Source organism: Microvirga yunnanensis, assembly GCF_025460875.1.
The window spans coordinates 1-57,671 of the sequence record NZ_JAMXFI010000026.1 but is presented as its reverse complement, the minus strand read 5'-3'; the positions used below and the strand labels follow the sequence as shown (position 1 = coordinate 57,671).

Genomic DNA, 57,671 nt, shown 5'->3' with positions numbered 1-57,671 from the left:
CGGCATTCCCCTTTTACAGAACTGACAGGAGTTAGCGCTCATGCAGGACAAATCGCAGGACAGGGATGTCGTTGCCTGCCGCCTCGCCGAGGATCTAATCGGACCGCATGCTCAGAACGAGGAACTGACAGCGCGTCCCTCAGACGTCTATCTCACGGGCATGCTCTGGCCCCAGCGCACGGAAATGTCGGGGGAAGATGACGATCGTCTAGGAACGGCGGGCGCGGGCTCGGGAGAGGAGAGCGACGGAGAAAGCGATGCGGTCAGAACGGGGTCGATTCAGAAGCCTTCTGTGGCAGGCATATCGTTCAGCGCTGCATCAAGCGGTACACCGCAAGTGCGTGTCATCTGCAGCTTCGCCACCTATCGGAACGAAAGGCGCGACGATGTCGAGATCTGGGTTCGACAGCCTCACAGGATCGAAATTGCGGGCCTCGATCTGTCGCCCGGCCCGACGCGCGAGATTAAGCTTGCGGAGTGCCGTGAAGGGCTGCCCAACGTCTCACTTAGTATCCGATGCGTCAATGCTGGCGGCCACGTTTTGGCTACGCTTGCGCTCGTGAATTCGATCGTTCCAGAGCGGGACCGAAACGAGATCGAGGCCGCGTTGCTCTTTCAGACAGCGCTTCGGATAGAACCATGTGAAGGCACCCTGCTCGTGCCGAAGCCTCCTCGGCGCGCGACGTCGATGAACCAAGGGGGGAGGGGTGGGGTCGGCTTAGTCAGCGACGAGGAAAGCGGGGCACTGCTTTACAGGAACGTGGCGGAGTTCGCTGTCGGGCATGTCTGCTCAGGCGAGTGGGAAGCCATGGACCTCTCAGTCGGAGCGCGCCCCAGTGCACGTTGGGTTGGGACGACCTGGCTCCCGTCAGCCATCGTCGAAGGCGTCGATCCAAATGGTCATGCCTTCTTTTCGGAGCTTGGTAAGGAGAGCGACGCCTTCGATCCTCTTTCGGCTGAGGCTCTGGCTTACGCCGATATGGCAACCCTAGAGATGGGTCTCCAGTTCTTCTGCGACGCCTACGACCGCTGGGTAAGGATGCAGCGGAAGCGAACCGATGACGCGACGGATGTGAGTCCTGAACTGAAGTACGTCGCTGAGGCGCATCTCGCCCAATGCGAGGAAGCGCTCGGACGCATACGAGCATCAGTCGTCGAACTTGGGGCCAATCCGCGGCTGCGGCGAGCCTTTCAGCTGGCGAACCTAGCCATGCACCTGCAGCACTCGTGGGACAGTTCCAAGAGCCGCCACGGCCCTCTGCGTTGGCGCCCGTTCCAGCTGGGGTTCCTGCTTCTTAGTGCTCCGTCCTCTGTCATCCGCGAGCACAAGCACCGAGGAGTCATGGACCTCCTCTGGTTTCCAACCGGCGGAGGCAAGACCGAGGCATACCTAGCACTGATCGCATGCGTCGCCGTGTATCGCCGCCTCTCGGATGATCCGAATGACCACAGCGGTGTTTGCGCCCTCATGCGATACACGCTTCGCCTGCTCACGACACAGCAGTTCGCAAGATCAGCCGCGATGATCGTGGCCCTCGAGGCCATACGCTCCGGCCGAGTGGCGTCTCCCGACGGCTTGCCGCTTCAAGGCGACGAGCCGTTCTCGATCGGTTTGTGGGTCGGCGGAGACGCGACGCCCAATAAGCGCGCAATTGCATTTGCTTCCCTTCGAGGGTCATCGGAGGTGGCGTCCCCGAAGCAGCTCGCCCGGTGTCCCGCATGTGGCGAGAAACTGAAATGGTCGATGGCGAGCGCTGCCTCACCCGTTAACGCCGAATGCACGAACAGTTCGTGCAAGACGCGCGGGATTCTCCCCATCTTTACCGTCGATGAGGATGTCTACGACAATCGCCCGACATTGCTCATCGGAACGGCCGACAAGTTCGCGCAGATCGTCCGCGAGAAGAGAACCAACAGCCTGTTTGGTGTTTCGGAGGGTTCTCCGCCAGATCTCATCATCCAAGACGAGCTGCACCTCATCTCCGGTCCTCTTGGGACGATCGCAGGAGCCTATGAGGCAGCATTCGACCTGATGTTCGCGGCGCGTGGGCGCCGGGCAAAGGTCATTGGTTCAACGGCCACGATCCGCAGAGCGTCGGAGCAGGTATTAGCCCTGTTCGATCGCGAAGCGTTCCAGTTCCCGCCACCGGCGATTGATCATGACGATTCCGGTTTTGCAGTTCGTGATCAACGGCCGAAGGCGGTGGGAAGACGCTATCTCGGCGTCACGACGGCCGGTCGATCGGCAAAGTTTACATTGCAGGCTGTCGCCGGCTCCCTGCTTCAAACGGCTTTCGGAGCCTTCGGCGACAATGTTCGTCGGGACGCCTACTGGACGCTCGTCGGGTACTTCAACTCGCTTCGCGAGCTTGGAGGTGCGCTCGTTCTGATGCAGGACGACGTCACCGACAGTATCGCTCTCTATGCTGACGCACGGTCCGAAGAGAAAAGACCCCTCAGCAACGTTGAGGAGCTGACCTCTCGGAGGACACAGGAGGAAATCCGCGAGATGCTCGATCTCCTCGACATCAAAGTCGGCTCCCCAGGCGCAGTCGATGCGGTGCTCGCGACGAACATGGTCAGTGTCGGTGTGGACATCTCTCGGCTGGGACTGATGCTTGTCAATGGGCAACCCAAGACCATCGCCGAATACATTCAGTCCACCAGCCGCGTTGGGCGCGGAGAAGTGAGCGGACTTGTGGTCTCTGTCCTCAACAACGCCAAGGCGCGCGACCGGTCGCATTTCGAGGCATTCTGCAGCTGGCACCGCACCCTCTACAGGGATGTCGAAGCAACCAGCGTTACTCCCTTCGCGTCACGAGCTCGCGACAGGGCGTTGCATGCGGCGCTGGTGGCCGCGGTGCGTCATCTTGTTCCCGAAATGCTCGACTCACCCCACATGGAAGATGACGCAGAAGATTTGGCGATGGACCTCATCGACCTGATCGTCGCGCGTGCGAAGCGGATCGATCCCGAAGAGACCGCCGTCCGAAAAGAACTTGAACGGCGTCTCGACACATGGAGAGCAAGGTCCCCCACCGTCTACTGGAGCGACTACAAGGGGGGGAAGTCTCTTCTACAAAGCGCCGAGCGCGCTGCTGCTCGCCGAGCTGCCGGCCGAGACACGGGCGCAGCTTGGCCGACCCTTAACTCCATGCGGACCGTTGAGGCTGGAACCCCCTTTAGGATGGCCCCTGTCCTCAGGGCAAAGGATGATATGAATGAAGAATGACCTTCAGGATCTGCGGCGCAGCGCAGTTGTTTCGACGTTCGGCCCCGGCTCGGTGGTGGACTTCAGGGCGGGTGGAGGAGCCGTTTCGGGTATCGCCGCGGGACTCGAGGAATGGGATCGCTCCTTTCCTCCCGCTGGTCTAGCCCATCCGCAGGTCATCCGTGAAACACGCTTGCAGAAGAAGCTCGGTGTGAAGGGCTTCAGGACACCGCCTGTAACTCTCGAGCGGGGGAAGGACGACGATCCGGATATGAGGCGTCTCGTCGCCGTGCGTTTCCCGAAATGGCTGCAGTGCCCAAGCTGCGATGTCATTAAGCCGGAACGGCGATGGAAGAGCGATCCGGGCAAGGCCTATCGCTACTGCCCGACCTGCACGGAAAAATCCCATGGTGACAGCAAGGTCTTCGTCATTCCAGTCCGCTTCGTCATGGCCTGCAAGCATGGCCACGTAGACGAGTTTCCTTGGGACTGGTGGGTGGGGCATAAGCCCGATTGCTCGGTGTCGAAGCGAGACAATCCAGAACGTCATCCCGGTTTGATCCTACGGTCCGAGAAGCCCGGCCTTGCCGGCCTCATCCTCAGTTGCCCGAAGTGTGGCGCGCGCCGGTCAATGGACGGCGTCTTCTCCAAGAAGACATGGGAACGTGGTCCAAAATGCCAGGGGCATCGACCATGGCTGGCTGACGGCGATGAAACTTGCGGCAAGGAGCAGTACGCGGTTCAGCGAGGCGCGTCCAACCTGTACTTCGCGGTGACGGAGTCAGCCCTCAGCATTCCGCCTTGGTCCGACCGTCTTCAAGAGGTTCTGGGCGATTGGTGGAGCTCCCTCACAAGCCTCGACGACTTGTCGAAGCTGGAGGACTACATCGACTTCTTGGCGAAGGGTGATCTGGAGAGCATCCTCAAGGAGCTGGAAATGTCACCTGCAGAACTAGCGGAGGCGATCCGGACCCGCCTCACATCGTACGGACAGCTGCGAACCGACGACCTGCGCCCGGCCGAGTATCGACAGTTCGTCACCGAACCTGGCCGCAGTCGGACCCCCGACATCGACTTCGAGACCCGTAGAGAAGCCGTATCCTCGGAGATTGCTCCATGGATATCCCGAGTGGTTCGGGCCGTGCGCCTCCGTGAGGTCCGTGCCATCAAGGGGTTCACCCGGATCAATCCCCCTGGCGATCCGGACTCGCCCGAGGTGGCACGACTCTCCAAGGATCCGCTTGAATGGCTGCCGGCGATTGAGGTTCGCGGTGAAGGCATCTTCCTCGCACTGAATGAGGAGCGGCTGTCGACTTGGGAAACCCGACCTGATGTCGTTGCACGTGTCGCCGACTGCGAGGTTCGACACCAAGCAGACTGGAAGGATCGATACGGCGACGACGCGAAGCCACCTCAGGCGATAACCCCGCGATACATGCTCTGCCACACCCTCGCGCACGCGCTCATGCGCCAACTTACGCTGGAGTGTGGATACTCATCAGCGTCCCTCCAAGAGAGGATTTACGCCGAGACTGGCGATGAGCAGATGGCTGGGCTACTGATCTATACCGCAACACCGGACTCGGACGGAACGCTCGGCGGTCTCGAACGGCAAGGAAAGGCGGGTCGTATCGAGGGTATCCTGCAACGTGCAATCGACGCGATTGAGTGGTGCTCGTCCGATCCACTCTGCATCACAGACATGATGGGAGCGATCAACAGCTATTCACATTCAGTGTGCCACGCCTGCTGCCTTGCCCCCGAGACATCATGCGAAGCCTTCAACAGCTTCCTCGATCGCGCGCTCCTGACCGGTGACGGAGCGGGTTCGGGACTAGGATACTTCGAAGACATGCTTCGGAGAAGCTGATGGCAGTGCTCTGGCCAAGGAAGCTGCCCCGTTCGGTACTGGATGATCCGAGGCGCCGAGCGGAGGTTCGTGTATACGACCGCCTCGCAGAGGTTCTCGATGACAGCTTTCACGTCTTCTACTCGAGTCCTTGGCTTGGCACCGACAGGCTGGGAAACGAGAAGGATGGCGAATGCGACTTCCTTATCGCACACCCCGACCACGGCATCCTCGCGATCGAGGTCAAAGGGGGGAAAGAGATTTCCTTTGATCCGAAGGACGCTCAGTGGCGCAGCAGGGATCGTGGCAATTTCGTCCACAAAATAAAGGATCCAGTGGCGCAGGCACGAAGTGCAAAGCATGAGATTCTCAAACGCCTCAACGAGTCAGCCAGATGGCCAAGCCGTTTTATACATGCTGCTCATGGGGTAATCTTCCCGAGTGCTGGCTCACCCCCCGGCAACCTCGGAGCTGATCGACCGGCTCGAATTTTCTGCTGTTCACGCGAGTTTCAGCAAGGTCTGGGCGAATGGGTCGCCGACCGTCTGAAAGCAGGGCAACGGCCTGACAACTGCGAACCTCTCGGCCATGGCGGCATCGCGGCACTGGAAAGAATGCTGGCGCATCCCTTTACACTTAGCTTCCGCATCGGTGCCGCTCTCGCGGAAGCTGAGGCGGAGTTCCGCGTCCTTGAACCGTCCCAGTACCATGTCCTCGACATCATCGCTGATATTCAGCGGGCGCTCATCCGAGGTGGCGCAGGAACCGGCAAAACTTTGGTGGCCATTCAGGAAGCGCTCAGGTCGGCCGCTGCTGGGCGGAGGACCCTCTTGACCTGTCATAGTCGCCCTCTGGCAGCGAACCTCGAGCGGAAACTGAAGGATATCGAAAATCTTACGGTCGCCGGATTTCATGCGCTGTGTGGGCGCATCTCACGCCAAGCGGGTGTCCCGACCCCGTCCCACATCAGTGAACGGGAGCTCTACGAGACCGCACTGCCAAATGCGCTCTACCAAGCCATGGAGATCCAGCCTGCTCTCAAGTGGGACACGATCATAGTCGACGAAGGCCAAGACTTTCGCCCCGAATGGTGGATCGCGATTGACGCATGCCTGCGCCGCGACGGACACCTCCGTGTCTTCATGGACAGCAATCAGAGAGTCTACGAGGACGCTGGAAATGGAGTTCATGATCTAAGCGTGATCCCGGTTCGGCTTTCCCGAAACCGCCGTAATACGAAGAACATCCACAACGCCGCCTCAGTGCACTATTCCGGTCCTGACATAATCGCGGACGGGCCCGACGGTGTCGAGGTCTCTTGGATCAACGCCGACAATGCCGATGCAAAAGTCGAAGCGGCATACAGGGAGCTTCGGCGGCTCGTACTCAACGAGGAAGTGGCCCCTGGCGATATAGCAGTGCTTGTCAACGGGCCAGCCGCCCGAACGAGCTTTCTCGAAAGAAGTAGCGGAACAAGCATTCCACTTACAGATGCCGAAACCATGGCGCTCGAAGATGTGGTCGTGGATACCGTGCGGCGGTTCAAGGGTCTGGAACGGCCGGCAATAATTCTGATCGACAGCGGTGACGAAATGGAGCGTCGCGAACTTGCCTATGTCGCATTCTCGAGAGCGCGGTCCTATTTGTGCGTGGTGTGCTCCAAAGATGATGAGCGGTGGCTTTCAGAAAAGGAAAAGCGCGACGATTGATGCGCCCCAAATCGGCTTTCGTACGCAATTGGAGCAGTGAAGGCAGATGCAGAAGCCAGCTAAGCATTTGTTCAAATTCAATGGCCCAACAGCCTACGCCCTTCAGAACCTTAGGAGTGGCATGATTTATTGCCAGCATTATACCGCCTATAATGATCCGTTTGAATACTGGACAAGAATCTTCGAAGGGATTCCTGATCCAGAATGGGAACCCGAGCGATTCCTCGCGGCAGTAAGGGCTTGGGGATTCGATGTTAGAACAATCGCGCAAGCCAAAGCAGAACCCCTAATTTGGGATAACTTCAGGGCATATTTCGGTGAATGCCAGCACTATGTGCCGCCGTTTGAGGTGATGCGGCAGGGGATGCGTATAGCCTGCTTTGGTTCTGAGCAGAACGATCTGCTAATGTGGTCCCACTATGGCGATGGCCTCCGTGGTTTTTGCATCGTGTTCGACGAGAACTTGATCGCTGACGTTGAGCCAAAGGGCTATCTTCTCGACGTCGCCTATCTGGAAGCGCCCCCGAAGGTAGACAGCTTCGTTTACGGAATTGCGTGGGATCAAGACTGGTACAGTCAGACAGCGATTGACGAGACCAATGTCGCGATCAAATACCAAGGCAAGATGGGACTGCGAGAAGAATTGCAGATGTATGAAGAAGCTGGTGCGAATGCACTTAGGACGATGCGAGATATCTGGCAGCAGGTATTTGCCACCAAGCCTACTGAATGGAGCTATGAGAGAGAGCGACGTCTTCTGGTGCAGACTGAAAAGACAGACGACACACCTGTCTTTCGGAGATATCCTCATGAAGCTGTCAAGGAAGTTATTCTCGGAGAACGTATGCCAGAAGCTTACAGGTCCGAGGTTTTGGCCGTTTTGAAAACGAGCTACGCTGGGGTTCGAGTGAAGACTGCACATAGGGCACAAGGCATCTATACACTGATTATTGATTGAGCCTCACTCGCTGTCGCCGATTCTTTCAAGGACTGGACCTGCCCCCACATGTGATCCATGGTCTACGCAACTTTTCGGGCTTGGTGAGTTTGTTGGGTGATGGCAATCTGCTCCTCGCTATACCGAGTCTTCTTCACGGCACTGACCCTTCTCAGGGTTCAAAATGCCCAGAAAAGTTGGTTTGGACATGGATCAATTCAATGGGTCAGGATTACGTTGCCCGACCGTGGTCACTGGCAGTTCTGCGATTGATTCGCGAACGTGGAGAGTTGACGAAGCTAGCAAAAGCTTTGGCTCGTTGCCAGGTGATGGGCAACCTTGGTCTTTCAACGTCGGCCGTGTGACACGTTCGGGAGCGTTCCTCTCCCGATTGCTCGAGGCTGGTGTTGATGTCCGGTTCTGTGATCTGCCTCAGATCGAAGGGCCTACAGGCCGGTTCATCCTGCAACAAATGGTAGCGGTGGCGGAGCTGGAGGCCGGGTAGATCGGGGATCGCACCCGTAACGCATTGGCTAGTTAGCGAGCTTGGTATGAAGGCTTGACTGATGAGCAACAGGCAGCGCTGGCTGCGAATGGCAAGAGCATTCGCCGTGGCAACCCTGGCAATCTGAAGAATGCTGAAGCTGGCCGGATGAATGGCTGGGCCGTGAGGGCTAAGATTGCTAACAGTTGCACCTCAGACCCGCTTCCGATCATCGAGGAGCTGAAGGGCTCTGGGGCTGTTTCGCTCCAGCAGATTGCAGCAGGCCTGAATGCTAAGAGGATCAAGACGGCGCAGGGTGGCGAGTGGAGCGCCGTGCAGATGCAGCGGGTGATGGAGTGCGCTACCTGAGCTTACGGCGCCCTCAGTCCCAGGACAAAGCAACTAAAAGAGAAAGCGCCATTTAGGCGCTTTCTCTCATTCTCGATCACTCAGAACGGAGGCGAGTTGTGGCTTAGCGAAGCTCCCAGATGCCTGTGCTGCCGATCTTTCTGAGCTGGCCCCTATCCTGGAGTCTCTGTGCCGCCCATCTCATGTCATACTGCCAAGTATAGAACAGATCACCGCTGCGACGAAGATCGCTCTCATGATTATCCCAGATGTCTTTCGCCACTTCTGTGATGCGCGCCCTTCCTCCTCGTGTTTTCAGCGAGTTATAAACCCAAGGTTCAAGATCTGACTTGCCTGCCACTTGACTGTCTCCTGCTCGTTCTATCCTTGCCTCAAAGGGAGTCCCAGATAGCAACTGTGCTTTTCGGGGATTTGCTTTAGCGTCGCGGATTGTTGACGCGACACTTCTTTCGGTTGTCTTTGCTGAAGGAAATTTAATCCTAACCAAGCTTGCAATGTCCCGATACGAGGTTTCGGGATGCTGAACCACAAGTGAGAGGATCTCCCGCTCGATTGGTCGAAGACTCGCAAATGGATCATCTTGTGCCGGTTCCCCAAGGTCCCCGTCCAGATCACCCTCCAACGCAGTGATTAGGAGACTCAGTTGCTCTTGGATTTCCCGCAGCCTCTGTACGATAGCGCGGCTGTTCAGGGCTCTCTCCTTTGCTGTTGCTTCCAATGAGATTATGGGTAGATACCATATCGGTTGCAAGGGGAAATGTGGGTTCTACCCACGTTGGATATGGGGTGACAGAGCGCGTGGCGCGGTACCATCAAGAGCGGCCTAACCAAGAGACCTTGAGCTTGACGGGATCTTGATCTGCTTGCGATCCAAGCCAGCTGCTGGCTTTTTGCCAGCCATACGACTCCTGCTCTCGAGGACGATATCAAGTCTGATGTGCTCATTCTCAGGCACTGGATTGACTCGGAGGCAGTACACTCGAGGCTGTTGCAGCCTGATCATCGAGAGGATCTCATCGGGACCATCCGCTTGGCGCATAACCGAGATCAGATCAGCAAAAGCATGCAAAGTTGGTGGAGGTCTTCACGCCTAGGATCGAGTAAGGGTGATGCCGGAGACCATACGCGGGCAGGGCGGCAGCGGGGCTGGGGGGCCTTGTGAGATGGATTGCAAGAGCTTGAAAACGGCGGGGCTGTCGGCAAGCAGTCCCACCATCCCACATATCAGAGCCTGCCCACTCGGCTTACAGTACGGCGTCTGCTGAGGGACCTTGAGGTTGGCTACCGTCTCTACGTGAAGAGGCTTCCAAGTCGCCCTGACATCGTAATGAAGGAGCGAAAGAAGATCATTGAGGTAAGGGGCTGCTATTGGCATAGGCACCCTGAAGCCGGTTCGCGTACACCCCCAAGAGCCGTCAGGAGTTCTGGGATACGAAGTTCGAGGCCAATGTCAGCCGTAATCGGAATAACGAAAAGACTCTACGTAACAGTGGATGGGACCTACTCACGGTCTGGGAGTGCGAAGCCTCTGACGCTAATGTGCTACGTGCGAGGCTCGCAGAGTTCGTAGGCGTGAGTGAGGATTTACGTGAAGCCGGTCGGAAAAGGTGTCATCGGAAGTAAGCTGGCAAGGCTACAGTCGGGTGAACCCCCGCGGGTCCTTGATCTGTTTGCCGGATGCGGCGGCATCTCCTTGGGCTTCCAAGCCGCCGGGTTCCGCGTAGACGCGGCGGTCGAGATCGACGAGATCGCGGCGCGTACTCACGCCATGAACTTCCACGGAGACCTCGCCGAAGCAGCTTTCGAGCAGCACGCGCGTCCCCGTGACATCACCTCCATTGAGCCCGACGAGATTGCATCAGAACTGGGCCTTGGAGACGTGGAGAATGCGTTCGATGTCGTAGTAGGTGGTCCGCCCTGTCAAGCTTACGCCCGAGTTGGCCGGGCGAAGCTCCGAGAAGTCGCCGACCATCCCTCGGCCTTCAAGGTGGACCCGCGAGGAAACCTGTATCTTCGTTACCTCCACTACGTCCGAGCCACGAAGCCTCTCGCCATCCTCGTGGAAAATGTTCCTGATGCGCTGAATTATGGCGGGCACAACGTCATGGGGGAAATCGCCGAGGTGCTAGACGATCTCGGGTATGTGGCGCGCTACAGCCTCATCAATACTGCTTTTCACGCGGTTCCGCAGATGCGCGACCGCGTCTTCCTTGTGGCCGTACACAAGGACCTTGGCACCGGTATTGAGTTCCCAAAGGCATCCCGGCACCTGACGCTGCCATCAGGGTACGAGGGTACTCGTTCGGTGGCGCTGAAGTTACTGGACCTTTTTGCTGAAGGCCATTTCGTGGAGGCCGATCACGGCACACCGGACCTGCCTGGACCCGTTACATGCGAGGAGGCGCTCGGAGATCTTCCACCAATCACCCTTCACCTTGAAGGCAAGTTGCGGCGTGGTGCTCGCCGGTTCGATCAGCCCATACCCTATCCGAAGCGCCGGAAAATTTCGCAGTATGCGCGAGCGATGCGAGATTGGCCGGGGTTCGAGGCTCCTGCAGACGGGCTTCGAGATCACGTTATCAGGTATCTGCCCAGAGACGGAGCGATCTTCAGCGCCATGCCGCACGGGGCTGAGTATCCGGCAGCCCACGCGACCGCAGTGAGGCTCTGGGAAGAGCATGTGAAGTCGCTTGAGCATTCGGGGAAACGTCTTTCCGAGAAGGAGAAGCTTAATCTCCACCGAGCGATGGTCCCACCATATCCGGTGGGGAGTTTCCCGAACAGGTGGTGGAAGCTCCGCCCCGACTTCCCATCACGCACGCTGATGGCGCACATTGGCAAGGATACCTACTCGCACATCCACTACGATAGCCAGCAGGCTCGTGTGATCAGCGTACGTGAGGCTGCGAGACTCCAGAGCTTCCCGGATGGATTCATTTTCTGCGGAACGATGAACCCAGCTTATCGTCAGATCGGGAACGCCGTTCCGCCGCTCATGGCGATGAGATTGGCAGATCAGATTATGCTTGCACTGCGCGCAGCCACTGCTGGTGGCGCAGCCATGCGAGTCGCCGTGGCTGCTGAATGATCACTCCTCGTTCTCGTCCTCTTCATCTGGGACCTCGATGAGAGCCGGATCGGACCACATGCCGAAGCGCTCTGGCGAGATCGTGTAGCTATCCGGGATAATGCCCTCGCCGAGCGAGGAAACCGCATCCGTCACGGTTTGTGCGAACGGGCGGATGTCCTTGCTGATCTTGAGCTTGGCAGAGCTATCAGCCAAGTCGAAGAGCCGGTACAGGTCCGTACGAATCGCGCCGAGGGCTGCGGCAGCTTCAATCTCCCCCTGGGAAATGTGTAGCGGACGGTCGAACGACGCGCTGGTGGATTTCACTTCGACTCGTACTGTGGTGCCGTCCATTTCCTCGATCTCGAAGTCCCACGGGTTGATCGCGTTCTTCTCGGACATCCAGACGACTGATTTCAAACGTCCTGCGGTTACCTCTTGCTCCAGCCAGGCGTTCAGCAGTTCCTCACCTGCACGTCCCAATGCTTCGGCTTTTCTCCGGGCGTCCTGAAGTGCCTCCGCTGTCATGCGGCGCGGGGAGGGAGCTGATCGAAGTCGCCGCACCGCAGCAGCGGAGCCAACAGATGCTTCTTCAAGCGCTTCATCCAGATCCGTATCCAGGAGTTCCCGGATGGGGTGGTTCGGCGGAGCTGTACTTCTAACGATTTCGGCCAGTACATCCCGGGATATCGGCTTCATGCTCCTGTTGTTGATGGCAGCGAGGACCTCCGACCGCAGTGCCATATCGGTGGGCTCGGCTTGGCTCAGCAACACGATCCACACTGCTGTAGGTACGGCATCGCCCTCGAAGGCCAGGACGGCAACATCATCGGGCTGTAGATCGTGGTAGCGCCCTTGCTCGTCATCGGGATCATCAACGGTCTCCCCGTTGAGCCTCCAGTTCTTCTGCGCCGCAGTCTTTGGGAGAATCTTGCGTGACACAACTTGGGGGATGGACCGTCCGCCCGGTCCGTAGATGGTTACAGGGAGGAGAAACTGCGCAGGAGTTCCGCCCGCGCTGATCCTCGCCGCAACCGCCGGTGCCGCCGGGAAAAGAACGTCCACGAAGACATTTCTGCTGAGGTTCAGCGCTTTCTGATTTCCGACGTTCTGCCGTTGGAAGTGGTACTCGAAAAAAGTCAGGTCTGATCGACGAAGTTTTTTGATGGCGAAAAGCAACGCAGCCCCCGTTGTTGGTCTACCCCGAAGTTTTGCCTGACTCCGGTTCCTTCCGCCATTCCGTAAGTGAAAACTGGTTCTCCTCATAGCTGGGGAGTACTGCGGCTCAGCAGCGGTCTCATTCCCGCGCCGGTCCGAGATGGGTATACCTGTCGAGCACGGCGGCCGAGACACCTTATCGCGCTGGAGCATCAGGCCCAGAAGCGGGTTCTACATTCGGGATCCATCCGATGCTCACTTGCTTGAACGAGCGCATCGTTATTGCAGAAAACCGCGTCCGCTTTTCGGCTCGATGAGCTAGCCGAAAAGCATACGGTAGACGCGCATCCGCGATACCCCAGTGACCCTAGCAGTTCCCCAGTATCTTTCCTTGGCTTTACAGGTCGATGGCGGCGTCGCAGTCAACGCCTCTCTTGCTGCTATAACATCAAGCGGCCTGCGACTGAAGCACACGGGCCTTCTCCGCACAGTTTGCGAGCAAGCTGTCGGCCTCAGTACTTGATAGAGCCTCAAACAGTACACCGCCACCATCGCGGTTGAGCGCGATCATGAAGTCTCGGAAGGTCCGCTCCGTTGCTGTAATCCACGGATAGATGCGCATTGCCCTGATCACAGCTTGTGCCAGAGGTCTGCGGGCTGCCGTACCGATTCGTTCGACAAAGTTGCTGCGGATGTCCGCAGTTTTCAGAATCAGCCTGAGCGCATCCTCGGGATCGTGTGGATCTGCGATTGATGCAATGTGCATGTTCCACCACAGTCTCGACAATGCATTGTCATCGCGGATGCCTGTCCGCCCCGAGGCAAACATGTGAAGCCGGACAGCGACATCAAGCTGTTCTTCCGACTTTCCGGTAAGCCAGCGCGCACGGCTGTAAGCGAAACCTTCAACATGCGTCAAGCGGGTCCAGACACGCTCCTCTCTGGCGAGCGCGGGTGTCATGCCCTTGAGTGCATTATACACAAGCAGAGAGTTCGTGATGTCAGCTTCAGCAGTTCGCGCTGTTCCGTCCAGTGCGGCCAGTGCATCGCTATCGATTTCTACTGAAGCTGTCTCGATTGCCCAGCCGTTCTCACGTTCAAGGTCGAGGAAGTCGCCTGACGAGTACCGGTCGCGGTTTGCCGTTACTTGGGCGCGCAGCTCCAACAGCCTAGCTTCCGACAGGAATTTGAGCGGTTCGGTCGCCATTATTCTCCCTCCCGTACAAGATCTGACAGAGTGCTCGCTGGGCTGCCGAGCAGCATCTGAGCGTTTTCAAGAATCGACGTCTCCGCAGTCGGATCGACACCTTTTGCGTCACACTTGGCTATGAATGGCTGGTACCATCGCCAGCCATCATATTGGCCGAGCCCCCCGCGCAGGCCGTCGAGAACCTCCATCACTGCAGGCAGGTAGACCGCGTTCATCACCACCGGACGGCCCTTGGTCTGCTCCCGCAGCAGACTGATCGTCTCATAGGTCTTCGGCGCAACAAGAATGGTGATACGATCACGCTCCAGCTCTACCTGAATCCTGCCCTCCGGAACGTCGGGGGACCGATCGAGCTCGAAGATGCTTTCGATAGGTGCGAGCTTCGCCTGACCGACACTTATGATGAACTCGTCGCCCACTGCTATGATGTCGCCCTTTTCAAGTGATACCGGGGGAGCGAACTCAGGGTGGATTGTACCAGGGTCCCAGGCGTCGAGCGCATTCTCAAGCCAGACTACGGGGCGCAGTGAGACACGGTTTATCAACGAGCCTGCAGAAAAATCGGTGCGCCCTCCGGGCCAGGTGAGGCGCCGGAGCTCTGTATAATAGGTGTCCTCGCACCGGACAAAGCAGCCCACCGACGCCCGACCGGTAATCACCAAGTCCCTGATTGCCGCCTCTGTCAGTCGGATCTCATAATCAAGGATAAGTGCTCCGGTAGACGGATTCTCATGGGCTTTGAATTCCGCGTCGAATTCGCCGGTCGTGAAATCCCCGGTCACTGGGCTCAGCACAGGATGCGGAAACCTCATATCGTCGGAAAATCTCATGCTCCTGCCTCCGCGGTTTCACGAGTTACAGCGATGATCTCAATCGGGCCATCATAGGAATCCTCAAAGGAGACTGTGACGGAGCAGCGCTCTCCTTCACTGACCTCGAGCTTAACGGCACCTCCCTTGAGAGTGCCGCTGTCCGTCCCTGTCAGGACCAGCTGCTCCGGCGCGTTCACGCCTGTCGCCTGCACGCTCAGCTCAATGCTTCCGCCAGCCTCTGGGCTGAAGTGAAGCACACGTGAGCGCGGCCTACCTGCCGCATCCCGCCGGATGCGGTTACGGACATCCCTCAGCTCAACCACCTCGCGGTCCCCGCGTGCGCCTATACCTCCACTGCCCGACCCAGTTGCTGTACCGGCACCTCCACCGTTGCCGCTCGTCCCCGAGCCTGTCGCACTCCGGCCGCCCTGATGGCCGCCCGCCGGCATCTGGGCCTGCCGCTTCTGTCGCTTGCGGCGGGGAACATCATACGTGTACTTTTCAGGGTCGTTCTCTGCGTCAGGGTCGGACGGCGTGTCCGATTTCCCAGGTTCCGCGAAGAACCGGCCGAGTTCATCAAGGATTACAGCTCCTTCGTGCTTCACACCTGTGGTCTCGCGGATTAGGTCACGCAGCTGTTTCCCAAGCTTCCGCATGGCGGCTTCAGCTGCCCCGCGCTTTGCCGGGTCTGAAATCCGTTGCGCCGAAAAACCGTCATGTGCCGGATTTTCGAGCTTTTTCAGCAGTCTGCCGGCACCATCATCTACGGGCTCCACGAGAACGACGAAGTCGCGTGACCCCGGGAAGCGCGCCAGCGCCTGCCCGAAATGCTTTAGGCTGTCCGTGATGAGCATGCCGTTTCTGATGAAACCGACACGCCGCGGCATACCTTCTTCGATGAGAATCCGGACCCGCATCTGTCCGAGACCGGAAATATTGAGAATCTGCTCGTCGGCATTCGCCGATACGAGACAGCGGTAAAGCTGCTCAGCGAACTCGAGGTCTGAGAGATGCCCCGACCTATCTGCGGCTGCCCGGATATCCTCTCGTGAGAGCAGGCCCTCGAGCGTGTTGCGGTTGATATGGATCTTTCCGGATGCCACCTCGAAGATCATTTCCTCGCGGTGTACTGCGCAGAAGAAATTAGAGACCAGAGAATACGTCATCCTCTCTGCCCAGTCGTCCGTCTCCCGGAAGCCCATGCAGAAGATAGAGGTGCCGGTCTCGGTCCGGCTCATCCAAGCGGGGACCAGCGTACCGTCGGTAACTGCACGGAACTTGTCCGGATTGCCCCAGTAGCCGGTGGCACGGCGTGGAACGCCACCGGCATCAGTGTGCGAGACAAGTTTCACCTTGCCTTGTGCGGCAAAGATCCCTTCAGCGCTGTCCGGATCCTCGTAAACAGTTGAATAGAAAACCGTCTGCAGGTCCGATACAGCAAAGGAGGCATTCTTGCCGATCCCGAAGGAGCCACCGGATGTAGGGCTCTCCTTTGTGCTCACCCCTGTCGCCTTGAGCAGGGAGTGGAACGGGGTTCCTAGGCGGTCAGAGGGGCCTGTCAGCCCCTTTGTATTGTAATCAGCGATAGCCAGCACTGGGATCTGCGGGCTGTTCATGACTGCGCAGGCATTCGTGAAGAACTCGGCATCCTTCTCCTGCTCTGCGGCTGCGGCACAGGCTATGAGCGTGTCTCTCAAACGGTCGTAACAGGGAAAGTCGCTATGCGGGACCTGAAACAGGTTGAATGTCATGCGGACAGGAAGCTTCTCAGCAGCGTCGCGTGAATTCTGACCGGCCTCGCGGGCACAGCTGGCGTAAGGAGCGTCCCTGAAGGTTTCGATGCCGGCGTCGCCTAAACCTTCCTCTTCGCCCGCTTCGTTCTTCAGAAATTCAAGGACCGGCTTTGTCATTCCATCCCTCTCCTCTGACTAGAGACACGCAGCGCATGCGGCTCAAAGCTTAAAATCCGCGGATCCGCTGCTGTCACTCTCTCCGAACCGTGACTTGGCGAGCTCGAGCTCGCGGTGCAGCGCCCGGAAAATTTTCTTAATGTCCTCGTCTGTGAAACTGTAGGCGGCTCGATTGGACAGGTTTCCAATGAGACGAATGTCCTTGAGGGCGCGGTTAACCCGCCCCTCTGCAAGCCTCACGAAGTTCGCTCTCTTCTCATCCATGTGCAACATTTACGCTCCCTGCGCAACATTTTCTATATGTACGAACAAGGACGCGCATAATTTTGACGTGTTTGATATGAGGAGCTCATTTATGTCCCCTTTGCTTCCAGATCAGCAGCATGTTGACCCTATGCCAAAGGCGGGCACGCTTGGCTAAAAGGGGAGATCGAAACCCGCTCGGAGACGTCAACCCAGTGGTCGGAGCGGCTGTAGGGCAGGACTTGGGTCGTGTGATAGCTGGCGCGGGTTGAGCCTGTCCGGACCGATCTGCTGGCTCGATGCCGCGTCCGCCTTGCTATTATGTTTCATGCGTTCCGCCGCATGTCACCCTCGGCAGCGGCGCTGTCAGTGTTCGCATTGATGTGTTTGAGATGAACAGGAGCGGCTGGAGCGAGGGTAAAGGTATCTGCTAGCTTTTCGGCAAAAGGGCGCTGGGCGCCGATCTCCAAGTTGTTGACTGCAGCTGGAACACCATTCCTGATCAGCCCAATCCGTTTGGCAGCTCACATGGGCTCAGGTGCGCACGGATATGAGTCCATGGGACGTCAAGTCAGGAACGCAGCATGGCGCCGGCTGGTTCATCCCGAGGGTTAACCAATGTATCTCGGCCGACTTGGCCTGTTCTTCAGAGCGCGGGCATGAGCGGCATCGGCTCGTAATCTTGTATTAAGGAGTAGAGATGGTGGATCGTATCTCAAAAAGCCGGCGGAGCGAGAATATGCGGCGCATCCGATCCCGGGATACGCAGCCTGAGCTAGCGGTGCGCAAGGCTCTAACCGCGTTGAAGGTCCGATATCGCATCCACTATCGCCAGCTACCAGGAACTCCTGATATTGCTATTCCCCGGTTGAAGCTGGCGATCAATGTTCATGGCTGCTTCTGGCACAGACATCCAGGCTGCCCAGACGCTACGATGCCCAAGACCAACACCGAGTTCTGGGAGACGAAGTTCAGCCGGAATGTGGAGCGGGATGCAAGGAAGCGGGAGCAGCTGGAGGCTCTCGGATGGAGAGAGCTTGTGATCTGGGAGTGTGAAACGGAGCACCCGGAAGAGCTGCGGGAGCAGCTTTCGGCTACGATTAACGCGTATTCACAGGAAATGAACGCGTAATAATTGAAGATATTTGATACTTGCGGGGCCGCACCGTACACAGACTCTGGGGACTGAGGGAAGTCGAATGCGGGACGCAGATCTCAAGTTTAAAGAGCTTGCGGAGAAGCGCGTTCGCCGCGCCGCTAAGGAGCTTCAGCTCATAGGGAATCTCGGGAATCGTAGCAATTACCGATACGAGGAAGAGGACGTCCGCAAAATTTTCGCCTATCTGGAACGGGCGCTGCGGGAAGCGAAACGGCGGTTCGAAGTCAGTTCAAGAAATCGCGAGACCGACGAGTTTTCGCTGTAGAGATGGGGGATGCAGTTGCAGCTTGAATGGATTTTTGATCGTGCGGGCCCGTCCGGTCAGAAGACAGGCGGTAAGCCGGTCGACCAGATTGTCGGCAACAAGATTTCTTCTTTGGCGCGTGAAGTAACGCAGAACATCAGAGATCAGTGGCTGCGTAACGGGACACCGGCCCAAGCTCGTTTCTCGTTCATCCGACTATCCGGGCGGCAGAAGACCTCCTTTCTTAAGGCTATGAACTGGGAGGAGCTGGCTGGGCATATCGATGGTGCTGTCGAGGCCGGTGGCCGGTCCCCGATCTCAATCCAGCTGAGAGATGCCGCGGATTCGATCCGGTCTGAAGATCTTCTCCTTCTCAGGATCGATGATTTTAATACGCGTGGCCTGCTCGGGGGGGAGGACGAGGACGGCACCAATTTCGTCAATCTCTGTAAGAACGACTATATCACACCCGAAACCGGTGGGCGGGGTGGCAGTTATGGTCTCGGCAAGGGCGTACTTCACCGGTTCTCTTCAGTCTCGACAGTTCTGTACTCATCGTGGATTGACGGTCCTGTCGACGGTGAGCCTACCGAGGGGCTGCGGCTCTTCGGGCGTACCCAGCTGATTAGTCACGCGGTCGGTTCAAAGCGCTACAATCCGTCCGGCTGGTTCGGTGAGCGGAGGGCTATCAGAGGTGCCGGAGCCCGCGCTGAGTCCGTTTGGGGGCAGACAGCGCTCTGCCGCCGTCTTCATCTGGATCGGGATCCTGCGGATGGCACCGGAACATCAATTCTGATTGTGGGATTCTTTGATGCCGCCAGCGGGTCGAATGCTCAGCCCGACCCCTCAGTGGCTGCAGAAGCGCTGAAGACCGAGATCGAGAAGTGGTTCTGGCCGAGTATCTCGGTCACCCCCGCGTCCCTTGAGGTCGAGATCCGTGTGATCTCCAATGGCCGTATCCTTCAGTCCGAGATAGTTGATCCCGCTGCGCGCTGGGCTCATTTCATCCGGGCGTACGAGGGGCGGGCAACATCACCCACGGCTGAAGCAGAACGCCAGCTCGCTGAGGGGCGGATCGCAATCAGTGTGCCCGAGCGGCGCGTTCCGCCGGCACATAGAGGTTTCCAAGGATCTGCTGCACTGCGGGTTGCGCGGGTTCCGGAAAGCATGCGCGGGCAGCTTGATGAGCTCGATCGCGTTGCGCTGGTGCGCGGCTTCGGAATGGTTGTGAAATACCTTAAACCGAAGAACCGGCCGCTGAGCACTCTACCGTTTGCGGCAGTTCTGAAGGCCGGCACTGCCTCCGGCTCAGGGCCTGATTACCAGTATGTTGAGGAGTTCCTGCGTGCGTGTGAGCCGCCCCTGCACGACGAATGGGTTCACGACACGGACAGTGTCCGCGCCAGTTACAAGGCCGGTGCCCGACAGTCTCTCCAGGCGCTGCACACGCAGATATCCGATCGTATTGTTGACCTGTGCGGCATACCGGATTCAGCCAAGCAGCCGGGGCCTGCGCTCTTGAGCCGGCTGCTGCCATTCGGGCGCTCGGGTAAGCCAAGTGATCAGAAACGCGCCATCGTCATCCGGGATGTCGACGCCGTTCTCGAAGCATCCGGATGGCGGATCAGGGGGCGTGTTCTGAACGCAAAAGCCGGTGCAGCGGACTGGGAGTGCTCTCTTGTCTTCTTTCTTGATGCCGAGCAGGGACGCGGTGAAACCCTTGCTTTCACGCAGCTGGATCTGTCGTCCGGGACGGTGGTGGAGCTGACGCCATTCGGGAAAATTCGAGTCCCGGCTGATGAAAAGGAAATCGAGTTCGAGGGGGTTCTGGATACCGCGGGGTATTCACTGACTGAACTCAAGCGCATCAGACTCAGATACGGGTCATAGAAGAGAGTATGCAGTGGCCAGTACGTTTTTCCCCTATAAATCGTCTGACGATGTCGGGCTGTCCCTGACGTTCAAAGGGGCAGCGCCTGTCGAGACAGGTGATCTGTTCGACCTCAGCCGGGTCCGGCCGTCCAAACCGTTCAGCATCGAGATCAGTGTCCTGCTCAGCGGCAAGGCTCTGCAGAAGGTGCTGCATGCATCCGAGCTCAGTGATCCGCCGGTAGAGGTTGTCGTGCGGGTGTCCTCGCTCACCAGCCGACGCCGGTTTGTAGTGCCTGCTCCGAAGAGCGGCCATTCCTACCGCTGCACGTTGAGCATCAGGCCGGATGACTGGACGGGTGATATCACGATTGATGCAGCCGCTGTACGGAAATCCGGCGCGAGCAATCTGCCGGTAGGGTTCGCGGCGGACAAAGGCGCACAGGTAATGTACGTCTCTGCCCCCAAGACCATCCGCTTGGACTCGGCGGGAGAGGTGTCCGGCAGTGGCCTCGATGTCCTGTGGGAGGATTTTTCGGATCCGAATTCAGGCCTGTCCGCCTACAAAGGCCAGCTGTTCGCGCTCGATGACACAAATGACCTACCCAGGGTCAGGCTCAACTCCTCGCTGGCTCCGCAGGTTGTTCAGGTTCTGAATCTGGAGGGGCCTGGAAGTCCCAATGCGCCCCTCCGCGATATGGCACACTCGCTGATTGCACATTCTGTCATCGCGGCTCTGTTGTCACGCACACTTCTGCAGGTCCGCAAGGACGCATCGCTGGATCAGCTGCAGGACTGGCAGCAGAAGCTCTTCCGGGATGCTGCTTCTCATCTTTTCCTCGATGACAGTCCGAGTGATCCCGTCGCGCACCTGTTGAGTGAGATCAGTGATGACGAAAGCTTCGGGCAGGTCCTAGTATTCCGGGTTCCGCTGGCGGCGCAGTCAATGTCTAAGCTCGGCATTTCCACACGCCGTGCTCTGATCGAGGCTGCCAACAATGCGTGAAACCCTCAAACTCTTTCCCGACGATCTGACGGCAGATGAGATCGCGCGGCATGTGCTCGACATCTCGCACATCCGGGCAGTCCCCATAACAGAGAAGGCTGATCTGTCCCTGATCAATGACGCGTTGTCATCCGGAGAGGATAGTGCGTCACGCACCGCTCTGGACCAGGTTCTGGTCGAACCTGTGCACAGAGCCCTTGCGCATCTGCCCCGCACATTGCTGCTCCGGCCCGGCCTGTGGCACTATCTTTGCATGGAGCGGTACCGGGATCTGGTCTGGGAGCGGTGGTGGTCGGGGCTCCGGCCGGGCAGCGTCGCAGAAATGCTCTCCCGGCCCGCGAAGATCAGGCGCTTCGGGTGCCGCCCATCCATGAATGGCATGGCGCGCAATGCGCTCGCCCGCCTCTTCTGGGCCGGAGAGACACTCCGGTCGCCCGATGGTGACTACTCGCTTGCCCGGCAGGTGTTCACCATGCAGGAGACCCACCAGCAGGTCTTCGACAACACTTTCGGACTCGCCCCGGGTGTGGCCCGTGCCTTTGTCGCAGCTGCTCAGGGGCGCAATAACGAGGAAGTGCAGCGGATGGGCAAAAGTCTCAATCTCTTCGGCTCCACGATCATGCTGGACTATCTGGATGAGAGTGATGTCGCAGCCCTCCTCGCATAAGGCATCGAGAACTGTGAGAATTAAACCCGTCCGTCAGGATAAGCTGACGCTTCCGCCGCACTCGGAGAGCTGTTCGCTCGAAGAACTCCGTATGTATGCCAACGGCGCCCAGAGGCCGCTGGCAATAGACCTGTTCTGTGGTGCTGGTGGTCTGAGCCTCGGTCTTAAGCTTGCCGGCTTTGATGTCATTCTCGGCGTCGACAAGGATGTGAATGCAGTGGCTTCACACCGGGCGAACTTTGCCGGGGCATCTGTCCAAGCGGATCTCAGCAATCCCGATGAGCTGGAGAGATTGAAGGGTCATCTGCGCGGTCTGCCTGTCGACCTGATTGCCGGCGGGCCGCCGTGCCAGCCTTTCTCACGAGCTGTCAAATGGAAGGAGCGTGAAAGAACTGCGCTGCGGCCTTCCTCCGATAAACGGCGGGAGCTCTGGAAGAGCTACGTCGATATTATTGATACTGTAAGGCCCAAATTCGTTCTCATGGAGAACGTGCCTGACCTCGCGACCAGAGGCGACGGTGTTGTTCTGCGGCAGATTATCAGTTCCCTGGAGGCCCTTGAGTACAGTGTCCATGTGAAGCTGTTCTACGCATGGGAGTTCGGCGCTCCGCAGCACAGGCGTCGTCTTTTTCTGGTCGCTCACAGACACGAGCTGGACTTCGAATGGCCCCGGATCAGTGCTCGGCGGAGCACGCGGAAGCGCACGCTGCGCGATGCGATCAGCGATCTTCCTCCCCTGCGGGGTGGGTGGGATGAAGTCTGCGGAGCCTATGATGGTCCGGAAACGCCGCTTCAGCGATGGTACCGCCGGGAAATGTCCGAACCCGAGGTCTTTGACCACCGTACACGCGCGGTCAGGGAGGATGACCGCGAGGCGTTCCTGCTGCTGAAGCCCGGGATGAGGTACGGTGAACTGCCTGAACACCTGCTCCGGTACCGGACCGACAGCTTTGACGACAAGTACAACAAGCTGCCGTGGAACGAGCCCTGCCGCACGATTACAGCGCACATCGCCCGTGACGGCTACTGGTACATCCATCCGGAACAGCCCCGGACACTTTCGATCCGTGAGGCAGCCCGCGTCCAGACGTTCCCCGATCACTTCAGGTTCTCGGGGCACCCGAGTCATGCATTCCACCAGATTGGGGAGGCGGTCGCTCCGCTTGTCGGCCGGGGGCTCGGTCGTGCCATCATAAGGGCGCTTGAGCGCTCGGACCGCGGTGAGGTATCCGCCGGCGCGAAGGCACCGTCGGCTCTGAGGGAAAAGCTGACAACCTGGATCCGTGTGGCGGATCCCGACGTTTTGTCGGCTCCCTGGCGACAGGAGGAGAGTGACTGGCTTCATGTTGTTGGTGAGATCGTTTTCGGTGAGCTGAAGCCGAAAGTCCGCCACGCCTATTGGGACAACTGCATGAATGCCTGGCCGAATCCCGGCAGCTTCTGCAGGGACCCGGATCCTGCTGGACTGCTCCGTCCTCTGGGACAGCAGGGCAAGCTCTCAAAGCTCCGGCTCATTGCCGAGCGTCTCAACCGAGGGCGGAAGCTCAGCCTGGATCTCCTGCGTGATGCGGGGTTCCCGGAGACGGAAGCCCAGAAAATTCTGGCCCTCTGCGACCAGTCTGATGAGCGCCCGCCGCTCACACAGATCGTCCGGGTAGCCAGCCGCCTGCTGGGCGAGCTCATGCCCGCTTCAAACTTCGCCCGGCAGATCCTTGTTTCGCGGATTGTCGGCCACGATAGCGCGAATCTGGCCTACATGGCCCTCCTCGAGATCGGCGATACTGTCTGTCAGACGTTGAAACCCAAGTGCAGCCGGTGTCCGATGTCGGACACCTGCGAATATGCCCGGACCCAAGCTGATACTGGGATGGAGCAGCAACCGCTTCCTGAGGTCGCCTGACAGGGAAGCTTGTTATTGCCCCTGACCATGGTTGATGCATTCTGTCGCAGTTCCAGTTTTTTCGTGTAAACGATTGCAAAAAACATCTTCCCGGCGCATCGGGGGGCTTTTCATAACCCCTCCGATCCGAATACCTTCTTAGCAACAAAACTGGCGGGGGGTCCGCCTGACGGTACTGGCTCACTTCAGAGCTTGACCCGGCATGGTCGGATATTGTTGCGAATGACTGAGCGGCGGGTTGCTCCGAAAGCCTCTTCTCTGATCGAGGCAATGCGGGACATCGGATACTCTCTTGAAACCGCTCTGGCTGACATCATCGATAACTCGATAACAGCTGAAGCCGGCAAGATCCGGATCCTTTTTGATGCACGCTCTTCTGAGCCTTCGCTTGCCATCCTCGACGACGGGAGCGGGATGAGTTCAAAGGAGCTCATTGCTGCCATGCGACCGGGTAGTCGCAGTCCGCTGGAGGACCGCTCCTCCACAGATCTGGGACGCTTCGGACTGGGATTGAAGACAGCATCATTCTCACAATGCCGATCGTTGACCGTAGTTACGCGTCAGGCGGGAAAGACTCACGCGGCGCGCTGGGATCTGGACTACATCGCCGAGAAGGAGGACTGGCTTCTCCAGCAGCCGCCTGCTTTCGATCTTGAAAGTGTTCCCTTCTATAAAGAGCTCGGTTCGCAGCACGGCACGCTGGTTATCTGGGAGAAGCTGGACAGACTGGCGGACCGGACAAGCGGCTCCGGACTGGCCGATCATGTTCTGGAGCGGCTCGACAGCGCACGACGTCATCTGGAGCTGGTGTTCCACCGCTTCCTTGAAGGGGAGCGTGGTCTCCCACGGGTCAGCATCCGCATGAACGGCAGTCCGCTCGTCCCGTTTGACCCGTTCCATTCGCGTCATCCCGCAACGCAGCGGCTCCCTCGGGATGAAATTAAGGTCGACGGCAAGAAGGTCATCGTCGAGCCATACGTTCTGCCTCACCATGGAAAGGTGTCCCCTCACGACTGGGACAGGTACGCCGGAGAGGGAGGATATTCCAAGAACCAAGGCTTTTATCTTTACCGCGGCGGGCGCCTGATCATTCACGGGACATGGTTCCGTCTCGCCCGTCAGACGGAACTGACGAAGCTTGCCCGCGTGAAAGTCGATATGCCGAACGGCCTCGATCATCTGTGGAAGATCGATGTCAAGAAAGCCTTCGCACAGCCGCCGTTCGTTGTCCGCGAGCGGCTTCGCCGCATCATTGAGCAGATAGCCGCTCCCGCAAAGCGAGTTTATACCGCTCGGGGCCACCGGCTTATTGCTGACAGTGCTGCAGTCCTCTGGCACCGCAGGGTCGACAAGGGACGGATCTCCTACGAAATCAACCGCGCTCATCCGATGTTACGACACCTGCTTGAGGAGCTTCCGGATGAACGGGGGGCCGAGGTGGAAACCCTTCTCAAGGGGATTGAGCGCGCATTCCCGGTCGACGCGGTCTTCTCCGATGCTGCTGGTGATCCGACACAGATCGAGGCACCGCCGATCCCTGCCGACGAGCTCTCAGCTCTGATCGGTTTTACTATTCGCGTCTTCATTGCCCGCGACATCGATATGGAAGGTGCGTTGAGTGAACTTCATCGTACTGAACCGTACCGGTCGTGCTGGTCTGTGGCAGAGCCACTGATAAAGAAAATCTACAAGGAACAGCAGAATGCCCTCTGATAACCTGACCCTTGAGCTGCTCCGATCCGTTGTCAGACCGGTGATAGCCAAGGCCGCACTGCCGAGCCCGGACGTCATCCGGCAGACTATCGACGAGTTCCGCGGGCTCCCCTCGCTGGCTGTTTCGGACGAGGAGGCCGAGCAGCTTGCCCGCGATATCGAGAGCCAGCTCGAAATCAACATGACACTTGGCTCCGTCATCCAGGAACAGGGCTTCGTTGAGTGGTATCCGGCAGCAAAGGCGGGGATCGACCCAATTTACTGGGAGAGATACCGCATTCTGCTTGAGCAGAAGGGCTTCGCTCCCCAGGTTCTGGCAACCCTTGATCAGGTGACCGATAGGATCACCGGCCTTCTCGAAAATCCGAACCGGGATGGCCCCTGGGATCGTCGCGGAATGGTTGTCGGTCACGTTCAGTCGGGAAAGACGGCCAACTACACAGGTCTCATCTGTAAGGCCGCTGATGCCGGATACAAGCTGATCGTGGTTATTGCCGGCATTCACAATAACCTCCGTAACCAGACCCAGCAGCGGATTGATGAGGGTTTTGTAGGACGCGACAGCTCACATCCGAAGCGGCCTCCGATAGGCGTCGGGAAGTTCTCACGTCAATCCACTCCGATCACGCTCACAACTGCCACCAGTGATTTTAATGCTGCAGGCGCCGGGATTGCAGGCATGGAGCTGAAGGCGTCGACTGTGCCCGTGGTGCTTGTGATCAAGAAGAACAGCAATACATTGAAAAACCTGATCACCTGGTTGAAGGCGCACAACACCGGCCTGATGTCGGAGTTCGTCGATGCACCGATGCTGCTGATCGACGATGAGGCTGACAATGCATCCATCAATACAAGTGCAAATCCGGGTGAAGCGCCTCGGATCAACGCGCTGATCCGTGAACTCCTGAACCTTTTCCGGCGGAAGTGCTACGTAGGCTATACGGCAACGCCTTTCGCCAACATCTTTGTGGATCCCGACACCGAGCACGACATGCTCAAGGCCGACCTGTTCCCGCGTGACTTCATCATCACGCTGGATCCGCCGACCAACTACTTCGGAGCAGCAAAGATATTTCAAACCGATGAGGGCAAGGCTCACCTCCGGGATATCGACGACAATGGTGACATTCTTCCGATTGTGCATAAGATCGACTTCCGGGTTGTCGATCTGCCGGAGACCCTGCTCGAGGCCGTCCGCACCTTCGTAGTAGCGCGCGCGATACGGATCCTGCGCGGGCAGGGGCGTGCTCATACGAGCATGCTGGTCAATGCATCGCGTTTCACGAACGTTCAAAAACAGCTGCGGAATCACATACACGAATATGTAAAGAAGCTGGAGCGCGCCATCCGGTATGAGGCCGCTATGGAGGACACAAGCCCTCATATCCTAGCCCTCAAGCAGACCTGGAAGAAGGAGTACGGCGGCCTCGAGTTCAGCTGGAAGAATATAAAGGGGGTCCTACTCGAAAGCATTGCTCCGATTCAGGTGGTGGAGGTGAACAGCGGGTCTGCGGGCAACCTGGATTACGCAGATCATGCTGAAAACGGACTCCAAGTTATTGCCGTAGGTGGTTTCAGTCTCTCACGAGGGCTAACTCTGGAGGGGCTGACCGTCAGCTATTTCCTCCGGAACTCCATCATGTACGACACGCTCCTTCAGATGGGGCGCTGGTTCGGATACCGGCCCGGATATGAAGATCTGTGCCGAATCTGGATGCCGGTGGAAGCGCAGGGGTGGTACGAGCACATCAGTGAGTCCATTGATGAGCTGCGCGATGAAATGCGACGTATGGAGCAGGCCAAGCTAACACCTAAGGACTTCGGCCTGAAGGTCAGGAGCCACCCGGACTCGCTTATTGTTACAGCGCGCAACAAAATGAGGACTGCTGAAAGCGTCAACGTCAGTATCGGGCTGTCGAACGAGTTTATCGAAACCTATGCTCTTTCCGCAAACCCCGATCATGTGACGGCGAACTTCAACTCAGCGAAGGATCTTGTTGCGACACTCGTCTCGAGAAGCGGAGTGCCCGAAAGAAACCGCGGTAATTATCTATGGACTGATGTACCGGCGGATGATGTTGTTCTGTTCATCGAACGGTTCATCAACCATCAGCGCAGTCTCCACACTTCGTCGAAGCCTGTGGCTGACTTCATCCGGGCCGGGATGTCTGGTGAGCTATCCTCCTGGGATGTTGCCGTGGTCGGGCGCAACACGGGCAGCACTGATGTACTTAAGGCAGATGAACTCGGGCTTGAGCTCTACTGTCAGGAGCGCACGCTCGGAAAGGCTTGGAGGGCTGGCGATTTCTACCTGGTCGGAAACAAGAGCCGTGTGTCCTCAAGAGGGATTGAGCGCATCGGTATCTCTGAAGAGATGCAGCGATCTGCTGAGGAGAGCTACCGGCAGGGGAAGAGCGGGTCTGAGCCGATCAATTATCCGGATAGAATCTTCCGTGATGTACGTCAGAGACCCCTGCTTCTCATCCAGCCTCTTGATCTGCGGACGGATGAAGAAAGCAGAGATCCTCAGAGGGTCTCACAGGTAGCGGTTATTGCTTGGAGCATCAGCTTCCCGCGGACGAAATTCGAGCACAGAGCTGCTACTTACGCGGTGAACCGCACCTGGTGGCGTGAGTACTTCGGCGGCGACAGTGACGAGGATGAGGGGGCTTCTGATGAAGCCGCATAATCCCTGGGCTGACATCCGGAAGCCTTCAACGAGTGCAGATCTGCCGGCGAGGCGGGTGGATCCCGGACATCCGGGAAGCTTCTTCTGGGCCAGAGATCATGAAGGTCGCTGTATGCTGCTCCTCCAGTATGGCGCGGGTGTGACAGCGAATGAGCAGCGGCCGAAGCTCAAGGGTATCGACGTTCGGGAGAGTGAGGGACCATCGGGTACGCGGCGTCTCCTGCTGACGCTGAAAAACGATCACGACCGCGATCTCTTTGAGGATCTGTGCAACAATATTGTGCGGGCAACGCGCGAATGTGCTGACGAGCAGGCGATCCTATCAACGACAATACAGAGAGCTTGGCGGTGGCACAGCCTGTTGCGAAGCGGATCCGACCGGCTGAGTGAAGAGGCTCAGCAGGGACTCGCCGGTGAGCTGCTGTTCCTGCTCCGCCTGTTCGATCACCATCCTGTCGCCACTGCAATTGAGTTCTGGCGTGGTCCTCTCGGTGAGCCGAAGGATTTTCTGATCGGCTCGACTGCAGTCGAGATCAAGACGAAACGGGGCGGTAGAAACGAGGTGACAATTTCATCGGAGGACCAGCTGGAGGAGGTCCAGGGCCAGGACCTGGTTCTCTGCATCTCCTCCCTGTCCCCATCATCACCATCAGGCGAGAATGCATTTACTCTGTCGGGACTGGTAGCAGAGGTGCGCAGTCGGGTTGAAGCGCAGCACAACGGCGCCATCGAAACCTTTGAGACACGGCTTTCGGGAGCAGGGTACCTCGATGAGCACGATTATACTGACCGTACCTGGATCGTACTCGATACGATTGCTTACCATATCGGAACGGGTTTTCCACGCCTGGTGCCTGCCAGTGTGCCGGCGGGGATCAGAAATGTCCGCTACACACTCGACCTCAGCGCGTGTGTGAGCTTTCAGATAAGTCCGCCGGCATTCGAGCTGGTGGTCAGAAGGGCTGTACATGAATGAGTCGCTTGAGGAATTCCACCTGAATTTTTTCAATGGGGTGAGGGCGGGAGCTGACGCGGATGGCCGCTTCATGGAAACGGCATTCATCGAGCACTTCTGTGAGTGGCTGATCGACTCCGGTGAGCTCGACACCCTTGATCTCGCACCGTACCGTGCTGCCCGCGGAATGCGTGTAGACGCCTACGCGGGTGATCCCGCCGAGTACGAGGGTGTCCTCACGCTTATCATCTCGGACTTCAATCAGGACGACAAGCTCGCCACTCTAAGGCGTGCTGACATGGATCTTCTTTTCAAAAGGCTGGAGAATTTCCTCTCTGCCTCTCTGACATCGAGCTTCAGAGATCAGCTGGAGGAGTCATCCCCCGGCTTCGGCCTCGCTGAGCTGATCCGCACCCGGCGGGACGGAATCAGACGCGTCCGGCTTCTGATTGTTACCAACCGTAAGCTGAGTGCCCGTATCGAAGGGCTCGAGGCCGGAACGCTCGAAGGCTATCCTGTCACGTACACCATCTGGGATATCTCCAGACTTCACCGGCTTGTTGCTTCAGGTTCGGGGAAGGAGGATCTGCAGATCGACTTTGCAGCCGATTTCAGTCAGGCGCTTCCCTGCCTGCCGGCGCACATGGATGGGGCGAACTACAAAGCTTTTCTTGTTGTTGTGCCAGGAACCCTTCTTGCGGAGATCTATGGGCGCTGGGGTGCCCGGCTGCTTGAGCAGAATGTCCGCACCTTCCTTCAGGCTCGCGGCAGCGTCAATAAGGGCATCAGACAAACTATTCTCACCGACCCCGGCATGTTCTTCGCATACAACAATGGTGTGACGGCAACAGCGGAGGATGTGGAGACAGTCACAGAAGGAACCACGACTTACCTCAAGTCCGTCCGCAACCTGCAGATTGTCAATGGCGGTCAGACTACAGCCTCCATATTCTCTGCCAAGGAGAAGGATAAGGCCGAGCTCGACCGTATCTTTGTGCAGATGAAGTTGTCCGTTGTGGATCCCGAGAAGGCAGTGGAGGTCGTTCCCAGGATCTCTGAATATGCGAACAGTCAGAACCGGGTGAATGCAGCAGACTTCTTCTCCAACCATCCTTTCCATGTCCGCATGCAGGAGTTCTCCCGCCGCATCTGGGCACCTTCACCGGATGGATCGTTCAGCCAGACAAAGTGGTTCTATGAACGCGCAAGAGGCCAGTATCTGGATGCCAAGGCATACCTGAGCGCTGCAAAAAAGAAAGCGTTCGAAAACGAGTATCCGAAGAATCAATGCTTCACCAAGACGGATCTCGCCAAGTTCGAGACCGTCTGGGAGGGGCTGCCCCACATTGTCAGCAAAGGAGCACAACACACATTCGCCGAGTTTGCGAAAGTTGTTGCCGAGCGCTGGCAGAAGAACCCCGACCAGTTCAATGAGTTCTACTTCAGGAGCGCTGTAGCCAAGGCCATCATCTTCCGGGAGATGGAGAAGCTCGTAGTCGAGCAGCCATGGTACGACGGCGGTTACCGCGCCCAGATCATTGCATACACCTTGAGCAAGCTGGCGGCTATCGTGAAGGACCGTAAGCAGGTCGTTGATTTCGAAGCTGTCTGGAAACGCCAGACGATGCCCTCGGAGCTGAAAACTGCGCTACTCATGGTCGCGGATCAGGTGCGCCATGTGATTACAAGCCCGGAGGCCGGCTCTGCGAACATGAGTGAATGGGCCAAGAAGCAGGCATGCTGGGGGCGGGTTCAGGCTCTTGAGGTTGACCTTCCGGTCGGCTTCTACCGTTCGCTCAACGACGTGGCTGAACAGAAGATCGTCGTGTCTGATGCCAAGAAAATCCAGAAAATGGATAACGGCATTGAAGCACAGAAGAAGGTTCTGGAACTGGGAGCAGCCTTCTGGTCGGGTGCCGCAGGATATGCGAGGAAAAAGCGCCTGTTAGGGCCGGCAGACAACAGTCTCCTTGCTCTGGCGTCGAAGGTTCCCATGAGGATACCGGATGAGAAACAGAGCCTGCGGCTCATGGAGGCGATGAAGGTTCTCGAGCTCGACGGTTTTAAAGTGCCGGCACAATGAACTGGTAGAACACAGGCGTTGCATGCCGTAGGCGGTGTGGAGAGGAATGTTCATACAATCGACACCGCTTCGCAATTGAACAGGCTCGATGGCTGAATGACTATCCCGGTCAATCACAGTTTGAGCGGCCGCACAGTCCTCTGAGGCATTCTCCTCTACTGGCTGGCAATAGAAACGTACTGCAGACGTTCTGAGCACCCGAAATGAAAGCACTTGTGATCGACGAGCCCTGGATCAGTCTCATCCTGTGCGGCGCGAAGACGTGGGAGATGCGAAGAAGGTCCTGCAGCCACCGAGGCCCTGTTGCGCTTGTCCGGAAGGGAAGCGGGCAAATCGTCGGAGTCGCAGACGTAATCGACTCGCTGCCCCATGTAGAAACACTTGAAGCCTACGCAGCGTCTGAGCCCTTTCATAGAATCCCTGAGCCGGAGCAGGGAGGGGCGTTCGCGAGAGGCTGGCGCATTCCCTGGGTGATTGCTGGTGCCAGGCGGCTTGCCTCTCCAGTGGACTACAGCCACTCGCCTGGAGCAGTTGTCTGGGTCAATCTCGCGCCCAGTGTGGCAGAAAGAGTAATGACGCAGGCTGAGCAGGCGCAAGGACCCGACCCTCGTCGGGTACCAGAACCGATCAATGTCTCCATTTTTTGTTCTCAAAGGAATTCAGGTGTGCCCACTCCTTCTGAAACCGCTGGAGTTGTCCGGACTGTCGAGCTCACAGCAGCAAATGTGAACCCTAAGAATAATCATATCTACCTGCGGAAACTGCTCGACTTCTTCCCATCCGATGCAGTCGGCGGTAGCAACCGCCTCGAAGCCGGTAGAAGATCCCTCAGAATATCATTCCTGCCCGGCTCAACCGTTGAGACTGATATAGACGGCGACAAAAAGTTCCTACGGGCGCGCGCAGCCGTCGGTGAGTTCTTCCGCCTGACCGGTGCCCGCGGCGGCGATATGGTTCGGATTGAACGGACCGCAGCCTACGCATATACATTCTCCCTGGTGCCCAAGGAAGACTCTGCGAGCTGAGGTGTCCCAGAACTGGGACGAGATGGCTGCATTCAGGAGCGCAACTCCGGTTCGATGAGATGAAGTGGGTAAATTCAACAGGTCCATGATTCCGAGTGAGCTATCGCAGATCCAATCGATGCAGGGTGGCGCTGCGTCAGATCGGTCATCCGTCCAGTGAGTTCAGGCTCGTGCCCCGGTCATACTCTGCCAGGAAAGCTTCCTCTGAGCACTCGGAGCTGCTGAGTTCGCCCAAGCTTGCGAACGCAGGTATGCATGCTCACGAAGGCTCCGCTACCACATTGTAGAATGCGCAGGGAACGACCGAAATGGATGTCACTAAGTTATTCGACAAAGAGCTGAAACAGCTTCGAGTGAATGCTTCTTCGCGACATGGACCCGAGGCGGAGAGGATTCTGCAGGCTGCCAACACTGAGATCAAACGCCGGAATGGATTACGGCCAGCGCGCTCACGGTCGCTACTCAGCTGGCGGCAGGAAGGTGACCGATATGACGCCTACTTGGGCGATAGAATTGTCGCCTCCATAAAGAAGGTTGCAAACCACTCTCTGACGCAGCGCGATGTGTATCAGGCAACCGTTGGCGACGACTTCTACAAACGGTTCGAGTACATAGAAGTTGCAAAAAAGGAGATCTCCCAAGAGATCAGAACTCGAGGTCTCGATGCATCCGCGTCAACGGATATACCGGTTGATCCGGAATAGCACTTGGGGTCATCAGTAAATTCAGAGACTGGGCTGGTCCAGAGGTCCGTCGACCTTCAAAGGTGCTGCCGCGACACTACAGTACAGCGCCATCGGATCTCCGCAGGTCGTCCGAAAATGGTAGATCAGCCTGAGCAGATCCGAGTTGAAGCCGGACAGCAGGTGTCTGGTCCGGAAATTCAGAGGGAGCTGTCTGCGTCCTATGTTCCCGCACCGGTCCGTGCGCGTGCCTCTTCGCTACCCTAGGAGGTAAGGCCATGACCGCTCCTATTCCGGTGCCCGCTGGAGCGATCAATGATTAACGAGCAAGACGGCACGGCTCTTCTTAATCTCCGATCTCGCGATTGCTCCATATGTTGTGTTGATCCGACTTGGTTGGGACAGTTGTCTCGGCCCGATCTGTCAATTAGTATTGCGCTTAGTGGAAACCATAACGATTGAGCTGTCTATGTCTGAGCTTCTAGAGGCGCCCGAGTTGGTCTGGACGAACGGGATGTCCCGCTCAGTACTTGAAGTGAGCCTCGAGTCCATTCCAACCGAGTTCGAGGGACAGTGGCTGAATGTGGTGCGGGATTTCATTGCAGAATGGGTCCGAAGGAATTCATTTACCGGAGAAGCTACTATCTGGATGTGGGAAGCAATCGGCGCCAATCTAATAGGTCGTCACACATCCACTCCGGCCCCTGGCTCTTCAGAGTTCATTATCCAGTTTGGACTCCCGGAAAAGTTCATCCGGGATCTTGAGCTCACGCTACAAACCGTTCTCGACGGCCACGCCGCTGTGACCGAAGTCCTTACTGCACAGGAGGACGAAAGATGGGCTCCGATCTTCCATGTTCAGGATGGGTTGGTGTGGAGTGAAGATGATCCAGGCGAGTGGGTGCCCTGGCAGGGGAGGGATCAAGTTCAGCATGAGGATGACGCGCCACTTGCGCCGGAAGAGCTGAACATCGACGTAAGCATTGACCCGCGTTCTCGGACTGCAGGCACGATGACTCACTCTGGATCAGTGCGCAGGGATCCGGCAAAGATTCAGAATATGATGTGTCTGGTCCGGGAGACGTTCGCGACAGGAGCAGAACGGGACAGGATTGGGGCAATCAACGAAATGGCTCGGGCTCTCGGTTTTAAGCGAACAGGCAGTCGGATCCGCTCTCAACTGGACAATGCCCTCAGAATGGCTGTCCGGAGAGGGATCATAGCGAACGAACGCGGAATGTTGTGCATCTCCGCTCGCACGATTGAGCACTATGATCGTGACTTCCTCAAAGACCAGTTCATAGCGTCACTTCAGGGGCGCCAGTGGATTGAGCGTGATGAGGCTATTCGCGGATTAGCAAGATGGATCGGCTTCAGCCGAACTGGTTCGACCATCGACCAAGTCTCCCGTTCGATCATAAACGGTTTGATCCGGGAGGGACGGCTCGAAAGTGACGGCGGGAACCTCCGGCGGGTATGAGACGGCATTGAAGCATCCGAACGCGCAGCTCTGCTGTTAACCAGTTGCGGCCCATCAGCAGCGAGGCTTCGTGTGAGCTTCTTGGCGCAGATCACTATACGAACTGAAATACAATGGAGGCAAACCAAAAAATCTCATCCTACTGAGGACCGCTCATAGACGAAGCTGGCAAATATTTCGTCGTAAAATACTCCGACCACTTCGCCCCGTGATAGTTGTTGGAGCCAGGAAGCGGCTGACCAGACACCGGATCCCTCTTCCCGGCTAGCTCCGGTTACTCCTAACCCTCGAGTTGGACACGATTGTCAGCAGAATTTCTGTAGTCGGTCCAGAAATCCAGCACTCTGCAAATTGCAGATAAGCACACGATGAGATCACCTGGCGAGAGTACAGGAGGGGATTTCTCCTTCGCCTTCTGGTGCACCTCTTCGTTGCCGAATACCCTGAGAATATGCATGTAGCTTGCAATCCAATGAGCAATACCCAACGACGGAAGTGCGTTGATCTTCGTCATGAGGTCTGCGCTAGCCGTTTTCTTGTCCGTGACAACATGGCCGCAGACATGCTCGGCGAGGCGCCGACCCAAGGTTCCTATTTCGAAGGACTGGCTCTCACGTGACAGGAGAAGTCGAGACATATTGCTGTAGATTGGTGCTCCTGCCGGATCCAAGACTGTAACCCGGTGAAGCAGTTCTTGAAGCTCCGCTCGAACTGCGTCCGCAACCTGACCTTTCGCAGAAACACCCTGTTCTCGCCCGAGGTAAAGGTTCATAGCATTGCTCAGCTCGGAAGCCTTCTGCTGAGATTGGGCCATGAAGATGATTTTCTTGACTGAATGGGCCCGTTCCAGAAAGCCTACGGATTCCTGCATCAGAACGTCTGTTACGTGCCTCACGTCGCGGCGATGATCTCCAGTCGATAATATCGGCATAGCGATTGTCCTTATCTCAGGATACTTCCGCTCGGCAACTGCGAGTGCGATAAAGGCGTTCTGAAAGACCTCACGCAGGTCTGAGGCGTCTGCGGGCACGTTTACGCATATAATGCCTCCGAATGGTGCCTCAGCGCCCGAGAAAGACAGCCACGTACAGAGTGCGTCCAAGTTCAGGGACGGACGCTTCGCCAGCTCGCTGATGTCAATGCTGTGGACCCGAAGCAGAGCGCCAATCACTGATGTAGGCGTAGGAGCATAGTCGTCTTCAATCGCGGATACTACCAGCGCGTCGACATGCTCTGGAGGCGTACATATATCACCCTGCCACAACTCGATTGTCCGAGTGCCCCTGACAGTTGGAACATCCAATAGGTTCAGCTGTTGCATGCTTTCTCTCGAAGTTGAACTTTATGCCTTATAGATCTGATGATCAGTGAATATCGCCAGCTCATGTCATTATCCCATTCTCGTTGAGCATTCCATTCCGATCCAGGTAGTCGAGGTCCTCGAGCGGCAGGGAGGCAGGACGACACGTTCACGGTAGTTTCTCCGGTGCATAGATGGAGGCCTTGGAGATGCAGATACTCGCACCAGGCCGGGGATCGAAGATGGAATCCGCTGCAGGCGTCCAAGGAGGACCTACCAATTATTGGTCATCCCGCCTTCCATCCTGCCGAATCAGCCAAACAGATGCAGGTCCTGCTCGGCTTGGCCAGGGTCGCTGAGCAGGGGCCCGCCATCAGCCGGAGCGTGAGACTTGGCATGGGAAGCGGATGCGGTGATTGCGACGCCGAGCAGGAAATATTGTTGGGAATTCATCAGGCGCTCTAGGCTGCACAGAGGTCCTATCGCAGGCTCAGGGACAGAGTAGAAAGGTGCTTCTGAGTACCGCAGAACCGGACTGTTCCGCCTGAAAGGCCTCTGCCACTTCCCGTCTGAACCGGTGCAATTGCTCAATAACAATTGAGATCGGGCCCGATTGACACAAGCTTGGCCTTGGGTAGCCTCTCCTAGCGAAGATTGGGGCAAAGACATGGCGATCGGCAATGCCGTTCAAAGGGGCAGTGTAATCTATATCTATGATGAGAAAGGTCGCCAGACCGGGACGGTGAGCGCCGGCAGCGGCCCTCGAGATGGCCTGAAGGGATACACGAATTCCACCGTCAACGTTCAGCGTGGAGCCGTGATCTACACCTATAACGAAAAAGGCCGGCAGCTTTCCGTCACTGCAGCACGCTGAGAAAGGTCAGAGCGGATGATGCTCCAAGTCGGCAGTCAGGATTTACGGACATTGCGGCGCGCGCTCAACTGCTGGAGTGATCAGCTGGCACGGGATGTGTCCCGCAGCCCTGACGAGCAGAGATACAGGGACGAAAGCAACCGTGTGATCGCCCTGCTCGCAAAAATTGACGAACTCGAAAATCGAGCCTCACGCTTTGCCTGGGGACCAGGAGATATCGAGTTCCTCCCCAGAGAGGACGAGACTTGAGGCCGCTCAGTCCTTCTAAGAGAACGGAGGATGTGGCTCTGCTTGGACGATGCATTCATTCCGTCAGTTGCTCCTCGGAGCAATTCCGAGCGACTCGCCGTATGGGTCCCAAGGCGTGAGCATCGCGAAAGCCCGTCCGGCAAGGAGGCCAAGCTTCCCGGGAATGCCGGTACGGAGTACAAGTTTCACGTGTTCGCCGACGGAGCTGTGATGGCTGATCCTGCCCACAAGGCATTCATGGATATCAGCTGCACCGACTTTGAAAACAGTGGGAGGGCTTCCGCCCTTCAAAATCTCTATCCGGATTCCTCGAGCCTTCACTACAGGATCCAGACACAAGGATTGCCGACCATGATCAGCGGAGCATTGACAGCGTGACGCCCATCGGAGTCCTGATCCGCGAGCAGATGGAACTCCTCGGGATCACCCGACCGGAGCTTGCCCGCCGTCTGGGATACAGGAACCTGCCGAAAGGCATGAGGCAGATCGACAGCATCATCGCGGGCGACCTGGATGCCACAAAAGAACAGGTTCCCGCATTGCAGGAGGCGCTTGAAATCAAGCCGGCCGTGTTCCTGAGCGCCATCGAGCAGACTCGCCTGAACGCCGATGAGGCGAGGCGAGAAGCGGCTGCTGCAAGAGATGCGGCATGGCGAGCCGCCTTTCGACCCCACGCGATCATTCTGACCGAACGTACCGTGCCAAGCCAGATCACCATCTGTGGTCTGGTAAAAGGGGATCGCTTCAAGTGGATAGATCTCGACACATCACAGCCCCGGGCCGCCTTCATCAGGCAGGCGATGTGCGAGCTTGAGGCACGGCTTAGGAGGTACGGAACGAAGGAAATACCCTTCTTTGGTCTTCCTATCGGGTTCGTCGTGAATCTGACACCGGATTGTGCACTCCGCTATTCACTTGCGGGAGAAGCACAGGCGATCATGCCAAAAGCGTATCGGATGGGGACAACCCTGCTGTCGATCAGCGGCAGTCCAGTCAGCGGCGAGGCGCTGAGCGAGATATTCGGAACAGATAACAGCATGGATTGAAGCGCTATGGAAACGAAACACAAAAATCGATGCCTCCTGGAGGCCACGGTCGATCTTCTCGCGAAGGAGCTCGCAGCCGATAACAAGGATCCCTTCACCCGGTCCTATCTGGAAAAGCGGCTCAGCGAGATCCGCTCCTACCTGGCCGATGATAGCAAGGAGATCAGCAGGGATGAGCTGAGAAGCACTAAGAACATCGTCAGCAATCTCAGCTACGCCATCGATCAGAATGCAGCCTATGACGATCATGCTGCACAGTTCTACAAGGCTGTGATCGGAGATCTGAAGGATGAACTCGAATCAGCCTGCGAAGACCGCTGAAGATAAGGGACAGACGTCAACTTTCCGGCCGCAGTCCGCAGATGACGTGACGATTAAATATGTTTTCGAGACGTTCTGAAGGTGCAGGCCGTAGACTGCCGAACACTCTGGTACGGAAGGGACGCTACGCACTATGGGGGAACAGTGATGGATTGGTTTGAGAAGCTTACTGGCTTTCAGGAGAGAGGATACGCCGAAACACAGGCACAGTTTGAGGTTTCAGGGCGGCAACTGATCTCCCGATCGAATGGACAGCAATATGCAATTGGTGAACTTGAGCTCCCGTCGCTGACGGAGCTTCGTCTTCGAGGCGCCGATGTCCGAATTCCTGGCCGCCTAAGGGTGCGGAACCGCGTTGGCGACGTCCGCCGCCTTCACGCCGATGCTGAATTCGAGGGTGCGCTTTTTCAGGTGGCATCTCAATTCAACCTGCTCGAAATGACGGGTCCGGGTGTTACACCGGAAGACGGAATCACACGGTACCAGTCCGATCGAACTCAAGGGCCCGCCTGTGCTATGGCAGCAGGTGCCGCTACGATCTACCGTAACTATCTTGCGCCTGTAGGGGTTGGCATCGGCCAGACTGCTACCCGACAGATTGATGCACTCGCTGACCTCGGCGATGCACTGGCAGCCCGTTTAGCGTTGTCCCGGGACGCGCTCTGGATCATGAGGAACGGATATGCACTCGCCTCGCAGGAAAGTCTAAAGGCGATCAGCACTGTCCTTTCCGAGGAAGGGTCATCTGAAGCTCTGAAGGGCCTCCTGCGCATTGGCGTTCACTGGGATATTGAGGTCACGGATGTCGGGCCGCTAGGCCCGCTCGTGTCACAGGCCTTCTGCTCCGCGTTACCCGTGGCTTACTCGGGCGTGCCATCGGCGGACTGGGCTCGTTTTGGGAGCCTTGTTCTGGAGGCCGCATATGAAGCGACCCTTTGGGCTGGACTCCTCAATGCAGCACGAGGTGCGTCGAACAAGGTGCTGCTCACAAGGCTCGGCGGTGGTGCCTTCGGCAATCCGGACAGTTGGATCGATGCGGCATTGACCCGTGCTCTTGAACTCTTTGCGGATCATGGACTGGAGGTCATCCTGGTCAGTTATCATTCACCGGCAGAACAGGCGCTCCGGCTCGAGAAGAGATTTGGAGGTTAGGCCATGAGTTGGGCTCCTGATGCAGAGAAGGAACGGAGCGGCGCATTTCGGAGCTTACTTCGCGAGGTTGAAGCATCTCTGACCGAGCGTGTGAGCGCAATCTGGGATTGGTTGCCCGAGCCGAAAATTGAACACACCAATGCGATCGCGAAACATTGTGGTCTCACTTCCTCGGGCAAGGGCGTGCTGCGCGAGGTCCTTTACATCATGATCCAGGAGCATGCCCGGTTCCGGCAGCAGATCCTAGCCCACCATGGTGATTTCTACGATGCCGATCCGGGCGAAGGGATGTTCATTGATCAGCAGGAGCAGGCGGCGGAATATCTGGCAGCGGCACGCGCTGAAGCCAGGCTGATGCTGAAGCTGCTGCCGGACAAAAGGTGGGGCCCTAAGATGCCTTGGATGGTACTCGACTAATAGAGCGTCGTGATGCGAGTTGGACGGTGCCAGTGGTTGACTGTCCTGGCTGCTTCCTCAGCGTTTCCCTTAAAATTGCGCAGCAGCCGGATCACATCAGGGTAAGACCGCTGGCTTAAACGCAATTCTTCACTGCGCCGGCCGGCAGTATACTGGCGCCCCTGCTGCGGCGGGACCAGTTCCGTACTGTGAGGGCCGAGGGAGCAGGCTGTATCCGTGGGAAGAGGCACGGCACCATGGGTTGTCAACCACTAGGAGGTGTTGCTTGGTTGCAACATCTCACTTTTTTGAGCCCAGCCTGTAAATTTCTCGGCCTCTCAAGTGAATAATAGGGATCACAGAGATGAGGTCCCCTTGTTGATCAGCGAAACTCCATTGGAAGCGTCCCCCCGGATCGGACGTTTCTGGTTCATCGGCCAAGAGAGTGCCGGAGAGCCCCGCTCAGCTTCGATCCTCATTGCTTCCTTCGAATCCGTCGAAGCGCGCAGAGCCGCCATTACTGAAGAGGACGCGGAGCAGATGGGCGGTCGGCACTACTCCCCCGTCATGTTCGCTGACGAAATATGGCCTTATGTGCGGGTGCATTATCCGTGGGTGGGATACAGGTCGAGCGATTACTATCCGGGCGGGCAGGTGATCTGGTCCGACGATACGAAGCACGCGACATTCGTTATCAATCCGAACCTCAATGACCCGCGCTTCATCGAGGTGATCGCTGCACGCTTCAATGTGCCCCCCAATACAATGGAAATCCTGGAAACACGGAGCAGGGCGAAGGCTCGCATTGGCTTTCCGGATCCGGGCGCTCCGCAAGAACCGGAAATCAGGCTCTCATCGGGGCTGGATACCGAGGACACCACCTCAGCCGAAAAATACATCTATGCTGACCGCGCGCGGGGCACGCTTCTCGGACTGGCCATCGGGGATGCTCTCGGGGCAACACTTCAGTTCACGAGGCGCGACTCGACGCCCGTTGTCCGCGATCTCGTGGGCAGCGGTCCCTTCAGGCTGGAGCCAGGGCAATGGACCGACGATACGAGTATGGCGCTGTGCCTGGCCGACTCTCTTATTGCATGCCCTGACTTCAACCGCTGGGACCTGATGGATCGCTTCGTGCGATGGTGGCGGTGCGGCGAGAACAGCGTGACGGGCACATGCTTTGATATCGGGAAGACGACGCAGAAGGCCCTCGCGCTGTATGAGCGAACGGGAAAGACCGCCCGGGAAGGGTCCCAGGATTCAAAACAGGCCGGCAGCGGATCGCTTAAGCGTCTTGCGCCGGTTGTCATCGCGGCCGTGCCGGATCGTTCGCTTGCAACGGTTCTTGCCGAACTTCAAAGCCGTCTGACGCATCCCGCACCCATTGCGCATGATGCCTGCCGCTTCTTCGCCCAATTGCTTGTCGAGGCCATCACGGGTGGAAGCAAGGACAGCGTGCTCCGTTCCCGCCCGTGGTTTGGTGCCAGCGAAATTCGTGTAATTGCGGCCGGCGAGTGGGAGCCGAAGTCACGGGATGAGATTTACTCCTCCGGTTACGTGGTCTCGACCCTCGAGGCGGCTCTCTGGTGCGTGGCGGGGACGGACAGCTTTGAGGAGGCCCTGATTCTCGCGGCTAATCTTGGCGATCACTCGGATACCGTGGCTGCCGTAACGGGCCAGCTTGCAGGTGCGCTGTATGGTATGAGTGGCATTCCTCAGCGCTGGCTCGATAACGTTGCCTGGAAAGATCAAATCCTGGACCGCGCGAATGCGCTCCTTCAAGGCAAGACGGGCATCCGATGACCCCATCTGCCGCACTCCCTTCAACCGTTCGTACACAGGCGCCGGCCGGAATGCGGGTTCGCATTCACCGTGGCACACAGCAGATCGGAGGCACATGTGTTGAGCTTGAATGTGACGGCGCGCGGATCCTCCTCGACCTGGGCATGCCTCTCGACGGGGAGGATGGCGATCCTTCGCTCCTGCCCGATGTCGCGGGCCTGAAGGCGCCGGACAACAGCCTGCTCGCACTGGTGATCTCCCACGGTCACGCCGACCACTGGGGCCTGGCTCCCAGGGCAGCCGTCATGCCGAAGATTGTCATGGGAGCCGCGACACGGCGGATTCTGTGTGCAGCGGCTCCGTTCCTGCCGAAGCCCTTTGCGCCTGAGAACACGCTCGACCTCGTCGACCGGGTGCCCCTCCAGATCGGTCCGTTCCGCATCACGCCCTATCTCGTCGATCATTCTGCTTATGATGCCTATGCGCTGGAGATCGAGGCGGGTGGACGGCGCCTGTTCTACTCGGGCGACATCCGCGCCCATGGACGTAAGGCGGGTCTGTTCGAGAAACTCATTGGCAAGCCACCGTCCGATATAGATGTGATGCTCATGGAGGGATCGAGCCTCGGCCGTCTCGATGCCGACGCGCAGTTTCCGACAGAGGCGGAGATCGAGGCCCGCCTCGTAGAGAGCTTGACGCCCGAAGGGTTCGTTCTCGTGTCAGCCTCGGCACAGAACATCGATCGCATGGTGAGCCTGTACCGCGCCTGCAGGCGAACCGGCCGGATGCTCGTTCTGGACCTTTACGCAATGGAGGTGTTGCGGGCGACGGGCAATCTCAATATCCCGCAGGTGGGCTGGCCGAAGCTGGCCGTATACATTCCGCAGTATCAGCGGGTCCGGATCAAGCGCATGAACCGCTTCGATCTGCTCGCGCCGTATAAATCCAGCCGGATCTACCCTGAGGCTCTGGCAAAGCTCGCCTCCCGCGCGGTGATGCTGTTTCGCCCTGCAATGCTTGCGGATGTTGACAGGGTGAGAATGGCCAGCAGCACAAGGGCCATCTGGTCTCAGTGGGACGGCTATCTGAAGGACGGCGCAGGCCAGAAGCTGCGGGATGATCTCGAGGCCCGCTCAATCCCGCTGGAGGTGATCCACACCTCAGGCCATGCGAGCATCAGGGACCTGAAACGTCTGGCGCAGGCGTTCAATCCTGGGGCGCTGGTGCCGATTCATACTTTTGAGGCTGACAGGTTCGCCTCCTATTTCGAGAATGTAGTGCGCCGGACTGACGGCGAGTGGTGGGAGGTTTAATGGTCAACGCATTCCAACGAAAGCTGCCTGACGGCGCGCTGGAGTATCTTGGCACGATGCCATCCTGGTGGCAGGACGTGCTCGCGTACCGATACAAGGACCGGCAGGGCGCGAGCCAACCACTGCTGATTGCACTGCGCGACGGATATCTGAATGTCTATGCCGAAGGTCAGTCCGTCCTGAAGGTCGGATTCGATACCCGTCGGCACGGAAATGTGCGCGTGCGTTGCAGGATTCATCACAAGTACGTTCCGGAAAGCAATTCCAGAAGCGTATACCTTGACTTCGATGGACTCCGAATAACGCAGGGCAGGGGGCGCGACGTCATTCAGACGTATGCGGGTCCTGAGACCCTACATGGCTGGGTGGAGGCGGCCCGCACTCATTCCGGCGATGAAAAAAAGGGAGTTGCGATAATCGCCAACCGGCATCTTAACGTAATCGATGTTGAGATGGCTCTGCCTGCAGATGAGCCGGTCAAACCGGATGGCAGGAAGGTAGCGAACCGGATGGACATCGTCGCCCTCGAACCGGAGGGAGAAGGTGCCCGGATTGTGTTCTACGAGGCAAAGCTCTTTTCAAACCCGCAGCTGAGAGCAGAGGATCTCAGCCCTCCTGTCCTCAGGCAATTAGGAACCTACCGGGACTACGTTTCCCAGCCTGTTCGCCACCAGCAGATTCTCGCTGCCTACAGGAACGCGTGCGCGGTGCTTGATGCAATCAGCAGAATGCGCGGAACAGAGCCCAGCCCTCTTGTTCGAAGGGTCGCAGAGGGAGGGCCGATCAGTCTCGACGTAGAGCCCAGGCTCATCATATTCGGCAAGCAGGAGCAGAGGATCAGGAGTCAGGCAGCATGGGACAAGCATAAGCAGATCCTCCACGAGAACTGCATCATCATTCACAGTGAAAATCCCGAGGAGATCAGGCTTGGTCTTTAGTGAGGCTGACATCATACGGAGGCGGGAGCGCCTGGAGGCGCTTGTCGCCTTCCTTCCCCGGTTCGAGGCAGAGGACTTTCAGTTCGCCTCCTGGGTCGAGCCGAAGCAGAGCGCCGACACAATCATAGAGGGCAGATTCACACTCGGGCGTGAGGCGGCCGCATTCGTGAAGGCGGCCTACGATCATGATTGGGTAAAAAGCTTCAAATGGTCATCTTGGGCGCAGTCGGAGGAAGCTGCGCAGCTCAGGGACGACGAACGGGTGCTTGCTCATGCTGACGAGGACCAACTCGCTAAGCTTCTGACCACCTGCATCCGGTCTGACCGGTTCGTGGAAGGGACTCTTGCCCACAGCTTCGAGACCGGGCTCCTGACGCGCATCCTTCACCGCGCACGGGTGTTGTTGTCGGAACTTGATACAACGGGCTGACTGTTTCAAGCGGAACGGGCCGTGCCGACTGCGCCTGCAGGAGAGTCAAGAGGGCCACCGCACGTGTGTTGCCCTCGACGGGCACGGCGACGATCAAAGAACAGGTCCTGCCAGAGCTCTACCGCAGCCCATCCGAGTGGAACGAAAAAACCGACCGTGACAAATACTTATCATCAAGGCCACGACATGACAGAAGCCGCCGATCAGTGCGCTCCGCTCCCTGTTCAAATGGACCCGACCGTTTATGCGGAGCTGTTCAGGAAACGCTCGCAGCCCGCGAAGCCCATTGCTGGCGTATGTGGGCGGGTCATGCGCGGCCGCCGCGGCTCATCTTCGTTCGACCGCCTGTCGTTCCAGAACGGACGGCGTCTGGCATGGGTCACCGGTCCGGCCGGACTGCTGAGATTCCTGAACATGTCCGATACGGAGATCGTTATCGGCGGCATCGGCAAGAGCCGCACTTGGCTGGACGAGAAACTGCGGGAGGGCATGGGGTGGAAGCTGGCTATCGTTCCTCAGACCGGTGGGGAGCTGGCCAACTGGGACGGAGTGTTTTCCATGATTCGGGGCCACTATCCGGAAAGGATTGCAACCAAGCTGCTGCGCTGGAAAAGTGAACTGGCTGATGGAGCGCTTGCAACGAAGATCGAAGCCCGCCTTGTAACAGGCGAGATCAAGGACAACCCATCCCATCCACTGCACATGTCAGAGGAAACATATCTCGCATGCGAGGACACAGCCGTGAATGCCCGCCTGTTTCTCTGGCACTCACTGGGCGTGAGCGAGCAATTCACCGGCACCGGTTACACGACAGGCGGTGCGGATGAGTACCTGGTGCCAAATCAGACGTTTGCCGACATGTCCTCCTATACATTGATCGAACTGCACGTGGATTGAACGGTGACGATGCACGAGCTGCGCCTGTGAGATCGAAAGCTGTTAAACGACGACCAGCTTGGAAGCTGGAGCGCAAGCGGTTCCGGAGGTTGGAGCGTGCTGATCTGCAGGTATCAGAAGAGGGCTGGGTTTCCTTCCCTCAAGGCCCGAAAGTGGCCTGTCGATCGAGGCGCATGCCTTAGTGGGGCCTGCTGCATATCGTACTGCTGGGAGTGACAGGCAGAGTGGGGTAGGAGACTGCTCAGATCAGTCTCTGATCAAACGACTTCTGTAATGGGCGTCGGGCCTTACAATGTATCGCTCCGTGCCTTAACGCTCCTCACCAAAATCGCGCTCCTGCGGTGGAGGGTCATCCGGTTCCTCGATTTCAGGAAGCTTGAGGATGAGCCAGTAAATCTTGGCTAGCGTGCGTGGTTTTCGGCACTTGAGCCGATAGCGGCGCTTGCGTTTAATCATGATGTTTATCCAGAAGCTACAGCACACGCACGGCAAATTCGTCGAACGATTCTGGTACCAGCAGGCTGGGATTCGGAGCAGGATACCAGCGCACCCGGAGTAGAATCACTAACTAATCAAAATGCCTACCCTTGAACGTTGCATATCTCTGAAGCGAGACGGAGATGGATTCTGAACCGAGTTTCCCAAAGGCTTTGCGACATCTCCAGATAGGAGTCTGAATGATCTGATCTAACAGCACATTGGACTTTAGATCATCAAGGGATCAGCGAGATGACTTCCTAGCTCATTGGGCATACCGTGGACTAGTGTCGGGCGAGTCAGAACTATAGAATATTGACAGTAATAACTTAGATTTTTTTAGCTAGGAAATCACCTTCTCTTCCCTGCGCCTCGCGGCTAGGGACTGTCTGACGCGGCGCGGCGGGTGCCCGTTGTGGAAGCTTCCGCAGAACGCACATTTGTAGGTGATAAGGCCACGCAATCCCTTTGTGGCGGAGACGGCGATCTCCTTTGATGAGAATCGCCGCTTACCCTCGCACGACTTTCGTCTCTTGTGTCGCTTGGAGGCCATAGCTTTCTCGCTACCGCAGGATCAGCGGCGTCCGCGACCTGAGCGTCTCTCGCGCGTGCGGGAGGAGATACCCAACTCATCCCGCCTTCTCTCGGCGTCTGCCGGCATCCCGGGATACGTGGGACTCCCGTTCAGGATGGCCTTTACTTCGGCTAGCATGTCGTCGCACCAGTGCGGGATGCGGCAGACGAGTATGCCAGCTTCTGCCAAGGCGGCTACCTTGGCTTCGTCCAGCGCGCGACGGCTCTCGAATGACTTTCGGTCCTTGATGGCGAAGTGCGCTGTGCGATCATAGTGCTGAATCCCATCGTACTCGATGACGCGCTTGAGCTCGGGAAGGAGGAAGTCAGCGTATCCGACAGTGGAAACCAATCCGCCAGAACCGTGGAGCCGGACTGGGACTGGGTACTGGCGCTGGTACTGTACGCCCTCTTGATCAAGCTGGTAAGCGATAGCCTCCTCACATCTCCACTTGGTATTGCAAGCCTGACAGCGCGTTGGTGCTTGAGAGCCATTCCCGATGACAAGATTAACAGCGCTCGTCCATTTATTCCCGCAGCCCGCGTCAGTGCAACGGAAGGTGCTTTTCGAAGATAGAGTGCCTCCGTATGCCTCAACGACAATATCATCGCCGTGGACCTCACGCACACGCTCCTCAGCAAAGGCGAGCTTCTTCTTCTTGGCGCATTCCGGACAGGGAAGAGATCCTCGTACGATTGAGGTCCATGCGGTCGCCTTCAGCTCGGACCGACAACATGCGCACCTGAGTCCGCGTACGTATTTTTCTGGACCCTTCCGACTGAGTTCATCGGCGCGGATGAGGATCGCTTCTGCAGCATCCAGAGGCAGACCGAGATCCGTGATTGTGTTTTGAAGCCTTTCGATTGTGCGCTCGTACTGCGGACCAGAAGGGCCGACCTTCGAGCACGTCCGGCAAGGCTGCTGCCCTTTCTTAAGCTTCGAAACCTGGGGTTCTGCATTAAGGTCGGTTTGGCAGACCCGGCAATGGAGACCACGGACCCTAAGGTTTCTCTCCCCGTCTCGGTAGAAAATCTTGGCGCCGGTCAGGTCGAGATTTCCCAAGCTCTCGACCTGACGGAGCGAATTCAGGAACTCATCGTAAACGCGGGGGTCATTCCAGTTTTTGTTTTCCTGACGCTTGGCACCCTGCAATACTTTAGGGGGCTTCTGGAAGCGCCGGGCTTCCTTGTGCAGATCAAGCCCCCTGTCTCGCCATCCTCTCACAGTCTCTTTGTTAATGCCGTAGGTCTCGCTGACCACGGCGACCTCATCGTTGCCAAGCATGTTCTTGATCCACGACGTCAAGTCCTCGGTGACGTCGGTTCCTTCTGCGACGAGCCAGAATTGCTTCTGCACGCCCTTCATGTTCAGACCGAACGTCTTGCTTACGTGATCCGCAAGGGCCTTCTTGGACGGGTAGATAGCTCCCCCGAAAATCAGTTGTTTCGACTGGCCGTCCTCCCCGATGGCGGGATTGGCGAGTTTCGACATCCGCTCAGCAACGAGCCGATCGAGCAGCGGCTTGACATCGATCTTCGGGTCCATGTCCTTCTGATAGTACCTGACGGTCGTGATCGGCAGCCCGGAAAGGACGGCGAGGTCGCGCAGACCGTTGGCGGTCTTTCCGCCATAGATAAATTCGTGCTTCACCAGCCACTGCCCTCGCCGCGAGGATTTTGATGATGGCTTTGCGCCTCCGGGTGCCACAGTGTTCATACAAGTGTTCCTTGATCCTGTTCGGGACAGTCGAAAGGGGTCGAGTGTTCTATGAGAAGGCTCTCTCGAGCAGTGCCTCAACGACCTTGTCATAAGGTTGGAAGACCTGGATCCTCCTGCTTCCGTAGTGGATTTCACTCTCGTTCCGGAGACAATCCGTGTCGCAGACGAGGAGGTTCCTGGCGTCGGCAGGGAGTAGGTAACGTCTTCCGTCACCATCGGTGACTTCAAGGAAGCGGCCGATACGGCGAATCGTGTTTTCCATTTTGGTTAGATTCCTACTTTGGCCATCGGAGATTGGAGCTCTCCGTCCGCAGTTGGCTCGTAAAGCCTGATCAACGGCATCTACGCTATTGAGAAAGCGGAACCTCGTTCAGACCAAATGGTGATTTGCGCTCTTTCTCTGCGGATGAACCCACTCCTAAGTCCGTCGCATTTTCCACGTTTTGAAACCACCTTCGACCATTCCCGGGAATCCGACCTCCTGATAGCTGCCGAGAGCTGCAGTCAGACCCGCAGGTACAGAACTGGCGGCTTGTCAACCAACGTCGCACCCGGAACATTCTCTCCGGCCTTCAGCGCTTGGCCTATCGCCTGCTTGTTCGGTTCGACCTTGATGCGCAGGAACTCCTCGGGGAGGAGATCCTGAGTATGCACATCGACTTCCTGGCCTCCAGACTTCACTAGAACCGTAAGCTCATGGGTCGGCAATCGCTTCAATCCGGTATCGAGCATGGCATGAAGGATCTTTTGTCGGAGGCGATCGGCGCGCGTTTCGTACCGCACCTTGCGGGCTTCGAGGCTGTCAATCAGCCCATCAATTCCTTTGGCTTGAGCTTTCAGCAACAAAACACTCTGTGCGGCACGTGCAAGAAGCTCCGGGAGGTCACTCACGCCCTCAAGAGTATCGAGTAGAGCCGGATCATGCTCGTCTAAGTCGAACTCCTGCTTAATACTCTGCTTGAGATTGGTATAAGTCTTCACCTCTTTTGGCAGAGCAAGGGAGAAGTGGCATGCGTCCGTGTGCTCCTCAAGCATTGAAGCGCTCCCCCGCTATCATGGCGTCCCGAAAGGCCTCTTCAGAAAGAAAACGGCGGTCCAAAAGAATAAATTGGCGTTTGGTCGCACCTGGATCGGATCGCCGCAGAGTCAGATCCACCACCCCCACCTTCCATTCCGGGATTCCCGGTCGGGGCGCGGCGAGGGTCCCGGCCAGAACAGTTACACCATTGCGGTTAAAGTCTTCCACGGCGGCGAGGATGCCCTCGTAAATCTCGCGTCTGCCGACCTCTGCATCGATCACGGTTCCACTTGCCCAGCCGCTAAGCAGGAAGTTCGCACCGTCCAGCCAGTCCTGCAGCTTGGCGACACGCTCTTGATGAGAGTCATCGATTGCGGAGGAGCGAATGATGTAGGAGTGGCAGCGCGCTAGCTCGCGCGCCAGCGACTGGGTCCGCAAGGGCCTCACGAGTACCGTTTCGAATTCAAGCGCGTTCTGCGCTGCGAGTTCCTCAGGGGTAAGCCGACGTCGGGGCTCGTAGAAGGTGCCGTTTTCCTCGCCGAGAGCCTGAGCAATGCGATCGAGGTTCTCCTTGCTAACCTTTTCCGCACGTTCCACGCGCTCGACGGTTGACAGTGAGACGTCCGCGAAGGTGGCCAAGGTTGCCTTCTTCCAGCCTCTCGAACGGCGGCTGACGCGAACGTACATCGCGATGAACTCCAGGGATAGAACCTGCATCTCACCTGGTTTGATGTTCTGCTGCTGCTGAGAGATCCGCCTGAGAAGTTCTTTGTCGTCCATAAGTGACCTCCTGTGTCTGCCCATAGCGTCGCTCAGCTCGATCGCTTGAAAAAGGCCAAAAAAACCTTCAGTGCTCCAGGCATCACCACTCGGGATGTTAAATTAACCAAGGAGATCGTAACTCGCCCATCCACGCTGGGCCCACTTGTTCCGTGCCGGCGCCAGCTCCCGAGGATGATCTGTGCTTCCTACCGCGTGTAGAAGATTTCTCCTTTCAGCACCTCGTCTTGGAGCTGTGACCTCCATCACGCCGATCTGCCGGATGGCCGGAACCTCATTTGGATCTCCGATGGAGTGGTGATGCGATCCCTCAAGGATCCGGCGCAAATTTGACAGCTCGCCGCCGGATAAGCCGCTCGTGACCATCAGCATCTCTTTTCCTTCGTCTTGGAAACCGCGGCAATTTATCATCCCTCGGAGGCGCCGTGACTTGCTCTCAGCTCTAGTTCGGAGCCGTTCGAGACACATCATGAACACTAAATCCTCCCGAACCCAGTGGGCCGCCTAAATCCTGCCGGCCGCTGCACCCTCTGCGGCCTTTCGCGGGGTATCTCAGAGACCTGCAGCGGATGAGTTCGTGCAGTGAGATAGTCGAGCGCTTGGCTGGTGGAATCGACCTGATCGTCATGGCGGCCGTTCGGAAATGCAAGCAGCTCGTCGAGCCAGCCGGCCAGCCAAGACGCATCCGGCGGCACATGCACCTGACCCGACTCAAACCGCGCTGACTGGGCGAGGAAACGCGCCTCCTTGTCAAAGCGGGGCCTGCGCAGGATGGCCCGCCACTCGCCCGACCGGCGCAGATCCTGCGTGATCGCCCGCCCGATGTCCGTGTCCTCAATAATGGTCTGATCAGCGCTCCAGGTCTGGGACAGGCGCAGGACCTCCCGTCGCAGCTCCGGCACCTCAAAGCGGCCGCGCACCAGATCGAGCAGGTAGAAGTCGAGCCCCTTCGCACCCCAGACCGTCCCAACCGAGTAGTCCGAGGTCTCCGACAGGGTGGAGGCGGTATCCCAGCTGGCGATCACCATATCGAAGCTGGAAGGCCGCGCGGCATAGGTGCGCAGCCATTCCCGTTTGACGATGTTACCCTCCGGTGGCACCGGCGCCTGCTGATACTGGGCCGAGAAGGTCAGTGATCCCTGTGACCGGCGCATCTGCTCCAAGATATCGCGCGGCTCCCGGGCGGCATGCAGCACCTCGCCCGCGCGCCGGATGTAGATATCCTCCGGATCATTACTGAGCTGATACGCCCGCTCCTCCGTCTCGATCGCCGGGATCGAGACAACCTCCCAGTCTCCCTTCGCCAGCACATGGCCAACCAGATCATCCTGGTGCAGGCGCTGCATGATGATGACGATCGCACCGGTACGCTTGTCGTTCAGACGGGTATAGAGGGTGTTGTCGAATGCCTCAGTCACCCGCCGGCGCTCCTTCTCGGATAGAGCATCAGTCGCCTTGATAGGATCATCGATGACGATGAGGTCCGCGCCGCGGCCTAGGATCGAGCCGCTCATGCCAGCGGCATAGCGGTAGCCCTGCTGAGTCGTGACCAGTTCCGTGTTGCGCGGGCGCTTGGAGGCGAGCCGCATCTGCGGGAAGAGTTCCCGGTACCAGGGGCTGTCGATTACGGTTCGGGTGTCCACCGACAGCTTGCGGGCGAGATCATCGGCGTAGGATGCGCAGATGATGCGCCGGGTCGGATCCCGGCCCAGCACCCAGGCGGTGAAGCCGACCGAGACAGTGATCGACTTCATCGAGCGCGGTGGGACGTTGATGATCAGCCGGCGCAGCTCGCCCCGGGCGACCCGCGTCAGCTGCCAGCACAGATGATCGATGTGCCAGTTGTGCTGGTAGGCGGTGCCGGGCTCGAGTGTGGCAAAGACCTTCTGGCTGAAGACGGAGAGGTCCTGTCGCAGCAGAGCCCGCAGGAGGCGCGCGCGGTCAGTCATGATCCCGATCCTCCCCTTCAGGCATGCCGTGATCATCGGGAGCAGGATCCGGGTTGGACGCAGGGCGCCTCCGCGACGGGCCGAGCGCCCGCTCCAAGAGGGCGACGTCCTCCTCCGGCAGCTCATCTGGGCGCTCGACCTCAGGGCCGGCATGGCGCTCGTAGCGGTCGAGCAGGCTGTCGATCGCCCGTGGCTGCCCACGAAGAGCCTCCTGGGCCTGGCGCAGGATGATGGCCTCGAGCAGTGGCACCTTGCGCTTGCGGCCGTTCTCGGTGAGCTCGATCTCGCTCTCAAGCACAGCCGTCATGACCGTCTTGAGATTGAGGCTGCCTTTCTTACGTCCACCTGGGTTGCCGGACTGGCCCGGCTTGAACTGGCTGGAGCGCGGTGGCTTGCCCCGGCCGACCTCATAGGCGGCCGGGGCGTCCGTGTTCTTTTTTCTGGACATGGCGCGTCACCTCACAGCACGCGGGGTGAGCGCTTACGGACCCGAGCCGTTGGAGCAGGTTCGGAGATGAGATCCAGTTCATGGCTGGCCTGTGGGTCAGACGCTGCCTCGCGCAACGCGGCCATCTCGGCAAAGGTGAGGCCCGTCTCGGCATGTCGGGCGATCTTGCCGGACCACTGCTCCCAGCGCCGCACGCTGACATCGACATAGTGCACGTCCAGCTCCACCGCATAGCCGCGTCGTCCAACCTTCGCGCAGGCGATGATGGTTGTCCCTGAACCCGAGAAGGCATCGAGCACGATGGCGTTGCGGCTTGTGACATCCCGGATGGCGTCCGCAATCATCCGCACGTTCTTCGGCGTCGGGTGCAGTTCCAGCTCTTTGCGCAGGCTGGCGGCTCCCGGGTAGTCCCACACGTTGGTGCGATTGCGTCCGAACCTGCCCAGCTGGACATGGTTGGCTCCCGGGCTCTCCGGGTCCTTGAAGACGAACACCAGCTCATGCTGGGAGCGGTAGAGTGAGCCCATGGCACCGGAGCCCTTGTTCCAGACGCACAGGTTCTTCAGCTCCAGGCTGGCTGCGTGTCCAGCCGTCAGCATCTCGCCCATGTGGCGCCAGTCCATGAAGCAGAACTGGTACCCGCCCGGTGTGAGGAAGCCGGAGCTTGCCTGCAGAAAAGCGCTCAGAAAAGGGGTGAAGGCCTCGCCGAGCTCGCCTGCACCCATGATGAATTCTTTATGCCGGCCCGGCTTGGCAACATGGCCGGAGATCGGCACGTCATAAGGAGCATCATGGATGCCCATGGCAGCCCGCTCATCTCCCAGAAGCCTGGCATAGGTAGCTTCATCCCGGGCATCGCCGCAGATCAGGCGATGTTCGCCAAGGAGCCACAGATCGCCAAGCCGGGAGACAGGGGATCCACCGACATTGTCCGGGAGAAACTCATCCGGATCAGCATTGGAGACCTGCTCCTGGCGCTCAATGAGCTGATCGATCTCGGGCGAGGCAAAGCCGGTGATGGTGAAGTCGAAATCCAGGTCGAGCGTTAGATCAAGCTCCAGCAGCTCCTTGAACTCGAGTGCCAGGAGTTCCTGGTTCCAGCCGGACTTTTCCGCCAGGCGGTTCAGAGCAATACGCAGGGTGCGCTTCTGGGCGTCATCAAGGTGGGTGAGGCGCACGACTGGGGCAGAGCGGTAGCCTGCCTTGCGGGCCGCCTCAAAGATCCCATGCCCGCCGACGATCTCACCGTCAGCATCGACCAAGATTGGCTGCACGAAGCCGAAGGCTTGGATGGAGGCTTCGAGCTGCTCGATGTGAGCGGGAGAATGGGTGCGCAAGGCGCGCTTGTAAGCCTTGAGGCTGTCGATCGGCACATACTCGACCGCGAGCTTCAGGTCACGGTGGAGCGCCTTCACTTTGCGGCTTGAAGGAGGGGCGGCGGCCCCTAGGGTCAGAGCCGGGGCAGAAATAGCGGTTAGTTCGCTCATAGCGATGGTCCTTTGAGACAATAGGGATCAACCCCGCTGCCGAGACGCGCCGGCAACGATCACCGTGAGATCAGACGATCCCGAGAAGTGGTTCGGCCGACATGGCCGAGGGCTGTCCGCGAGTTGCTCCCGAAGGAAATGCCGCTAGACAGATGGTGCTCTACACGAGCTTGATGCCTTGGTCAAGTACCTGAAGATAAAGCAACTTTCCTGACAAAGAGAGTGTCCAAGGCTTGCGGTACAGAGCCACGGAGAAGTGAGTGGTTCGCATGGACAAGGACTGGATTTTCCCTGCAAATTTCCCTCAGAGCAGTGAAAGGGTACGGGAGACTGGTTCGTACCCGACTGCCCGCACCACCATCTCCTCGCCAAGGCTCCGCTTTTTCAACGGGTATCAGCCCGCGGTCCATGCCCTGGAGCATTTTCCGGTGAAGTGGATCCGGTTCACCGTCAGAAGATGCGGCGAGGCCAAGAAGAGAGATGATTCCACGTGAGTGGAAGCAGCTCTAAAGCATCGGACGTGAAAAGTGGACTTGCACGTTTGGGATCCATCCGATGCTTTCTTCTTGAATGAGAGCATCGGTCAGAACGGACCCAGCGGGCCGCGCCAGCGAAAACCGGATCCACTTTTCACTGGCGTGGCCCTCTGGGTCCATCCGATGCTCTAAGGGGCAAGGTTGAACGCCTGCTTGATGCCCAGGACGATCCCGTTCACGGCCACGCTGGCGAGAATGAGCCCCATGACCCGGCTGATGACGCTGGCGCCTGCGTCGCCGATGAACTTGATGATCCGAGACGCCATCAGCATGAGCGCCAGCGTGACGAGCAGGACGAGGGCCATCTGGGCGACCGTCTCGGCCTGTTCCGAGAGGTCGAACTTGCTGTTGTCCGTGAGCGATACGACCGCCAGCATGGCGCCCGGACCGGCGATGGAGGGGATGGCCAGCGGGTAGATCGAACGGTCCACATCCGAGGTGACGATATCTTTTTCTTCGGATTCCGCCTTCGGCTCTCCGAAAATCATCGTGAGGGCAAACAGGAAAAGAACGATGCTGCCGGCGATCTGGAAGGCGTCGAGATTGATGTCCATGGCCTGAAGCAGCACCTGTCCGGCCACCACGAAGAACAGGAGGACGAAGAAGGCCGCCACCGTGGCCCGCAGAGCCGTTCGCCGGGCGGTCGCGGCACTCATGCCGGCCGTGACGGCAAGAAACACCGGGAGGGTTCCGATCGGGTCGATGACGACCCACAGGGTGATCAGGTCGGTGAAGAACTGGCTCATCGGCACGCGTCCTCGATGGAGTCGAATCAGTAAAGCCCGCCCTGGTCACAAAGCCAAGCTCGTCGGAACCGCTCGTTGTCTCGTGAGTGCCGCGTCCTGCGATGGGCACCGCTGTCACTTGCGCTCCCGATCTCCCATCGTGGTAGTCTCCCGGTCGACGACAGGAGCATCCGATGACGGGTCGAGCGGAAAGCCACAAAAGCCCTGTGCGGGGGCTTCAGTGCCCCAATGCCGAGAAGTCGATATCGCTGGCGCTCCAGGGCGGCGGCGCGCACGGAGCCTTCACCTGGGGTGTGCTCGACTATCTTCTCGAGGACGGGCGTCTCACCATCGAGGCGATCACGGGGGCGAGCGCCGGCTCCATGAATGCCGTCGTGCTCTTCGAGGGATGGCTCGAAGGTGGACGGGACGGCGCCCGCGAGCAGCTGCGCACGTTCTGGAAGCGGGTGAGCCTCGACGGCGTGCTCTCGCCGCTCCAGCGGTCCCTGTTCGACCGTCTGCTGAGCTACTGGAGCATGAACGAGTCCTCCCATCTCTGGTTCGATGCATGGTCCCGGGTCGCAAGCCCCTACGATCTCAATCCCCTCGACATCAATCCCCTGCGCGATGCCCTGACCAGCCTGATCGATTTCGAGCGGGTCAGGGCCTGCAAGGATGCGAAGCTGTTCATTGCGGCAACCAATGTCTGGTCCGGGAAGATCCGGATCTTCAAAGGCCCGGAACTGACCGTCGACCACGTGCTGGCCTCGGCCTGCCTGCCGATGATCTTCAGGGCCGTCGAGATCGACGGGGAGCCGTACTGGGATGGCGGCTATACGGGCAATCCGGCGCTTTTTCCGCTCTTCTACGAAACGATGTCGGACGACATCCTGCTGGTCCAGATCAATCCGATCGAACGCCGCTCGACCCCGCGGACCGTGCAGGAGATCCAGAATCGCCTGACCGAGGTCACCTTCAATGCCAACCTGCTGCAGCAGTTCAGGTCGATCGAGTTCGTGACCCGGCTCATCGACGAGGGCAAGCTTTCGACCAAGGACTACAAGCGGGTCTTCATGCACCGGATCCATGGAGGTGAAAAGCTCGACGAGTTCACCGCCGCGTCGCGGCTCAGCGCCCAATGGAGCTTCTTCAAGGAGCTGAAGGACCTCGGCAGAAGGGCCGCCCGCACATGGCTCTCCGACAATTACCGTCACATCGGGCAGAAAAGCACCCTCGACCTGCGCGACGCCTACACCTGACCACCTAGCCAAGCGGCTAGGTGGTCGCCGGTCTGGGGTGTTTCCACAATACGGTCTCGGTTCCTTTCGTTCGAATCTCACGAGGATGGTGTCGCTCCACGTGGCGGAGGCAGGCTTCGCAATCCCGGCGTTTCGATGTTGCGCATCTTGTCAGGCGCGCAACGATGTCTAGTATTGCATCGCAACAAGAACAGAAGCTCTCCCGCGCGCCATCGCGTACAGGGCCATAAGCTGACATTCGGAAGTCCAGTGCTGCGTCGATAATGCCGCTCAGGAGGTTACGCATGCGCTTTCCTCGGTCCTTGATTGTTTCCAGCGTTCTGTTGTCGTGGATCGCATCGGCGAACCTGGCCCTGGCTCAGGGCGGCCCTGCGCAGCCGCCCCCGCCGGTGACGGTCGCGAAACCCGTCGTGAAGGACATCGTCGAGCGGACCGACTTCATCGGACGGTTCGAGGCCACCGATCAGGTCGATATCAGGTCACGGGTGTCCGGGTACCTCGACAAGGTTCATTTCCAGGACGGCACCTTCGTCAAGGCCGGCGATCTCCTCTTCACCATCGATCCTCGTCCGTACCGCAACACGCTCGAGCAGGCGCAATCGGCCGTCACGTCCTCGCAGGTCCGCCTGGAATTCGCTCAGAGCGATCTGGACCGCGCCGAGCAGCTGCGCCGGACCGGCAACATCGCCGACCAGCTGTTCGACCAGCGGCGGCAAGCCTTTCTGACCGCGAAGGCCGAGCTGGACCGGGCCCAGGCGGCCCTGCGGCAGGCCCAGCTCGACGTGGAGTTCACTCAGATCAAGTCACCCCTGTCGGGACGCATTTCGCGCAAGCTCGTCTCCGAGGGGAACCTGGTCAACGCCAATGAGACGATCCTGACCAACGTCCTCTCGCTCGATCCGATCCAGTTCTACTTCGATGTGGACGAGCGTTCGTATCTTGCCTATTCACGCCAGGCGAAGGGCGGGACCAAGACATCCGCCAATGGCGAGACGAACGAGGTCGTGCTCACGCTGACGGACGAGCGCCTCGGACAGCGCAAGGGGCTGCTCGACTTCGTGGACAACAGGCTCGACGCGGCCAGCGGCACGATCCGCCTGCGCGCCGTGTTCGAGAACAAGGACATGTTCCTCACCCCCGGACTGTTCGGCCGCGTGACGGTCGGCGCATCCGATCCCTATCAGGGAATCCTCCTGCCCGACGAGGCCATCGGCAGCGACCAGGACCGGCGGGTGGTCTACGTGGTGGGCGAGAACAACATCGTCAATCTCAAGCCCGTGCGGATCGGTCCGCGGATCGACGGCTACCGGGTCATCCGTGACGGACTGACCGGCAATGAGACGGTGGTCGTGAACGGCCTCGTCCGGGTCCGGCCCGGCGCGCCGATCACGCCGCAGATGACGACCCTTCCCCCGGTCCGGGAACGAAACGGCAGCTGAACCTACGCGAGGAGGGCGCTTCCATGCGCTTTGCCCATTTCTTCGTCGACCGTCCCATCTTCGCGACAGTCCTGTCGGCGCTCTTCCTGATCATCGGCGGGATCGCCTACTCGACCCTGCCGGTCGCGCA

Annotated in this window: 51 protein-coding genes (1 of these 51 running past the window's edge); 34 read left to right on the top strand and 17 right to left on the bottom strand. The window is 58.3% G+C overall.

Annotated elements, in window-relative coordinates; all coding sequences use genetic code 11:
- From NF876_RS15045 to NF876_RS15020, 6 genes are all read left to right on the top strand, one after another.
- Nucleotides 1-35, top strand: the end of a protein-coding gene (locus NF876_RS15045; protein WP_262269607.1) for a UvrD-helicase domain-containing protein. The gene continues 1,843 nt to the left of window position 1, outside the view; the window shows 35 of its 1,878 coding nt (coding positions 1,844-1,878); its start codon lies off the left edge, out of view; the stop codon is at nucleotides 33-35.
- A 5-nt stretch (nucleotides 36-40) separates the two neighbouring features.
- Complete coding sequence (locus NF876_RS15040; protein WP_262269606.1) at nucleotides 41-3,232, top strand: helicase-related protein; 3,192 nt, start codon at nucleotides 41-43, stop codon at nucleotides 3,230-3,232.
- On the top strand, nucleotides 3,222-5,081 hold the full coding sequence (drmB, locus tag NF876_RS15035) for a DrmB family protein (RefSeq protein WP_262269605.1): 1,860 nt from the start codon (nucleotides 3,222-3,224) through the stop codon (nucleotides 5,079-5,081). Before NF876_RS15040 ends, drmB begins: the two co-directional genes overlap by 11 nt.
- Nucleotides 5,081-6,769, top strand: a complete 1,689-nt coding sequence (locus tag NF876_RS15030; protein ID WP_262269604.1) for a nuclease-related domain-containing DEAD/DEAH box helicase — start codon at nucleotides 5,081-5,083, stop codon at nucleotides 6,767-6,769. The genes drmB and NF876_RS15030 overlap by 1 nt, the downstream gene beginning before the upstream one ends.
- 46 nt (nucleotides 6,770-6,815) lie before the next feature.
- Nucleotides 6,816-7,727 carry a DUF2971 domain-containing protein gene (locus tag NF876_RS15025; RefSeq protein ID WP_262269603.1) on the top strand — a complete coding sequence of 304 codons (912 nt, stop codon included), beginning with the start codon at nucleotides 6,816-6,818 and terminating at the stop codon, nucleotides 7,725-7,727.
- 538 nt (nucleotides 7,728-8,265) lie between these two features.
- On the top strand, nucleotides 8,266-8,559 hold the full coding sequence (locus NF876_RS15020; RefSeq protein ID WP_262269602.1) for a recombinase family protein: 294 nt from the start codon (nucleotides 8,266-8,268) through the stop codon (nucleotides 8,557-8,559).
- 103 nt (nucleotides 8,560-8,662) lie between these two features.
- Here the strand turns inward: NF876_RS15020 and NF876_RS15015 are convergent, their stop codons facing one another.
- Nucleotides 8,663-8,899, bottom strand: coding sequence for a hypothetical protein (locus tag NF876_RS15015; protein WP_262269601.1), 237 nt, complete (start codon nucleotides 8,897-8,899; stop codon nucleotides 8,663-8,665).
- Nucleotides 8,900-9,727: 828 nt separating this feature from the next.
- Between NF876_RS15015 and NF876_RS43445 the strand changes: the two genes are divergently transcribed.
- Both NF876_RS43445 and NF876_RS15010 read left to right on the top strand, forming a co-directional pair.
- Complete coding sequence (locus NF876_RS43445) at nucleotides 9,728-10,129, top strand: hypothetical protein (RefSeq protein ID WP_373696667.1); 402 nt, start codon at nucleotides 9,728-9,730, stop codon at nucleotides 10,127-10,129.
- Between the two features lie 18 nt (nucleotides 10,130-10,147).
- Nucleotides 10,148-11,647, top strand: a complete 1,500-nt coding sequence (locus NF876_RS15010) for a DNA cytosine methyltransferase (RefSeq protein WP_262269600.1) — start codon at nucleotides 10,148-10,150, stop codon at nucleotides 11,645-11,647.
- On the opposite strand, the gene NF876_RS15005 is transcribed toward NF876_RS15010, so the two are convergent.
- The 5 genes from NF876_RS15005 to NF876_RS14985 all read right to left on the bottom strand — a co-directional run bounded on the left by NF876_RS15005 (nucleotide 11,648) and on the right by NF876_RS14985 (nucleotide 16,980).
- The gene (locus NF876_RS15005) at nucleotides 11,648-12,805 is read right to left on the bottom strand and encodes a protein NO VEIN domain-containing protein (protein ID WP_262269599.1); all 1,158 of its coding nucleotides are present in this window, start codon (nucleotides 12,803-12,805) and stop codon (nucleotides 11,648-11,650) included.
- Between the two features lie 427 nt (nucleotides 12,806-13,232).
- On the bottom strand, nucleotides 13,233-13,991 hold the full coding sequence (locus NF876_RS15000) for a DUF6339 family protein (RefSeq protein WP_262269598.1): 759 nt from the start codon (nucleotides 13,989-13,991) through the stop codon (nucleotides 13,233-13,235).
- The gene (locus NF876_RS14995; RefSeq protein WP_262269597.1) at nucleotides 13,991-14,824 is read right to left on the bottom strand and encodes a hypothetical protein; all 834 of its coding nucleotides are present in this window, start codon (nucleotides 14,822-14,824) and stop codon (nucleotides 13,991-13,993) included. The genes NF876_RS15000 and NF876_RS14995 overlap by 1 nt, the downstream gene beginning before the upstream one ends.
- Nucleotides 14,821-16,716, bottom strand: coding sequence for a hypothetical protein (locus tag NF876_RS14990; protein WP_262269596.1), 1,896 nt, complete (start codon nucleotides 16,714-16,716; stop codon nucleotides 14,821-14,823). The genes NF876_RS14995 and NF876_RS14990 overlap by 4 nt, the downstream gene beginning before the upstream one ends.
- 42 nt (nucleotides 16,717-16,758) lie before the next feature.
- A complete protein-coding gene (locus NF876_RS14985; RefSeq protein ID WP_262269595.1) occupies nucleotides 16,759-16,980 on the bottom strand; it encodes a hypothetical protein in 222 nt (73 codons plus the stop codon).
- A 679-nt stretch (nucleotides 16,981-17,659) separates the two neighbouring features.
- Here NF876_RS14985 and NF876_RS14980 point away from each other — a divergent pair.
- The 13 genes from NF876_RS14980 to NF876_RS14920 all read left to right on the top strand — a co-directional run bounded on the left by NF876_RS14980 (nucleotide 17,660) and on the right by NF876_RS14920 (nucleotide 34,432).
- On the top strand, nucleotides 17,660-18,091 hold the full coding sequence (locus tag NF876_RS14980; RefSeq protein WP_262269594.1) for a very short patch repair endonuclease: 432 nt from the start codon (nucleotides 17,660-17,662) through the stop codon (nucleotides 18,089-18,091).
- A gap of 67 nt (nucleotides 18,092-18,158) precedes the next feature.
- Nucleotides 18,159-18,383, top strand: a complete 225-nt coding sequence (locus tag NF876_RS14975) for a hypothetical protein (RefSeq protein WP_262269593.1) — start codon at nucleotides 18,159-18,161, stop codon at nucleotides 18,381-18,383.
- A gap of 9 nt (nucleotides 18,384-18,392) precedes the next feature.
- Nucleotides 18,393-20,252, top strand: coding sequence for a hypothetical protein (locus NF876_RS14970; protein ID WP_262269592.1), 1,860 nt, complete (start codon nucleotides 18,393-18,395; stop codon nucleotides 20,250-20,252).
- Between the two features lie 13 nt (nucleotides 20,253-20,265).
- The gene (locus tag NF876_RS14965) at nucleotides 20,266-21,237 is read left to right on the top strand and encodes a hypothetical protein (protein ID WP_262269591.1); all 972 of its coding nucleotides are present in this window, start codon (nucleotides 20,266-20,268) and stop codon (nucleotides 21,235-21,237) included.
- Nucleotides 21,230-21,904 carry a DUF6339 family protein gene (locus tag NF876_RS14960; RefSeq protein WP_262269590.1) on the top strand — a complete coding sequence of 225 codons (675 nt, stop codon included), beginning with the start codon at nucleotides 21,230-21,232 and terminating at the stop codon, nucleotides 21,902-21,904. The genes NF876_RS14965 and NF876_RS14960 overlap by 8 nt, the downstream gene beginning before the upstream one ends.
- Nucleotides 21,882-23,804, top strand: a complete 1,923-nt coding sequence (locus NF876_RS14955; RefSeq protein WP_262269589.1) for a DNA (cytosine-5-)-methyltransferase — start codon at nucleotides 21,882-21,884, stop codon at nucleotides 23,802-23,804. Before NF876_RS14960 ends, NF876_RS14955 begins: the two co-directional genes overlap by 23 nt.
- A 222-nt stretch (nucleotides 23,805-24,026) precedes the next feature.
- Nucleotides 24,027-25,517, top strand: a complete 1,491-nt coding sequence (locus tag NF876_RS14950) for an ATP-binding protein (RefSeq protein WP_262269588.1) — start codon at nucleotides 24,027-24,029, stop codon at nucleotides 25,515-25,517.
- The gene (locus NF876_RS14945; protein WP_262269587.1) at nucleotides 25,507-28,206 is read left to right on the top strand and encodes a Z1 domain-containing protein; all 2,700 of its coding nucleotides are present in this window, start codon (nucleotides 25,507-25,509) and stop codon (nucleotides 28,204-28,206) included. Before NF876_RS14950 ends, NF876_RS14945 begins: the two co-directional genes overlap by 11 nt.
- Nucleotides 28,193-29,182, top strand: a complete 990-nt coding sequence (locus NF876_RS14940; protein ID WP_262269586.1) for a PD-(D/E)XK motif protein — start codon at nucleotides 28,193-28,195, stop codon at nucleotides 29,180-29,182. The genes NF876_RS14945 and NF876_RS14940 overlap by 14 nt, the downstream gene beginning before the upstream one ends.
- On the top strand, nucleotides 29,175-31,244 hold the full coding sequence (locus NF876_RS14935) for an AIPR family protein (protein WP_262269585.1): 2,070 nt from the start codon (nucleotides 29,175-29,177) through the stop codon (nucleotides 31,242-31,244). Before NF876_RS14940 ends, NF876_RS14935 begins: the two co-directional genes overlap by 8 nt.
- 203 nt (nucleotides 31,245-31,447) lie before the next feature.
- On the top strand, nucleotides 31,448-32,269 hold the full coding sequence (locus NF876_RS14930) for an ASCH domain-containing protein (protein ID WP_262269584.1): 822 nt from the start codon (nucleotides 31,448-31,450) through the stop codon (nucleotides 32,267-32,269).
- Nucleotides 32,270-32,577: 308 nt separating this feature from the next.
- Nucleotides 32,578-32,973 (top strand): hypothetical protein, encoded by a 396-nt coding sequence (locus tag NF876_RS14925; protein WP_262269583.1) that lies wholly within the window; start codon nucleotides 32,578-32,580, stop codon nucleotides 32,971-32,973.
- 448 nt (nucleotides 32,974-33,421) lie between these two features.
- Nucleotides 33,422-34,432 (top strand): hypothetical protein, encoded by a 1,011-nt coding sequence (locus NF876_RS14920; protein ID WP_262269582.1) that lies wholly within the window; start codon nucleotides 33,422-33,424, stop codon nucleotides 34,430-34,432.
- Between the two features lie 280 nt (nucleotides 34,433-34,712).
- Here the strand turns inward: NF876_RS14920 and NF876_RS14915 are convergent, their stop codons facing one another.
- Together NF876_RS14915 and NF876_RS14910 are read right to left on the bottom strand one after the other, a co-directional pair.
- Entirely contained in the window at nucleotides 34,713-35,753 is a 1,041-nt protein-coding gene (locus tag NF876_RS14915) for a macro domain-containing protein (protein WP_262269581.1), read from the bottom strand.
- A gap of 291 nt (nucleotides 35,754-36,044) precedes the next feature.
- Nucleotides 36,045-36,185, bottom strand: coding sequence for a hypothetical protein (locus NF876_RS14910; protein ID WP_262269580.1), 141 nt, complete (start codon nucleotides 36,183-36,185; stop codon nucleotides 36,045-36,047).
- A 214-nt stretch (nucleotides 36,186-36,399) separates the two neighbouring features.
- Here NF876_RS14910 and NF876_RS14905 point away from each other — a divergent pair, with 214 nt between their 5' ends.
- The 11 genes from NF876_RS14905 to NF876_RS14855 all read left to right on the top strand — a co-directional run bounded on the left by NF876_RS14905 (nucleotide 36,400) and on the right by NF876_RS14855 (nucleotide 45,130).
- Nucleotides 36,400-36,606 (top strand): hypothetical protein, encoded by a 207-nt coding sequence (locus tag NF876_RS14905; RefSeq protein ID WP_262269579.1) that lies wholly within the window; start codon nucleotides 36,400-36,402, stop codon nucleotides 36,604-36,606.
- A gap of 291 nt (nucleotides 36,607-36,897) precedes the next feature.
- The gene (locus NF876_RS14900; protein ID WP_262269578.1) at nucleotides 36,898-37,233 is read left to right on the top strand and encodes a hypothetical protein; all 336 of its coding nucleotides are present in this window, start codon (nucleotides 36,898-36,900) and stop codon (nucleotides 37,231-37,233) included.
- Entirely contained in the window at nucleotides 37,230-37,901 is a 672-nt protein-coding gene (locus tag NF876_RS14895; RefSeq protein ID WP_262269577.1) for a hypothetical protein, read from the top strand. The genes NF876_RS14900 and NF876_RS14895 overlap by 4 nt, the downstream gene beginning before the upstream one ends.
- A gap of 6 nt (nucleotides 37,902-37,907) precedes the next feature.
- On the top strand, nucleotides 37,908-38,222 hold the full coding sequence (locus NF876_RS14890) for a hypothetical protein (RefSeq protein ID WP_262269576.1): 315 nt from the start codon (nucleotides 37,908-37,910) through the stop codon (nucleotides 38,220-38,222).
- Between the two features lie 147 nt (nucleotides 38,223-38,369).
- The gene (locus NF876_RS14885) at nucleotides 38,370-39,374 is read left to right on the top strand and encodes a hypothetical protein (protein WP_262269575.1); all 1,005 of its coding nucleotides are present in this window, start codon (nucleotides 38,370-38,372) and stop codon (nucleotides 39,372-39,374) included.
- Nucleotides 39,375-39,377: 3 nt separating this feature from the next.
- On the top strand, nucleotides 39,378-39,791 hold the full coding sequence (locus NF876_RS14880) for a hypothetical protein (protein WP_262269574.1): 414 nt from the start codon (nucleotides 39,378-39,380) through the stop codon (nucleotides 39,789-39,791).
- 354 nt (nucleotides 39,792-40,145) lie between these two features.
- Nucleotides 40,146-41,573, top strand: a complete 1,428-nt coding sequence (locus NF876_RS14875) for an ADP-ribosylglycohydrolase family protein (protein WP_262269573.1) — start codon at nucleotides 40,146-40,148, stop codon at nucleotides 41,571-41,573.
- 50 nt (nucleotides 41,574-41,623) lie between these two features.
- Nucleotides 41,624-42,865, top strand: coding sequence for an MBL fold metallo-hydrolase (locus tag NF876_RS14870; RefSeq protein ID WP_262269572.1), 1,242 nt, complete (start codon nucleotides 41,624-41,626; stop codon nucleotides 42,863-42,865).
- Nucleotides 42,865-43,803, top strand: a complete 939-nt coding sequence (locus NF876_RS14865; RefSeq protein WP_262269571.1) for a hypothetical protein — start codon at nucleotides 42,865-42,867, stop codon at nucleotides 43,801-43,803. Before NF876_RS14870 ends, NF876_RS14865 begins: the two co-directional genes overlap by 1 nt.
- Nucleotides 43,793-44,233: a DUF6508 domain-containing protein gene (locus NF876_RS14860; RefSeq protein WP_262269570.1), complete on the top strand. Its 441-nt coding sequence runs from the start codon at nucleotides 43,793-43,795 to the stop codon at nucleotides 44,231-44,233. Before NF876_RS14865 ends, NF876_RS14860 begins: the two co-directional genes overlap by 11 nt.
- Nucleotides 44,234-44,389: 156 nt before the next feature.
- Nucleotides 44,390-45,130: a hypothetical protein gene (locus NF876_RS14855; RefSeq protein WP_262269569.1), complete on the top strand. Its 741-nt coding sequence runs from the start codon at nucleotides 44,390-44,392 to the stop codon at nucleotides 45,128-45,130.
- A gap of 309 nt (nucleotides 45,131-45,439) precedes the next feature.
- On the opposite strand, the gene NF876_RS14850 is transcribed toward NF876_RS14855, so the two are convergent.
- The 9 genes from NF876_RS14850 to NF876_RS14810 all read right to left on the bottom strand — a co-directional run bounded on the left by NF876_RS14850 (nucleotide 45,440) and on the right by NF876_RS14810 (nucleotide 54,864).
- Nucleotides 45,440-45,586, bottom strand: coding sequence for a hypothetical protein (locus NF876_RS14850; protein ID WP_262269568.1), 147 nt, complete (start codon nucleotides 45,584-45,586; stop codon nucleotides 45,440-45,442).
- 595 nt (nucleotides 45,587-46,181) lie between these two features.
- Nucleotides 46,182-47,897, bottom strand: coding sequence for a putative endonuclease domain-containing protein (locus NF876_RS14845; protein ID WP_262269567.1), 1,716 nt, complete (start codon nucleotides 47,895-47,897; stop codon nucleotides 46,182-46,184).
- Nucleotides 47,898-47,946: 49 nt separating this feature from the next.
- Nucleotides 47,947-48,162 carry a hypothetical protein gene (locus NF876_RS14840; RefSeq protein ID WP_262269566.1) on the bottom strand — a complete coding sequence of 72 codons (216 nt, stop codon included), beginning with the start codon at nucleotides 48,160-48,162 and terminating at the stop codon, nucleotides 47,947-47,949.
- 242 nt (nucleotides 48,163-48,404) lie between these two features.
- Nucleotides 48,405-48,935, bottom strand: coding sequence for a siphovirus Gp157 family protein (locus NF876_RS14835; RefSeq protein WP_262269565.1), 531 nt, complete (start codon nucleotides 48,933-48,935; stop codon nucleotides 48,405-48,407).
- Entirely contained in the window at nucleotides 48,928-49,698 is a 771-nt protein-coding gene (locus tag NF876_RS14830; RefSeq protein ID WP_262269564.1) for a helix-turn-helix domain-containing protein, read from the bottom strand. The genes NF876_RS14835 and NF876_RS14830 overlap by 8 nt, the downstream gene beginning before the upstream one ends.
- A 476-nt stretch (nucleotides 49,699-50,174) precedes the next feature.
- Nucleotides 50,175-51,647, bottom strand: a complete 1,473-nt coding sequence (terL, locus tag NF876_RS14825) for a phage terminase large subunit (protein ID WP_262269563.1) — start codon at nucleotides 51,645-51,647, stop codon at nucleotides 50,175-50,177.
- A complete protein-coding gene (locus NF876_RS14820) occupies nucleotides 51,640-52,095 on the bottom strand; it encodes a DUF5681 domain-containing protein (RefSeq protein ID WP_262269562.1) in 456 nt (151 codons plus the stop codon). Before NF876_RS14820 ends, terL begins: the two co-directional genes overlap by 8 nt.
- Nucleotides 52,096-52,106: 11 nt before the next feature.
- Complete coding sequence (locus tag NF876_RS14815; RefSeq protein ID WP_262269561.1) at nucleotides 52,107-53,582, bottom strand: site-specific DNA-methyltransferase; 1,476 nt, start codon at nucleotides 53,580-53,582, stop codon at nucleotides 52,107-52,109.
- Between the two features lie 664 nt (nucleotides 53,583-54,246).
- Nucleotides 54,247-54,864 (bottom strand): MarC family protein, encoded by a 618-nt coding sequence (locus NF876_RS14810; RefSeq protein ID WP_262269560.1) that lies wholly within the window; start codon nucleotides 54,862-54,864, stop codon nucleotides 54,247-54,249.
- Between the two features lie 173 nt (nucleotides 54,865-55,037).
- Here NF876_RS14810 and NF876_RS14805 point away from each other — a divergent pair, with 173 nt between their 5' ends.
- Together NF876_RS14805 and NF876_RS14800 are read left to right on the top strand one after the other, a co-directional pair.
- Nucleotides 55,038-56,102, top strand: a complete 1,065-nt coding sequence (locus NF876_RS14805; protein WP_262269559.1) for a patatin-like phospholipase family protein — start codon at nucleotides 55,038-55,040, stop codon at nucleotides 56,100-56,102.
- Between the two features lie 284 nt (nucleotides 56,103-56,386).
- Complete coding sequence (locus NF876_RS14800; protein ID WP_262269558.1) at nucleotides 56,387-57,541, top strand: efflux RND transporter periplasmic adaptor subunit; 1,155 nt, start codon at nucleotides 56,387-56,389, stop codon at nucleotides 57,539-57,541.
- Nucleotides 57,542-57,671: the final 130 nt, after the last annotated feature.

What these genes read in the sequence shown, in the direction of transcription:
- NF876_RS15040 (WP_262269606.1), top strand. Translation starts at nt 41, where the DNA reads ATGCAGGACAAATCGCAGGACAGGGATGTCGTTGCCTGCCGCCTCGCC.
- drmB (WP_262269605.1), top strand. Translation starts at nt 3,222, where the DNA reads ATGAAGAATGACCTTCAGGATCTGCGGCGCAGCGCAGTTGTTTCGACG.
- NF876_RS15030 (WP_262269604.1), top strand. Translation starts at nt 5,081, where the DNA reads ATGGCAGTGCTCTGGCCAAGGAAGCTGCCCCGTTCGGTACTGGATGAT.
- NF876_RS15025 (WP_262269603.1), top strand. Translation starts at nt 6,816, where the DNA reads ATGCAGAAGCCAGCTAAGCATTTGTTCAAATTCAATGGCCCAACAGCC.
- NF876_RS15000 (WP_262269598.1), bottom strand. Translation starts at nt 13,991, where the DNA reads ATGGCGACCGAACCGCTCAAATTCCTGTCGGAAGCTAGGCTGTTGGAG.
- NF876_RS14995 (WP_262269597.1), bottom strand. Translation starts at nt 14,824, where the DNA reads ATGAGATTTTCCGACGATATGAGGTTTCCGCATCCTGTGCTGAGCCCA.
- NF876_RS14990 (WP_262269596.1), bottom strand. Translation starts at nt 16,716, where the DNA reads ATGACAAAGCCGGTCCTTGAATTTCTGAAGAACGAAGCGGGCGAAGAG.
- NF876_RS14985 (WP_262269595.1), bottom strand. Translation starts at nt 16,980, where the DNA reads ATGGATGAGAAGAGAGCGAACTTCGTGAGGCTTGCAGAGGGGCGGGTT.
- NF876_RS14980 (WP_262269594.1), top strand. Translation starts at nt 17,660, where the DNA reads ATGGTGGATCGTATCTCAAAAAGCCGGCGGAGCGAGAATATGCGGCGC.
- NF876_RS14975 (WP_262269593.1), top strand. Translation starts at nt 18,159, where the DNA reads ATGCGGGACGCAGATCTCAAGTTTAAAGAGCTTGCGGAGAAGCGCGTT.
- NF876_RS14970 (WP_262269592.1), top strand. Translation starts at nt 18,393, where the DNA reads ATGCAGTTGCAGCTTGAATGGATTTTTGATCGTGCGGGCCCGTCCGGT.
- NF876_RS14960 (WP_262269590.1), top strand. Translation starts at nt 21,230, where the DNA reads ATGCGTGAAACCCTCAAACTCTTTCCCGACGATCTGACGGCAGATGAG.
- NF876_RS14955 (WP_262269589.1), top strand. Translation starts at nt 21,882, where the DNA reads ATGTCGCAGCCCTCCTCGCATAAGGCATCGAGAACTGTGAGAATTAAA.
- NF876_RS14950 (WP_262269588.1), top strand. Translation starts at nt 24,027, where the DNA reads ATGACTGAGCGGCGGGTTGCTCCGAAAGCCTCTTCTCTGATCGAGGCA.
- NF876_RS14945 (WP_262269587.1), top strand. Translation starts at nt 25,507, where the DNA reads ATGCCCTCTGATAACCTGACCCTTGAGCTGCTCCGATCCGTTGTCAGA.
- NF876_RS14940 (WP_262269586.1), top strand. Translation starts at nt 28,193, where the DNA reads ATGAAGCCGCATAATCCCTGGGCTGACATCCGGAAGCCTTCAACGAGT.
- NF876_RS14935 (WP_262269585.1), top strand. Translation starts at nt 29,175, where the DNA reads ATGAATGAGTCGCTTGAGGAATTCCACCTGAATTTTTTCAATGGGGTG.
- NF876_RS14930 (WP_262269584.1), top strand. Translation starts at nt 31,448, where the DNA reads ATGAAAGCACTTGTGATCGACGAGCCCTGGATCAGTCTCATCCTGTGC.
- NF876_RS14925 (WP_262269583.1), top strand. Translation starts at nt 32,578, where the DNA reads ATGGATGTCACTAAGTTATTCGACAAAGAGCTGAAACAGCTTCGAGTG.
- NF876_RS14920 (WP_262269582.1), top strand. Translation starts at nt 33,422, where the DNA reads ATGTCTGAGCTTCTAGAGGCGCCCGAGTTGGTCTGGACGAACGGGATG.
- NF876_RS14915 (WP_262269581.1), bottom strand. Translation starts at nt 35,753, where the DNA reads ATGCAACAGCTGAACCTATTGGATGTTCCAACTGTCAGGGGCACTCGG.
- NF876_RS14910 (WP_262269580.1), bottom strand. Translation starts at nt 36,185, where the DNA reads ATGAATTCCCAACAATATTTCCTGCTCGGCGTCGCAATCACCGCATCC.
- NF876_RS14905 (WP_262269579.1), top strand. Translation starts at nt 36,400, where the DNA reads ATGGCGATCGGCAATGCCGTTCAAAGGGGCAGTGTAATCTATATCTAT.
- NF876_RS14890 (WP_262269576.1), top strand. Translation starts at nt 37,908, where the DNA reads ATGGAAACGAAACACAAAAATCGATGCCTCCTGGAGGCCACGGTCGAT.
- NF876_RS14885 (WP_262269575.1), top strand. Translation starts at nt 38,370, where the DNA reads ATGGATTGGTTTGAGAAGCTTACTGGCTTTCAGGAGAGAGGATACGCC.
- NF876_RS14880 (WP_262269574.1), top strand. Translation starts at nt 39,378, where the DNA reads ATGAGTTGGGCTCCTGATGCAGAGAAGGAACGGAGCGGCGCATTTCGG.
- NF876_RS14870 (WP_262269572.1), top strand. Translation starts at nt 41,624, where the DNA reads ATGCGGGTTCGCATTCACCGTGGCACACAGCAGATCGGAGGCACATGT.
- NF876_RS14865 (WP_262269571.1), top strand. Translation starts at nt 42,865, where the DNA reads ATGGTCAACGCATTCCAACGAAAGCTGCCTGACGGCGCGCTGGAGTAT.
- NF876_RS14850 (WP_262269568.1), bottom strand. Translation starts at nt 45,586, where the DNA reads ATGATTAAACGCAAGCGCCGCTATCGGCTCAAGTGCCGAAAACCACGC.
- NF876_RS14845 (WP_262269567.1), bottom strand. Translation starts at nt 47,897, where the DNA reads ATGAACACTGTGGCACCCGGAGGCGCAAAGCCATCATCAAAATCCTCG.
- NF876_RS14840 (WP_262269566.1), bottom strand. Translation starts at nt 48,162, where the DNA reads ATGGAAAACACGATTCGCCGTATCGGCCGCTTCCTTGAAGTCACCGAT.
- NF876_RS14835 (WP_262269565.1), bottom strand. Translation starts at nt 48,935, where the DNA reads ATGCTTGAGGAGCACACGGACGCATGCCACTTCTCCCTTGCTCTGCCA.
- NF876_RS14830 (WP_262269564.1), bottom strand. Translation starts at nt 49,698, where the DNA reads ATGGACGACAAAGAACTTCTCAGGCGGATCTCTCAGCAGCAGCAGAAC.
- terL (WP_262269563.1), bottom strand. Translation starts at nt 51,647, where the DNA reads ATGACTGACCGCGCGCGCCTCCTGCGGGCTCTGCTGCGACAGGACCTC.
- NF876_RS14820 (WP_262269562.1), bottom strand. Translation starts at nt 52,095, where the DNA reads ATGTCCAGAAAAAAGAACACGGACGCCCCGGCCGCCTATGAGGTCGGC.
- NF876_RS14815 (WP_262269561.1), bottom strand. Translation starts at nt 53,582, where the DNA reads ATGAGCGAACTAACCGCTATTTCTGCCCCGGCTCTGACCCTAGGGGCC.
- NF876_RS14810 (WP_262269560.1), bottom strand. Translation starts at nt 54,864, where the DNA reads ATGAGCCAGTTCTTCACCGACCTGATCACCCTGTGGGTCGTCATCGAC.
- NF876_RS14805 (WP_262269559.1), top strand. Translation starts at nt 55,038, where the DNA reads ATGACGGGTCGAGCGGAAAGCCACAAAAGCCCTGTGCGGGGGCTTCAG.
- NF876_RS14800 (WP_262269558.1), top strand. Translation starts at nt 56,387, where the DNA reads ATGCGCTTTCCTCGGTCCTTGATTGTTTCCAGCGTTCTGTTGTCGTGG.